This is a genomic window from Alkalibacterium gilvum (assembly GCF_900109085.1).
Taxonomy (GTDB): domain Bacteria; phylum Bacillota; class Bacilli; order Lactobacillales; family Carnobacteriaceae_A; genus Alkalibacterium; species Alkalibacterium gilvum.
Window position 1 is genome coordinate 1 of record NZ_FNYW01000007.1, and the last position, 49,804, is coordinate 49,804.

48 protein-coding genes and 2 pseudogenes are annotated in these 49,804 nt (G+C 36.7%); 19 read left to right on the forward strand and 31 right to left on the reverse strand.

Features of this window, described 5'->3' with window-relative positions:
* Both BMX83_RS10725 and fabV read left to right on the forward strand, forming a co-directional pair.
* Positions 1-161: pseudogene (locus BMX83_RS10725) on the forward strand (IS110 family transposase); the annotation flags it as partial.
* A gap of 349 nt (positions 162-510) precedes the next feature.
* Positions 511-1,704, forward strand: a complete 1,194-nt coding sequence (gene fabV / locus BMX83_RS03515; protein ID WP_091633458.1) for an enoyl-ACP reductase FabV — start codon at positions 511-513, stop codon at positions 1,702-1,704.
* 322 nt (positions 1,705-2,026) lie between these two features.
* On the opposite strand, the gene BMX83_RS03520 is transcribed toward fabV, so the two are convergent.
* The 5 genes from BMX83_RS03520 to BMX83_RS03540 all read right to left on the reverse strand — a co-directional run bounded on the left by BMX83_RS03520 (position 2,027) and on the right by BMX83_RS03540 (position 7,118).
* Positions 2,027-2,335 carry an MGMT family protein gene (locus tag BMX83_RS03520; protein WP_091633462.1) on the reverse strand — a complete coding sequence of 103 codons (309 nt, stop codon included), beginning with the start codon at positions 2,333-2,335 and terminating at the stop codon, positions 2,027-2,029.
* Between the two features lie 208 nt (positions 2,336-2,543).
* Positions 2,544-3,416, reverse strand: a complete 873-nt coding sequence (locus BMX83_RS03525) for a DegV family protein (RefSeq protein ID WP_091633463.1) — start codon at positions 3,414-3,416, stop codon at positions 2,544-2,546.
* A gap of 311 nt (positions 3,417-3,727) precedes the next feature.
* Positions 3,728-5,233 carry a DEAD/DEAH box helicase gene (locus tag BMX83_RS03530; protein ID WP_091633464.1) on the reverse strand — a complete coding sequence of 502 codons (1,506 nt, stop codon included), beginning with the start codon at positions 5,231-5,233 and terminating at the stop codon, positions 3,728-3,730.
* A gap of 176 nt (positions 5,234-5,409) precedes the next feature.
* Positions 5,410-6,375, reverse strand: a complete 966-nt coding sequence (locus BMX83_RS03535; RefSeq protein WP_091633466.1) for an ABC transporter substrate-binding protein — start codon at positions 6,373-6,375, stop codon at positions 5,410-5,412.
* Positions 6,372-7,118 carry a polysaccharide deacetylase family protein gene (locus BMX83_RS03540; RefSeq protein WP_091633469.1) on the reverse strand — a complete coding sequence of 249 codons (747 nt, stop codon included), beginning with the start codon at positions 7,116-7,118 and terminating at the stop codon, positions 6,372-6,374. The genes BMX83_RS03535 and BMX83_RS03540 overlap by 4 nt, the downstream gene beginning before the upstream one ends.
* Before the next feature lie 86 nt (positions 7,119-7,204).
* On the opposite strand from BMX83_RS03540, the gene BMX83_RS03545 reads away from it, so the two are divergent.
* The 3 genes from BMX83_RS03545 (at position 7,205) to gloA (ending at position 9,250) form a co-directional block, all read left to right on the forward strand.
* Positions 7,205-7,918, forward strand: a complete 714-nt coding sequence (locus tag BMX83_RS03545; RefSeq protein WP_091633472.1) for an ATP-binding cassette domain-containing protein — start codon at positions 7,205-7,207, stop codon at positions 7,916-7,918.
* Positions 7,915-8,655 carry an ABC transporter permease gene (locus tag BMX83_RS03550; protein WP_091633475.1) on the forward strand — a complete coding sequence of 247 codons (741 nt, stop codon included), beginning with the start codon at positions 7,915-7,917 and terminating at the stop codon, positions 8,653-8,655. The genes BMX83_RS03545 and BMX83_RS03550 overlap by 4 nt, the downstream gene beginning before the upstream one ends.
* A gap of 214 nt (positions 8,656-8,869) precedes the next feature.
* Entirely contained in the window at positions 8,870-9,250 is a 381-nt protein-coding gene (gene gloA / locus BMX83_RS03555) for a lactoylglutathione lyase (protein WP_091633480.1), read from the forward strand.
* 161 nt (positions 9,251-9,411) lie between these two features.
* Here gloA and BMX83_RS03560 read toward each other — a convergent pair whose 3' ends face one another.
* From BMX83_RS03560 to BMX83_RS03610, 11 genes are all read right to left on the reverse strand, one after another.
* Complete coding sequence (locus tag BMX83_RS03560) at positions 9,412-10,236, reverse strand: ABC transporter permease (protein ID WP_091633483.1); 825 nt, start codon at positions 10,234-10,236, stop codon at positions 9,412-9,414.
* A complete protein-coding gene (locus tag BMX83_RS03565; protein ID WP_091633486.1) occupies positions 10,233-11,159 on the reverse strand; it encodes an ABC transporter ATP-binding protein in 927 nt (308 codons plus the stop codon). Before BMX83_RS03565 ends, BMX83_RS03560 begins: the two co-directional genes overlap by 4 nt.
* A gap of 65 nt (positions 11,160-11,224) precedes the next feature.
* On the reverse strand, positions 11,225-11,704 hold the full coding sequence (rlmH, locus tag BMX83_RS03570) for a 23S rRNA (pseudouridine(1915)-N(3))-methyltransferase RlmH (RefSeq protein WP_091633489.1): 480 nt from the start codon (positions 11,702-11,704) through the stop codon (positions 11,225-11,227).
* A 15-nt stretch (positions 11,705-11,719) separates the two neighbouring features.
* Entirely contained in the window at positions 11,720-12,145 is a 426-nt protein-coding gene (locus tag BMX83_RS03575) for a MarR family winged helix-turn-helix transcriptional regulator (RefSeq protein ID WP_245746619.1), read from the reverse strand.
* Positions 12,146-12,668: 523 nt separating this feature from the next.
* Positions 12,669-13,856: a S1C family serine protease gene (locus tag BMX83_RS03580; protein WP_091633492.1), complete on the reverse strand. Its 1,188-nt coding sequence runs from the start codon at positions 13,854-13,856 to the stop codon at positions 12,669-12,671.
* A 243-nt stretch (positions 13,857-14,099) separates the two neighbouring features.
* Positions 14,100-14,912, reverse strand: coding sequence for an MBL fold metallo-hydrolase (locus BMX83_RS03585; RefSeq protein WP_091633495.1), 813 nt, complete (start codon positions 14,910-14,912; stop codon positions 14,100-14,102).
* 104 nt (positions 14,913-15,016) lie between these two features.
* Positions 15,017-15,901, reverse strand: coding sequence for a two-component system regulatory protein YycI (locus tag BMX83_RS03590; RefSeq protein ID WP_091633498.1), 885 nt, complete (start codon positions 15,899-15,901; stop codon positions 15,017-15,019).
* A complete protein-coding gene (locus BMX83_RS03595) occupies positions 15,891-17,207 on the reverse strand; it encodes a YycH family regulatory protein (RefSeq protein WP_091633502.1) in 1,317 nt (438 codons plus the stop codon). The genes BMX83_RS03590 and BMX83_RS03595 overlap by 11 nt, the downstream gene beginning before the upstream one ends.
* Positions 17,204-19,063, reverse strand: a complete 1,860-nt coding sequence (gene walK, locus BMX83_RS03600; protein WP_091633504.1) for a cell wall metabolism sensor histidine kinase WalK — start codon at positions 19,061-19,063, stop codon at positions 17,204-17,206. Before walK ends, BMX83_RS03595 begins: the two co-directional genes overlap by 4 nt.
* Positions 19,064-19,069: 6 nt before the next feature.
* The gene (yycF, locus tag BMX83_RS03605) at positions 19,070-19,783 is read right to left on the reverse strand and encodes a response regulator YycF (protein WP_425425828.1); all 714 of its coding nucleotides are present in this window, start codon (positions 19,781-19,783) and stop codon (positions 19,070-19,072) included.
* A 108-nt stretch (positions 19,784-19,891) separates the two neighbouring features.
* Positions 19,892-20,416 carry a PTS sugar transporter subunit IIA gene (locus tag BMX83_RS03610; protein ID WP_091633511.1) on the reverse strand — a complete coding sequence of 175 codons (525 nt, stop codon included), beginning with the start codon at positions 20,414-20,416 and terminating at the stop codon, positions 19,892-19,894.
* 266 nt (positions 20,417-20,682) lie between these two features.
* Here BMX83_RS03610 and BMX83_RS03615 point away from each other — a divergent pair, with 266 nt between their 5' ends.
* Both BMX83_RS03615 and BMX83_RS03620 read left to right on the forward strand, forming a co-directional pair.
* Positions 20,683-21,144 carry a DUF948 domain-containing protein gene (locus BMX83_RS03615; RefSeq protein ID WP_091633514.1) on the forward strand — a complete coding sequence of 154 codons (462 nt, stop codon included), beginning with the start codon at positions 20,683-20,685 and terminating at the stop codon, positions 21,142-21,144.
* 27 nt (positions 21,145-21,171) lie between these two features.
* Positions 21,172-21,699 carry a YtxH domain-containing protein gene (locus tag BMX83_RS03620; protein ID WP_091633516.1) on the forward strand — a complete coding sequence of 176 codons (528 nt, stop codon included), beginning with the start codon at positions 21,172-21,174 and terminating at the stop codon, positions 21,697-21,699.
* 56 nt (positions 21,700-21,755) lie between these two features.
* On the opposite strand, the gene BMX83_RS03625 is transcribed toward BMX83_RS03620, so the two are convergent.
* The 3 genes from BMX83_RS03625 to trkA form a co-directional block, all read right to left on the reverse strand.
* The gene (locus BMX83_RS03625) at positions 21,756-23,204 is read right to left on the reverse strand and encodes an alpha-amylase (RefSeq protein ID WP_091633519.1); all 1,449 of its coding nucleotides are present in this window, start codon (positions 23,202-23,204) and stop codon (positions 21,756-21,758) included.
* Positions 23,205-23,346: 142 nt separating this feature from the next.
* Positions 23,347-24,807, reverse strand: coding sequence for a TrkH family potassium uptake protein (locus BMX83_RS03630; RefSeq protein WP_091633521.1), 1,461 nt, complete (start codon positions 24,805-24,807; stop codon positions 23,347-23,349).
* 11 nt (positions 24,808-24,818) lie between these two features.
* Positions 24,819-26,171 carry a Trk system potassium transporter TrkA gene (trkA, locus tag BMX83_RS03635; protein WP_091633524.1) on the reverse strand — a complete coding sequence of 451 codons (1,353 nt, stop codon included), beginning with the start codon at positions 26,169-26,171 and terminating at the stop codon, positions 24,819-24,821.
* 173 nt (positions 26,172-26,344) lie between these two features.
* Between trkA and BMX83_RS03640 the strand changes: the two genes are divergently transcribed.
* Both BMX83_RS03640 and BMX83_RS03645 read left to right on the forward strand, forming a co-directional pair.
* A complete protein-coding gene (locus BMX83_RS03640) occupies positions 26,345-27,733 on the forward strand; it encodes a TrkH family potassium uptake protein (protein ID WP_091633527.1) in 1,389 nt (462 codons plus the stop codon).
* Positions 27,734-27,745: 12 nt separating this feature from the next.
* On the forward strand, positions 27,746-28,414 hold the full coding sequence (locus tag BMX83_RS03645) for a potassium channel family protein (protein ID WP_091633529.1): 669 nt from the start codon (positions 27,746-27,748) through the stop codon (positions 28,412-28,414).
* Positions 28,415-28,477: 63 nt separating this feature from the next.
* On the opposite strand, the gene dnaB is transcribed toward BMX83_RS03645, so the two are convergent.
* From dnaB to dnaA, 12 genes are all read right to left on the reverse strand, one after another.
* Positions 28,478-29,848 carry a replicative DNA helicase gene (gene dnaB, locus BMX83_RS03650; RefSeq protein ID WP_091633532.1) on the reverse strand — a complete coding sequence of 457 codons (1,371 nt, stop codon included), beginning with the start codon at positions 29,846-29,848 and terminating at the stop codon, positions 28,478-28,480.
* A gap of 188 nt (positions 29,849-30,036) precedes the next feature.
* Positions 30,037-30,489, reverse strand: coding sequence for a 50S ribosomal protein L9 (gene rplI, locus BMX83_RS03655; protein ID WP_091633534.1), 453 nt, complete (start codon positions 30,487-30,489; stop codon positions 30,037-30,039).
* A gap of 21 nt (positions 30,490-30,510) precedes the next feature.
* Positions 30,511-32,508, reverse strand: a complete 1,998-nt coding sequence (locus tag BMX83_RS03660; protein ID WP_091633537.1) for a DHH family phosphoesterase — start codon at positions 32,506-32,508, stop codon at positions 30,511-30,513.
* Between the two features lie 159 nt (positions 32,509-32,667).
* Positions 32,668-32,901 carry a 30S ribosomal protein S18 gene (rpsR, locus tag BMX83_RS03665; RefSeq protein WP_091633539.1) on the reverse strand — a complete coding sequence of 78 codons (234 nt, stop codon included), beginning with the start codon at positions 32,899-32,901 and terminating at the stop codon, positions 32,668-32,670.
* A 26-nt stretch (positions 32,902-32,927) separates the two neighbouring features.
* Positions 32,928-33,452 carry a single-stranded DNA-binding protein gene (gene ssb, locus BMX83_RS03670; protein ID WP_091633542.1) on the reverse strand — a complete coding sequence of 175 codons (525 nt, stop codon included), beginning with the start codon at positions 33,450-33,452 and terminating at the stop codon, positions 32,928-32,930.
* A gap of 54 nt (positions 33,453-33,506) precedes the next feature.
* Positions 33,507-33,806, reverse strand: coding sequence for a 30S ribosomal protein S6 (rpsF, locus tag BMX83_RS03675; RefSeq protein ID WP_091633544.1), 300 nt, complete (start codon positions 33,804-33,806; stop codon positions 33,507-33,509).
* Positions 33,807-34,005: 199 nt separating this feature from the next.
* Entirely contained in the window at positions 34,006-36,510 is a 2,505-nt protein-coding gene (gene gyrA / locus BMX83_RS03680; protein ID WP_091633547.1) for a DNA gyrase subunit A, read from the reverse strand.
* A gap of 61 nt (positions 36,511-36,571) precedes the next feature.
* On the reverse strand, positions 36,572-38,488 hold the full coding sequence (gene gyrB, locus BMX83_RS03685) for a DNA topoisomerase (ATP-hydrolyzing) subunit B (protein WP_245746620.1): 1,917 nt from the start codon (positions 38,486-38,488) through the stop codon (positions 36,572-36,574).
* 31 nt (positions 38,489-38,519) lie between these two features.
* Positions 38,520-39,641, reverse strand: a complete 1,122-nt coding sequence (gene recF / locus BMX83_RS03690; RefSeq protein ID WP_091633552.1) for a DNA replication/repair protein RecF — start codon at positions 39,639-39,641, stop codon at positions 38,520-38,522.
* A gap of 2 nt (positions 39,642-39,643) precedes the next feature.
* Positions 39,644-39,874 carry a S4 domain-containing protein YaaA gene (yaaA, locus tag BMX83_RS03695; protein WP_091633555.1) on the reverse strand — a complete coding sequence of 77 codons (231 nt, stop codon included), beginning with the start codon at positions 39,872-39,874 and terminating at the stop codon, positions 39,644-39,646.
* A 288-nt stretch (positions 39,875-40,162) separates the two neighbouring features.
* Positions 40,163-41,302: a DNA polymerase III subunit beta gene (dnaN, locus tag BMX83_RS03700; protein WP_091633557.1), complete on the reverse strand. Its 1,140-nt coding sequence runs from the start codon at positions 41,300-41,302 to the stop codon at positions 40,163-40,165.
* A gap of 189 nt (positions 41,303-41,491) precedes the next feature.
* On the reverse strand, positions 41,492-42,826 hold the full coding sequence (dnaA, locus tag BMX83_RS03705; RefSeq protein ID WP_091633560.1) for a chromosomal replication initiator protein DnaA: 1,335 nt from the start codon (positions 42,824-42,826) through the stop codon (positions 41,492-41,494).
* A 538-nt stretch (positions 42,827-43,364) separates the two neighbouring features.
* Here dnaA and rpmH point away from each other — a divergent pair.
* From rpmH to BMX83_RS03755, 10 genes and pseudogenes are all read left to right on the forward strand, one after another.
* Positions 43,365-43,505: a 50S ribosomal protein L34 gene (rpmH, locus tag BMX83_RS03710; protein ID WP_091487056.1), complete on the forward strand. Its 141-nt coding sequence runs from the start codon at positions 43,365-43,367 to the stop codon at positions 43,503-43,505.
* 109 nt (positions 43,506-43,614) lie between these two features.
* Positions 43,615-43,965, forward strand: coding sequence for a ribonuclease P protein component (rnpA, locus tag BMX83_RS03715; protein WP_091633563.1), 351 nt, complete (start codon positions 43,615-43,617; stop codon positions 43,963-43,965).
* Between the two features lie 54 nt (positions 43,966-44,019).
* Positions 44,020-44,865 (forward strand): YidC/Oxa1 family membrane protein insertase, encoded by an 846-nt coding sequence (locus BMX83_RS03720; protein WP_336622026.1) that lies wholly within the window; start codon positions 44,020-44,022, stop codon positions 44,863-44,865.
* Positions 44,866-44,937: 72 nt separating this feature from the next.
* Positions 44,938-45,843, forward strand: a complete 906-nt coding sequence (jag, locus tag BMX83_RS03725) for an RNA-binding cell elongation regulator Jag/EloR (RefSeq protein ID WP_091633566.1) — start codon at positions 44,938-44,940, stop codon at positions 45,841-45,843.
* 35 nt (positions 45,844-45,878) lie between these two features.
* The gene (locus BMX83_RS03730) at positions 45,879-46,469 is read left to right on the forward strand and encodes a hypothetical protein (protein WP_091633568.1); all 591 of its coding nucleotides are present in this window, start codon (positions 45,879-45,881) and stop codon (positions 46,467-46,469) included.
* 156 nt (positions 46,470-46,625) lie between these two features.
* The gene (locus tag BMX83_RS03735) at positions 46,626-46,970 is read left to right on the forward strand and encodes a hypothetical protein (RefSeq protein WP_091633571.1); all 345 of its coding nucleotides are present in this window, start codon (positions 46,626-46,628) and stop codon (positions 46,968-46,970) included.
* Between the two features lie 15 nt (positions 46,971-46,985).
* Positions 46,986-47,246 (forward strand): hypothetical protein, encoded by a 261-nt coding sequence (locus BMX83_RS03740; protein ID WP_091633574.1) that lies wholly within the window; start codon positions 46,986-46,988, stop codon positions 47,244-47,246.
* A 16-nt stretch (positions 47,247-47,262) separates the two neighbouring features.
* The gene (locus BMX83_RS03745) at positions 47,263-47,553 is read left to right on the forward strand and encodes an ArdC-like ssDNA-binding domain-containing protein (protein ID WP_091633576.1); all 291 of its coding nucleotides are present in this window, start codon (positions 47,263-47,265) and stop codon (positions 47,551-47,553) included.
* A gap of 26 nt (positions 47,554-47,579) precedes the next feature.
* Positions 47,580-48,695 carry an ImmA/IrrE family metallo-endopeptidase gene (locus tag BMX83_RS03750; protein WP_143059483.1) on the forward strand — a complete coding sequence of 372 codons (1,116 nt, stop codon included), beginning with the start codon at positions 47,580-47,582 and terminating at the stop codon, positions 48,693-48,695.
* A gap of 243 nt (positions 48,696-48,938) precedes the next feature.
* Positions 48,939-49,804, forward strand: a pseudogene (locus tag BMX83_RS03755) (IS1380 family transposase); the annotation flags it as partial.

Sequence of the window (49,804 nt, forward strand, 5' to 3'; positions counted from 1 at the left end):
CTGAGTATAAAGACTACTACGATAAAAAGTACAATGAAGTACCAAAAGCCCAGCACAAGCGAGCCCTCGTCTTAACAGCACGAAAATTTGTGCGTCTGGTGTTTGCACTCCTAAGCAATCACCAACTCTATATCGCCAGATCGGAGGCGATAGAGTCTTAAGAAAAGTGTTTTCTTAAGGGCGGATATCCGAAAGTTAAACCGAACGTATTTTCGGATACGTGACGGTTTAGTTGAGTGCGGCTTTTTTTATCGAATATTACTGAAATCTCTTAATCTTTGTTCTTGACTTACCACCATAATGCTTAATAAAATTAATATGTTCCATTTAGTTTTCTATCTTAGTTTTTACTAACTTTCTTTAGTATAGCAGATTTCTTAGATACTTAAACTTATCTTGATTAGCGTATTAAATGACGTTGTTTTTTTAATTAAAAATACTTTGATATTCAAAACAATTATTTTTTCTGCTATTATAGTCTTATAACTATTTCATTGGGGGAAAATCATTATGAATTTTAAACAAAATATTCGGGGAAACGTTGCTTTAGGCGTTAATCCACTTGGACGTAAACAACAAGTCTTGAATCATATCAACTATATAAAAAATAAAAGCAGCTATGAAGGGCCCAAAAAAGTTTTGATCATTGGTGCATCATCAAGCTACGGCTTAGCTACACGAATCAGTCTGGCATTCGGCGCCGGTGCGGACACAATCGGTATCTCTTACGAAAAAGGTCCAAAAAGCAAACGTAATCTAGGCACAGCGGGCTGGTATAATAATATTGCCTTCAAAGAAGCCGCTGAAAAAGAAGGGCTGACTGCTAAGAACTTTGTGCAGGATGCTTTCAGTCATGAAATAAAACAAGAAGTCATTGAATATATAAAAAATGAGTTTGGTGGAAAAGTTGATCTGGTTGTTTACAGCCTCGCGAGTGGTCGACGTACCGATCCAAATACGGGTCAAACCTACACCTCATCAATTAAAGCCATTGGTGATTCTGTGGTGGGGCCTAATATAAACATGCAAAAAGAGGACTATTATACCGAAACGCTTGAACCTGCAACTGAACAGGAAATTGCTGATACTGTCAAAGTTATGGGTGGAGAAGATTGGGAACTGTGGATGGAAGCATTGAAAGAAGCCGATGTTCTATCTGACGGCGTTTTGACAACGAACTATTCCTACTTAGGATCAGAACTGAATCATCCTTACTATGGAAACGGGACCCTGGGCCGCGCCAAAGCCGACTGCGATATCAAAGCAGATGCCATTAATGGTTTGCTGGCAGATATCAACGGTAAAGCGCAGATCGTTGTTGCTACAGCTGTAACCACTAAAGCCAGCTCAGTTATCCCCTTCTTCCCAGTCTACTGCGTTGGACTCTATAAAGTGATGACCGAAAAAGGAACGCACGAAACCCCAATTATGCACATGGACCGTATTTACCGGGATATGATCTATGGTGAAAATGCTGAATACGACAAAGAAGGACGTTTGAGACCAGATAGCTGGGAACTCGACAGCGACACCCAGGCGCAGACGAAGGTATTGATCGAAGAATTGAACGAAGAAAATTTTAATACCGATAAGACAGCCTATGATCTCTTCTATAAAGAGTTCTCAAACTTAAGTGGCTTCATGGTTGATAATTACGAGGATCAGGACGTGACGATTGAAGAACTAAAAGCATTGGATTATTAAAATGGTAATGGCCCCACGCAGAAACGGTTGATTGTTTCTGCGTGGGGCCTTTTTTTGTAATAAAAGATGTATATTCATGAAAAAGTAAGGAATTTTCTCTTTTCTTAAGAAGTTACTACAGAAACAGACGCAACTTCTTAAGCTGATTAGTTTTCGTAAGAAGTACATCTCTCAATTGGTCTCACTGCTTCAGAAAGAGAGTTACCTTAAGCAGTTGCTTATAATTTAGGTAAAACTGATTAAGATAAACCTTATTCATTGCTTTAATTTGATGAAAAGCGTCTGTTCAGACGCTTTCCTTTTTTCCCCTCATTTAGCCAGCTTAAATTTTCCATTGACATCTTTTTATATCGACATAGTCTTCCTTCTTCATAACTACACCTTCATCTTCCAACAATACGCCTTGCATATCCCAGCCTGGAACCAGACGTCCGGCATGATTCACAACTCTGTGACAAGGATAACTGCCGTAGAATTCAGCCATACTCATTACACGACCAACTAATCGGGCATTACGTTCCCGACCGATTAACCTGGCGATCTGACCATAAGTCGCTACTTTCCCCTCAGGAATCTCCTCGACTACTGATAAAATTTCATAAATTAGCGCTTCGTCTAGTATACGAGCCATAGTTATCACCTCAATATAAATAATGGATGTTACACATTGATCTCTTAACACTTATTATAAATAACTTCCTATCAATATTACAATATTTAACGAAAAACTAGTGATGGACTCAGTGCGATTGATATTTCAATTAGCGATTTAGTTTTTTTGTAAGTTTATGGTTGTTCAAAAAAGCCTTCAGAATTTAATCTGAAGGCCTCCGATTGATTTACATATTTTCTTTTTCCATAAAGAACAATGACAGACCGCCTAAGCCGACATGTGTACCAACTGCAACACCCATCTGCATAATATGGATTTTTCCTAGGAAATCTGTTTTTAGTTTTATTTTTTCTTTCAAATCATTGGCGATACCTTTATCGTTTGAATAGCCAATAATGATGAAATTAGTCCATTTTGAATCGTATCGCTGCTGAAATTCTTCAACATAATATTTCAACGCCTTATTAGTCCCTCTCACTTTAGCAACAATTGCGCCTTTTGTGTCTTTCATCGACATGATGGGTTTCACTCTCAGCAAGTTGCCAATCAGTGCGCCAGTGTTAGAAATACGTCCACTCTTAGTTAAATTGTATAAATCATCCACGCATAACAAGTGTTTCACGCATTTTTTACGTGTTTCAGCAAAGGTAACTAACTCTTCGAAACGATACCCTTCTTCCAACAATTGAGCAGTTTTCAATATCAACCACCCACTTCCATGACTCATTGACCAAGAATCAACGACATGGATCTTCACTTCAGTGTCTTCATGTTTTTCATAAAAAGAATCTTTTGCCATCTTAGCTGTTTGAAAAGATGCACTGGTTCCATTAGACATACAAATACATAAAAACTCAGTGTATCCTTCATCTACTGATTTTTCGATAATATTTAAATAAGCTTCCGGGCTAGGGGCTCCTGTTTTAGGTAATTTTTCCATGTCAGGTAAGCGTTCAAAGAATTGATCAGAAGTAATATCTATTTTATCACGGTAATTGATGCCTTCTATTTCAATATTTAAAGCTGCAATACCAATATTATATTGTTTTACAAACTCCTGAGTTAGATCACACGTTGAATCCGCCATAATCTTGATCAAATAACTTTCCTCCAGTATTAAATCCCTTACAAAATCGGGGGTGTGTTCTACATTATACTGCATCTTTAGGTAAATAGCACTTTAAATTATTGAAGATTTGGTGTCTAATTAAAGCTTTTTCAACATATTTTCCTTTATTTAATTAATTATCTACCACTTATTGATGACCTAGAATGTTTTTATAATAAAATAAATCTAGTTCTTATAATACTTATAAAGTGATTCCAATCAACATCATTTAATCTTCTCAAAACCCCCTCCTTTAAGATTATATTTAAAGGAGGGGGTTCTTTATTATAGTTTATGATCGTTTACTTACGCGCCTTATTAACTTTCAATTTTTTCCCTTTGACTGTTCGGTCTTTCATTTGTGAGATGACATAAGGTCCTTTACCATTCAAAACATCAATATACGTAACGTTTTCTTGTATCGTAATAATACCGATATCTTCAGCTGATATACCTTTGATACTCGTCAATGTTCCAACAAAATCAATGGCACGTAACTTTTTCTTTTTACCACCATTAAAGTAAACCTTCGTAATGTCTTTATTCAACTCTTTATTTCGGGCCATCTTTGGTTTCATCCGAGTATTTATTTTCTTTTCAAACGCAGCTTTTGAACGATTAACCAGGCGCTCATTAGGTGCAAACACTTCTGTAAGTTCCTGGCTTCCATCAAAACTATAGCCACGAACTTCATCCCAGCGTCTTTGATCCGACGGACTGACCATTGTTAAAGCCAAGCCTGTTTTTCCAGCTCGACCTGTTCTCCCTGTTCGATGTGTGTAGCTCTCTTTTTCAAACGGTACATCGTAATTGATGACATGGGTTATATTATCAATATCTATCCCGCGGGCAGCGACATCCGTTGCCACTAAATAACGAAGCTTCCCAAAACGAAAGTCCTCTAACACATCCAGACGATCCTCCTGATCCATTCCACCATGAAGTTTATCGATTGGCAATCCAGCTTTATTCAATTGTGTCTCAATCGCATCCACTACATCTTTTGTATTACAAAAAATAATACACGCATCCGGGTTTTCAATAGTTAGTAAGTCTAACAATACTTTTTCTTTAGACGCTTCATCCACATTAATATATGCATGAGAGATTTTTGGTGTATTCTGCTCTGATTGTTCCATTTTGACAGATACACGATCAGAACTCATATAGAAATGAGCTAATTCCTCAATTTTTGTAGGCATTGTAGCAGAAAACAGCATTGTCTGACGTTCTTTTGGTAAGTAATCAATAATATTTTCTACCTGATCAATAAAGCCCATGTTAAGCATTTCATCAGCCTCATCCAATACTAACCTATCAACTTTATCTACCACCAGTGTGCCTTCTTCTAAATGTTCTAAGATTCGTCCCGGCGTCCCAACAACGATATGGCTTTTCTGTTTCAGTTCAGACTTTTGGGTTTTAAAAGAAGCTTTCCCAAACACAGCTGTTGCTTTTATCCGCTTCAAACGTCCGACATTCATGATGTCATTCTTGACTTGAAGAGCTAATTCTCGCGTTGGAACTAAAATCAAAGCCTGCGGTTTATTCTCTTCCCACTCAACTTGCTCACAAAGTGGAAGGCCAAATGCAACGGTTTTCCCACTACCAGTCTGAGACTCAACTAAAATATCCTGTTGTTCTAAGGCCCATGGAATGACCTTTTCCTGTACCGCTGTCGGGTGGAAGTAACGCAAACTCGTTAATGCCTTTTTTATTTCGGGACTAATCCCAAATGTTTCAAATGATTGCTTAATACTATTCTCCTGCTTTCTTTTTCTACGTTTAGTAATTATAACAGATATCATCTCATTATTAATTATTTTTTATAAATTATTGAACACCGCTTCACTCAGTAACAAAGATCTCCCATTTCAATAATAAGATACAGAACAAATTAAAAAGCACCCAATCAACAATTATCAATTGGGCACTTTTTAGGATGATAAGGATCGCTAACTTACTTTAAAAACTTCTTTTTAACTTACTCTTCTATATAACTAAAGTCTGTCAAAGTATTGTATGCATAGTCTTGATTAATTTGCTTTTTGCTTTTCGCCCATTCAATAATCTCTTCAAATTGAGTTTTCTCGACTGCTTGAGCATATGGATAAATTTCGTCTTGGGTATCCAAATACGTACTCATAGCATCTGGGAATTGATATTTTGATAAAATGTCAGAATATTCACTCGCTTCATGTTCATTCATATAATCAATTGCTTTATTATACCCAATATAAAATGCCTTAATATCTTGAGGTCGTTCCTCCAGTATATCATCCATAAATTGGATTGTTCCTCCTATGATTTCAGCCTCTTTTGAGCTCCCCAAAATGACCGCACCTTGTTCAGCTAACATACTGGCTTGTGGTTCAGTATAAACTGCTGCATCCACTTCTCCTTTTAATAAAGCTTCAGAACGCGTTGCAAATGATGGAATATTAACCACCTCATAGGTGAAATCTTCTTCTTCAGCAAACTTATCCATAATATATTCTAAAATAAAGTTTGGTACCAGAGTGATTTTCTTATCAGTTAACTCTTTGATTTCTGTAATACCTGATTGAGGAGATGCTAAAATTTTAAAATCTTCTAAAATACCTGAAGTAATCATCATATCTACGCCATTTTCTTTAAAGGTGGCTTCGGTCATCACATCACTGATTGCACCATCTAAAGTTTCTGACTGTATAGCGATGTTTCGGTCATTCGGGGAAGAAAATGATTCTATTTCTACACTCGCTCCTTCTTCTTCAAAAAAACCTTTCTCATTAGCTATTATAATAGGAATAGCTGACTCAGCTGGTAAAACACCAAATCGAATAGACTCCCCCGTCACCATTTCTTCACTTTGTGATCCAGTTTCTTCTTTATCATCGTCTTGTGTATCGCAAGCAGCTAAGCTTCCTGCTAAAAAAAAGACAAGTATCCCCATTCTTAATTTTTTCATTTTTTCTCTCCTAGCATATCTCTAAATTTTTCAATCGGTAAATCCTCAATCACAATATTTCTATGTAGTTCCAATGGCGGTGTTTCTCTAGTATTAATCCCTGGTTCAGTCGTAAAAGCTAGCTTGAAATCAGACTCTCTCAATGTCTGAACACTTGATTGATTATAAATGCCAAAGGGATATGCAAAAACATCTTTCGCTTCAACATATTGATTGCATTTCTTTAGATCTTGCATAAACGATGTTTTTGACTCCCACATTATCCGACTCTTTTCTACCCCTTCACGCTGATGATAATGATGCGTGTGGTTAGCATAGGTAAAAACGTCCCCCATTTCTTCCAATTCTTTGAAGCTCAGTACTACAGAACTCTCCTCTTTATACGCTTTTTCTTCACCATAAACCCATCCAGTTGGTTCAAAAGACACTGCACGGATCCCCATTTTTTTAAGTATCGGGTAAGCGTACTTTTTCTGCGATTGATAACAGTCATCGAATGTTATCAAGATAGATTTTTTGGGTAATTCTCGATTTTCATAGTAAAAGCCCTTGATTTCATCAAGCGACAGAAAATGATAGCCTGTCCCTTTCAATTCGTTCAATATTTCACAAAAATAATCAAGGCTATTATATAATGGCATAGGCAAACTATCCTGATACCCATCCGCTACTGAAATAGCCCTTTGACCGGAAGCTATTTCGCTTTTTGGACGAACTTCATGAAACACTAATGTTGTAAACATTTTATTATCCTCCTTTTTTCCTTTAATAGTATACCATAATTGTGTAGTATTAAACTAAGTAAATTTAGATTGAGGGCGAATAAATTATGGGAATCATTATTAAGGACTTGAATTTTATTTATGAACAGAATCAGCTGTTTAAAATGACTAATTTTCACTTTGAAGATAACACAATTTATACCCTAGTAGGACCGTCTGGAATTGGAAAAAGTACATTGCTCGATTTGTTAACAGGGGTTAAACATCCTCACTCAGGTGATATTCTCTATCAAAATATACATAAATCAGAAATACTGACGATTTTTCAAAATAATCACCTTTTTCCCTGGTTAACCGTTTCTGAAGCCTTGGCTCTCCCGTTAAAAATTAATAATGTTTCTAAAAAACAGATAAATTCCAGAGTAATGGGGCTCTTAAAAACATTTAGATTAGAAACATTCGCTCACAAAAGACCACACGCTTTAAGTGGTGGGCAGCTTCAGCGCGTAGCTATCGCTCAAGGGTTAACACTTAACCCAAAATTACTTCTACTAGATGAACCTACCTCGTCACTGGACCAAGAATCTAAAGAAGAAATACAGGATCACCTGATAAATGAACAACGTAAGAGGAATAACACTATGATTATTGTCACACACGATATTGAAGAAGCGGCTTATCTTGGTCAAGAAATTATTCTTGTCACTAATAAGCAATTAAAAAAAATTGTTAATCCAACATTTGGAGAGAAAAACCGTCGTCAGTCTCTTGATTTTTATGCATTTTGTATCCAATTAAGAAAGCAGGTCAGACAGAAATGAAAAAATCATCTGCATCATTTTTCCATTCATTCATCTTGGGCGTGCTGTCTTATCTAGGCATATGGACCTTACTTTTTATCCTTTCAAATAATCATGCTATTCCCAGCCCAATTACAACTCTAGAGAAAATGTGGGAGATTAAATATTTACTGGGACTCCATACGCTTGCTAGTAGTTTAAGAATTGTTACAGCACTTTTATTGGCTACTATTTTTGCAGTACCACTCGGTATTTTTTTGAGTATGTTTCCTAAATTTGACCGGCTACTTTCACCTTTGTTGTATTTTTTATATCCTTTACCAAAAGTTGCTTTTTTGCCCGTTCTTATGCTTTTTTTTGGATTAGGAAATTTTTCCAAAATCCTATTACTCTTTTCTATTATTATTTTACAAGTAATTATCTCAGTAAGAGATGGGGCAAACCGCATTCCTGATAACTATCAACGCATCATGTCAAACTTTCAATCCAACACTTGGCAGAACATTCGCTATTTAATTTTACCGGCTATTTTCCCAAATATTCTTGCTAGCTTACGTGTCAGTATAGGTATTGCTCTAGCTTCTCTTTTCTTTGCTGAAAATTATGCCACCACTTATGGGCTAGGATACCTTATCCTGAGTGCCTGGATGAAAATGGATTATCCTGAGATGTTTGCAGGCATCTTTTGCATTGCGCTACTTGGCTTTTTGTTTTTTCAAGCAATTGATGCCTTGGAACGCTTTTCTTATAAGATTTAACACTCTAAAATAATCATTATATAAATAATAAATACTAAATGTGATAGCTATTCCGTTTTTTTCAAAGAAGTTTACGCTATGAAAATTTAATATCTTTGCTTTTTGTTTATTAAGTAAATGGATAAAATATAGTGAATAGTATGATATCAAAAAAATGATTCGATTGTTCATTCATGCTAGAATGAATATAAGAAAATTATTGGAGGATGATATTATGAACCAAGAACTTGTTGAAATTTGTTTACGTGTTAGAGATCTTGAGGCTACATTGGACTTCTATACTAACTTATTTGATTTTGAAGTGGCCAGCCGTAGAGAATTTCCTGAAAAGAAATTTGATTTAGTTTATCTAAATTCTCCAGAGTCTTCTGTACAAATTGAGCTTACTTATAATTATGATGCAGATCCTTACACTATCGGAGATGGCTTCAGTCATTTAGGTGTGACTGTTGATGACTTAGAAAAAATGCATGATGTTTGTAAAGATTCTGCATACAAAACAGGTGAGTTAAAAGGTCTTTCAGGCGGCACACCAAGTTATTTCTTTGTGACTGACCCTGATGGTTACCGTATTGAAGTAAAACGTAAAAAATAACGTTTAAATTAGTTAAAAGGAGAGAATACATTTTTTGTATTCTCTCCTTTTTTCTATCACTATGCTTTTTTTGATTATAACACCTTACCATGTAACTATACATCTGAGTTTATATCTTCTAGTTCAAGTTATTTTACATACTTTACAGTGAACATTCATTTTCATTCCCCGCCTAATGGATTACGGGATATCTTATTAAAGTCTGCTCTGATAAAGGAATTCGTAGCCAGGAATAAGAATAATACACCAAAAGCTGTAATAATAAGCCCACTCATCCAAGGCGTGACAACAAAACCATTCAACTCAAAGGCCAAGCCCAGTTCTACCCACTCTGTTTGTGTCAATCCGCCTTTTTCTAACATAATCGTTCTAAAGAAGGCCGTCGTATAAGTCATGGGATTGAAATACGCAATAAATCGAAGCGCATCAGGTAAAAAAGCAAGTGGAATGTACGCTCCGGATAAGAAAGTAAAGGGAAGTACGATGGCTTGTTGTACCACTTGAAAAGTGGAAGAACTTTTGACCATTGAAGCTAAGAACAAACCCAGTCCTGAAAAGACAAGGCCAACGAGCATCAAAGTCAATAAGACAAAAATAACAGTATACCAATGATCAAAGCTCAAGCCGGTAAAGAAACCAATGATTAATATTAAAATCCCCTGTGTACTTGCTATTGTAGCAGCTGACAAAATTTGTCCTAAAGCAACTTTGAAACGGCTTGTCGGACTCACTAATATTTCTTTCATATAACCTGAAACAGTATCATCGATTGTTGAGGTCGCAATATTCAAAGAAGTTTGGAATACTGTTGCCACTATGATCCCCGCAAGCAAGAATGCGGTGGGATCTTCTACTTGATCTGTTTTGAAAACTGATTTAAAAATATATAGGAAGAAAAAAGGAATAATTATTGATGTGATGAGTTTGACTCGATCACGGACAAACCCTCTAATATTTCTTAGCCATAGCGCAGTAATTGTTCTCATTCTGCAGTCTCCTCCCTAATCTCTTTACCTGTGATTTCCAAGAAGACATCATTCAGTGTTCCTTTTTTTATTTCCAAATCTTTCAACTCATCCTTGAACTGTTCAATGAACTGAAGAAAACCTTGAACAGCGTCAATATGAATATAAAAGGTATCTTTTTCTTTTTTATACGTTTGATTCTCCTTCTTCAAGGCTTCTTCAAATACCCTTGGGTTTTTAACACTAACAATGGCTTTATCCTTCGTATAAAGACGTTTTAAATTCTCTGGTGTATCATCAACCATTATCTTCCCATTATCCATAATCGCCACATGATCGCAAATTTCTGCTTCATCCATGTAATGTGTCGTTAGAAAAATAGTAATATTTTTTTCTTTTTGTAGTCTAGTTATGTATTCCCACATTCTATTTCGCGTTTGCGGATCCAGACCAGTTGTCGGTTCATCTAAAAACAAAACCTTTGGATAATGCAATAATGCACGGGCTATTTCAACACGCCGCTTCATTCCCCCTGAAAGGCTAGATACTCTTTTATGCTGCCACTCCTGTAAATCAACAAGGTTCAACACAAAATCAATACGTTCTTTAACCTCATGCTTGGGAACACCGTAAAAAACGCAGTGCATCTTTAAATTCTCATTTACCGTCATCTTTTCATCCAATGTTTGCGATTGAAAAACGACTCCAATTGCTTCACGTACAGCATCTTTTTCAGTCGAGACATCTCTCCCATCAATGAGCAACGTCCCGGATGTTTTTTCCATCATCGTACACAATGTATTGATTGTAGTACTCTTCCCCGCTCCATTTGGTCCCAAGAAGGCAAATATACTACCTTCCTCTACTTCAAACGAAACATCATCCACTGCTGTAAAATCTCCATATTTTTTAGTATAGTTATTCACTTCAATAATTGGGTTCATGATTTTTCTCCTGTTTTTCCTTAATTATCGCATTCAATCTAAAATGAATGCATTAAAAGGCTCATTCACTTATGGTACGGTTCATTCCGCATAATCCGAAATGCTCTGTAGATCTGTTCAACCAAAATGAGTCGCATGAGTTGGTGGGGATAGGTCATCTTTCCAAATGAGATAGTGGTATCGCTGCGGTCCATGACGGCTTTGCTCAAACCAAGTGAGCCGCCGATGACGAAGACGAGTTTGCTTTTACCGTGGATCATGAGCTGTTCGATTTCTTTGGCGAAGGATTCGGAGGTGCGTTCTTTGGATTGGATAGCTAGTGTGAAAACATAGGCCTGATCGGGAATTTTTGAGAGCAGTCTGTCGCCTTCTTTCTCTTTTACTTGTTCCATTTCTGCTTCACTCAGATTTTCTGGTGCTTTTTCATCAGGTACTTCAATAACCTTTATTTTTGTGTAGGCACCTAAGCGTTTAGTGTACTCTTCAATGCCTTTTTTTAAGTATTTCTCTTTTAATTTACCAACCGATAAAATGGTGATATCCATAATGGACTCCTTTGCTTAAACTTGATCAAGTACCTTCGTTAATAATCGTTTTAGTTCGTCAAATTCTTCGGACTCTAAATGTATTTCTTTGGAAAATTGATTCGGGATTTCTTCAGCTTGCTTTTCAATGCTCCGACCTTTTTCTGTGAGACTTATTTTTACAACACGTTCGTCTTCGTTACAACGTGTACGTTTCACTAAACCGTGTTCTTCCATACGTCTAAGCATAGGAGTCAATGTCCCAGAGTCTAGGTATAAGCGCTTGCCTAAATCTTTAACCGTTACTATCTTATCTTCAAACAGGACAAGCAGCACTAAATATTGTGGATAGGTTAAAGCTAATTTCATCAATAATGGACGATACATTTTTGTAATCTGTCTTGATGCTGCGTATAAAGGAAAACAGATTTGATTATTTAATTTCAAAATATCTTTAGTCACCTCGTTCACTCCTCTTTTTACTTATTATAACAAGTTCTGTTTAAAGTTCATACAACGCATAATAATTTTTATTGCGTATAAATAAATATAGCATCATTTAACTTATTCACAGTCTCCACAAGATATTTTTTGCTTGTGTATAAGGTTTTTTCCTTGTTCGCCGACACATTCCCACAGTTATCCACAAAGTTATGCACATATCCACAGCTCCTTTGTTCCCATTCAAATTATGAAAGCTTGACTTATTGCGCATTTATTCTTTGTACTTACTAAAAGTTATGCACAGTTTTCAACAAGCTATTCTTTTTTTAAAAATAAAAAGAAACGTTTTACCTACGCCTTTAAAAGACTACATTATTTTTATTCAAATAAGTTATGCACATCTTTTTTAAGCGATGTGCATAACTTATTCCATACAATTACTGGTGTTATCACATTTTAAAAATAGTTATCCACACACGAACATCCCGTCTTTTCTTTAAAAAACGCACAATCTAAAATAGACTGTGCGTAAGTAATGATATTATATTGTTTCACCCGCTGTGCTGCGCATTGTTAACCTTGCTTTCTGTAACTCTCCGTCACGATAAAATTCAATCTCAACTTCATTTCCGATTTCTGTATCATAAATTTCTTTTCTTAGTTCGATACCATTCGCCACTTCTTCTCCATCAAATGAAACAATAACATCATTGGTTTCTAGTCCTGCTTCTGCTGCTGAACCATCTGATTGTACTTCTGCGATTACGATTCCGCCTTTGACGTCTTCTGGAAGATTCAATATCGCTTCTTGCTGTTGTGGTGAAACGAGAGATAAATCGACCATAGAGACACCAATAACTGGTCTTATAACTTCACCATTTTTTTCAAGCTGACTAATAATATCTACTGCATCATTACTTGGTATAGCAAAGCCCATACCTTCAATAGATGAAGACGAGATTTTCATTGAGTTTATCCCTACGACCTGGCCTGCAATATTTATTAATGGCCCGCCTGAGTTTCCTGGGTTTATGGCTGCATCTGTTTGAATAGCCGTCATTTCCCAATCATTTTCATCATCCATGTTTGTATCAACCGGAACGGTTCGGCCGGTAGCTGAGATAATACCTGACGTTACTGAGGAGGCAAAGTTAGTGCCTAACGGTGAACCTATAGCTATTGCTGGCTCTCCCACAGTTAAATTCTCTGAGTCTCCAAATTCTGCAGTGGCTGATATATCTTTTGAATCAATAGATAAAACGGCTAAATCGGTCCATAAGTCGGCACCTACTATAGATGCTTCAACGCGAGATCCGTCTTTAAATAATACTTCAATCGCGTCTGAGCCATCAACAACGTGATTATTAGTAAAGATGTAGGCTGTATCACCGTCTATTTTATAAACGGCACCACTACCTGTACCTACTTGTTGTAATTGTTCTTCATCAGATTGCTGTGAGCCTTCATACCATCCATACGGGTTTTGCCCTACTTTCTGCATGTTTATGATTGAAACGACCGATTCGTCTACTTCTTTTACAGCATCTGTAATATCAGACGTTACGTCTACACGTATTTCTGATATTTGAACATCTCCTTCTTCATTAGCTTTTTCTTCAACATTTTCCTCATTATTTGTTCCTATATTCGAATCAATTGTATCGCATCCAGCTAATACAGCCCCCGATAAGCTTAATGCTAACAATATTTTATATACATTCTTTTTCATGAGTTATTCCCCCAGTGATCTTATTTACACTATCTATTTTACTTGTTATTCATGACATTTTTATGTCTTTTGATTAATTATATCATGATATAATTTTACCATAATCCATTTTCTTATCGTATTATTAAGCTTTTTGAAGAAATTTTGAGTATTTTATGATTTTATTCAAACTTTGTCTGTTTAGAAATAACAAAAACGTCCACCGCCTGCAGAGTACTGCAAGTAATGGACGCTTCATTTTGTTTATAAAATAAATAATGGGCACGGTTCTGCTGGATCTGTGTCATACAATCGAAACTGCTCGTTTACGCCAGTGTCTTTTCTTAACAAAATATCTTCAACCGTTTGATGAGCAATCTCTTTGATATTATTTTCCTTACTTAGATGCCCGAGATAGATACGCTTAGTGTTGTCACCAATAATTTCCGATAAGGCTAATGCACCATCTTCATTAGATAAATGGCCCTTATCGCTAATAATACGCTGTTTGAGCGACCATGGGTATTTCCCCATACGCAACATGCTTAAATCATGATTACTTTCAAAGAGATAGGCATCAGCGTCTTTAACGAGCCCACGCATACGATCGCTGACATAGCCTGTATCTGTAAGCACTACAAAGCGTTTATTATTTTTTTGAAACGCATAAAACTGAGGATCGACAGCATCATGAGAGACTCCAAAACTTTGTATATCAATATCACCGATAGACAATGTTTTCTCTTTTCCAAAATGATGTTTCTGTTCTACCTTTAATTTACCTAGCTTGGGTTCCATCGCCTGCCATGTTTTTTGGTTTGCGTAAATATCTAAATCAAATTTTCGGGCTAAAATCCCGACTCCTTTGATATGATCCGTATGCTCATGAGTCACAAGTATAGCATCCAAGTCTTGTGGACGACGATTTATTTTATTTAACATTTCTATTGTTTTTTTGCCACTAAATCCACAATCAACTAATAGTTTTGTTTGATCCGTTTCGATGTAAGTGACATTACCGGTACTTCCGCTAGCTAAAACACTGATACGCAAGCCGGATGATTCTGATTGCATCATGACATTGATTCCTCTCCTTGCAAGCATTCATGAACTATCTTACAACAAGACTCCTCTTATTAGCAAGACTACTTTTCTCTATTCTATCCTTCTAAAGATTTCAATTACTCTTCTCCTTCATCGGCTTCAGAGTTCTCATCTTCTGTTTCTTCAGTTTCCTCTTCTTCGGGTACAAGCGGTGTTGCAGGTTCTTTTATGATTGTACGCTCAAGAGCATCCACTCGTAGGATACGTTCACCATTTGTATCTTCAATTGGAACATACCACACGGGTCCATACATGCTTAAATCCTCTAAATGGAGTGTACGATAATAGGTGAGTATTGGTTTACTAATAACTGAATTAGAACTGATTTCATTATTTGTAAAGAGAACCTCGACAGCCTGTCTATCAGTAATCGTCGGCTGGGTTGCCCCTTGCGGTATCATCGGTCCTGCGTATGTCTGCTGATAAGAAATGATATTTCCATCCCCACCATAAAAAAGCGAGATTTCTGAGGTACCATCTGCCACTGGAATTTCTTCAACTTTTTGAATATACACAAAACGGTTCTGACTACGATCATACCTTAGAAAGTCATACTCTTCGCCGAAAAGTACTGAGCCATTTGATATAAAAGAGTCAAGCTTTTCATAATCCCCTTCAGTAAATCCTTCTTCAGGATTGCCTTGTAGTTCGATAGGATCAGATAAAATACTTGTGTAAAGCGTCCCATCATCACCGATTGATCCAGCCTGATTTTCTAGTTTATCTACATTTTTTTCCAGTAAGTCATTACTGTCGGCCTGTACATAGTATATTTCTCTTTTCTCTTCTACAAACATTGGCAACTCTATACCAATCTGTTGCATTTCTCGAATCAGGTTAACTTGATCAGGTGTACTTGTCGCTTGTTGAATATCACTTCGATTAAAGTAACTGACAAGAAGATAAATATTTAAAAGCAAAAAGGTAACCAGGAAGATATTCTCAATTTTTTTAAAATCCATTTATGGATACCTCCTGTGCTTCAATAAACCGAGTGACTTCTATCCAACTACCCTTACTCTCTACATACCAATCAGGTTCAAAATGCACGACACGCTCATCTTCCTTGCTTTCCGTCCATGTTAAGCCGATTCTTATGTCTGTGATATTGGATAGATCCGGATTTATTTCTTTTATTTGATTCAACACATCTTCTCCACTAGGGAGTGTCTTAGCTTTTTCACCTGTTAATGATAGCGACGTTTGCGCAACACGAATGGGAACCTGCAAACTTGTCAAGCCACTTTCAACCACTGCAATCTCTATAACCGATTCAAATTGCTGATAGCTATATACAGGATAACCTTGTACATAACGCTGGAAGATTACCTCATTTGTTTTAGGTGAATAGCCTTGATAATGTACTTTTTCTGTCCAGTTTTCAATCTGATTCAGCACATCGTAGCTATTACGTAAGCGATCACTAAAGGTCATCTCATCCATATCTGATCGTTGTCTCAAATAATTCAACATATTCAGTGAATCATTGATTTTAACTTCTGTTGTAAGATCGAGATAACGTGTTGTATTCCCTGTACGTCTCGCATCTATTTCCGATGGGTCTGAGAAAAATTGATAGATAAATAGATTATTTGGTAGACGTTCAACCAGGTAATCCCGATACTCGACTTCTTTCTCTTTTACTGGGAGGTAAATAAAGCGATCAGTAATATCAAAAGCCTTAACATCTGTCATTTGATTGTCTGGTGAATATAGGAGCTTGTTGATTACTTCCTCCGTATATTCACTACCCTCTACCCGGTAAAATAATTCTTCTTGTGAATCATAGAAAGCAGTTTTACCTGGATTTTTTTTATTCATTATTACATGAGTGAATGTTCGATTCTGATAGTCCGTGGGTAAATCATCGAAGCCATCTTCAAATATTCCAAAAGGAACAGGTGCATCAAAAATAAATTCGACCCAATTTTCACTATTTAAATAGTCCTGGTATGCAGAGAGACCGAGTTTCTCAGGCAGCTGGACTCTTCCAAAAGTCATTTCAGGTAAATAATCTTCAAACCATTCATTCGTGTAAAAGGTATTAATATCCAGTGTTTCACCAGCCGTATTACGGTGCCAAATAACTTTTTTAGGTGAAAACACCTCCACAAAAGAGCGGTCAGTTAATGAAGCTGGAAGAGGATTGCCTCCACTTGGTGCTGGTTCACGTTGCTGCACGCCTGTTGTCCAAATTTGAAAGCTTAAAAATGCACTTAAACCAATTAAAAAAACCAGGAGTATTTGTCTGAGTTTAGACCATATCATTCCCACTCCTCCTCTTCATAGGGGAAATAAGGAAGGGAGAGATAAAAGGTAGTCCCTTTGCCTTCTGTACTGTCAGCCCATATGTGTCCACCGTGTTGCTCTACCACTTCTTTGGAAATAGCCAGACCTAGCCCGCTTCCTCCCATGGCACGTGATCTAGCACGATCTACACGATAGAAACGGGAAAATATTTTATTAATATCTGCCTTAGGTATTCCCATACCTTCATCTCGCACACTTATGAGTACAGTATCTTCTCTTTTTTCCATCTTACCTGAGATTGTTCCGCCATCAGGTGAATATTTAATCGCATTATTCATAATATTATCTAAAACTTGTATCATTCTATCTGGGTCGACTTCAACGAAAATCGATTGTTCCAGTATTTCTTTATTTATTTGATACTTCTTATCTTCGTATTCTGCTGAATGAATCATCATATCGAAACGATTCAAAACATGATCAAGCATTTCAGTTAAATCTACAATCTCAAGATTTAGCATACTCTTCCCTGAATCGATGCGAGACAGTTGAAGTAAGTCTTGAATCATTCGTATCATACGATCTGTTTCGTTTTGAGTAACTTCCAAGAAGCGAGGCGCCAAATCAGGATCTTGCCAAGCCCCATCCGCCAACGCCTCGATATAACTACGCATGCTTGTAAGTGGTGTACGTAGTTCATGAGAAACATTGGAAACAAACTGTTTTCTTTCTTCTTCTATGCGTTCTTGTTCTGTTACATCGTGAAGCACACAGACAAGTCCGCTAATAAAGCCGGATTCTCTTTGAATCAATGAAAACGATGCTCTTAAAATGATTGGAATATCATTTTGTCTGCTATTTACTAAAATATCATCTTGTTTTTCCAAGATACTACGTAGCGTGACGTCATCTTCAACATCTAAGATAGATAAAAGATTTTTTTCTGTGGCCGTTTCTTGATCTATATCTAACATAGACTGGGCCATTTCATTTATAATAATAATTTTACCTCGTCTATCCGTTGCTAAAACACCATCTGTCATATGTGTCAACACACTGTCTAAACGGCGTCGTTCAGCATCAATAGATTCCTGCGCTTCTGCAACATCATCACTTAAGTCATTTATTAGGCTAGCAAGTTGCCCTAACTCATCTTCCCCGTAAACTTTAAGAGTTCCAGAATAATCGCCTTCAGCAATTTCACGTGTCTGAAGTTGCATTTCTTTAATTGGCTTAGTTAGTGCACGTGAGAGCATATTGGCAAGGACTAAGGACAAAATGATTGCTACAGCGCTGGATTGTAAGAATATCCAAGTGATTTGGGAAATTTGATCATATACAGATTCAATATTACTCTCCATTAAAATGGCACCCAAGAATTGGGAATCTTCACCTGATGAAAAAACAGGCTCAACAATTTTCCAGCGCCTGTTTTGTGTAATAGAATCAATGACTTGTCTAGTAATAGAATTTTCCGTTATTTGAGCTTGTCTCAAGTCAACATCATCGGATAATTGCCCAACTGTACTCTGCTGGGTCGTATCACTTGTTCCCATAACTATTAGTTCAGAATTAACCACCTGTAAGTCAGTAATCCCGCTACCTGAAAATTCAGTTAGCAAACTACTGATCTCTTGTTCAGGGCTTGTTTCGCTTCCTTCCCCACTTTCTTCAATTTCAAGTGAAGAAGTAATGGTGCTCTCTAAGAAATCCATCTGCACTTTCCGATCCTCTTGAAAGCTCGTAATCAGTTGATTTTCTATTTGAGTAATAAAATTAGCACCAATCAACTGCAAAACAAACACAAGTAATAAGACAATGACTAATACTATTTTTGTGTTGATGGATTGATAAATCCGAATTTTTTTTTTCATAAAACACTACTTCTCCTGTTGTTCAGGACTTCTTAGATAGTAGCCTACTCCCCGACGTGTAACCAGGAATGTTGGGTGACTTGGACTATCTTCAATTTTTTCTCTAAGTCTTCTTACTGTTACATCTACTGTCCGAACATCACCAAAATAATCATAGCCCCATACGGTTTCAAGTAAATGTTCACGCGTCATAACCTGTCCAATATGTCGTGCTAGATAATGCAGGAGTTCAAACTCTCGATGAGTCAATTCAATTGACTCTCCACGCTTTGATACAATATAAGCATCCGGATGTACGGTTAAATCGCCTACTTCAATATCATTACTTTCCTCTTTAGCTGACTCAGTGTTTTTCAAAGATACCTGTCTTCTAACATTAGCTTTTACACGAGCAACTAATTCACGATTGGAGAATGGTTTCGTAACATAATCATCCGCTCCAAGCTCCAGTCCTAAAACTTTGTCAATTTCTTGATCTTTAGCTGTCACCATAATAATGGGTGTATCTTTTGTTTTTCTAACTTCTCGACACACTTCCAAGCCATCCATTTTAGGTAACATGAGATCCAAAATAATTAAATCAGGGTCTTCCTCATTCGCCTTTTCGAGTGCTTCTTCTCCGTCAAAGGCAGTGATTACTTCAAATCCTTCTTTTTCAAGGTTAAACTTAACGATATCGGAAATCGGTTTTTCGTCATCAACAACTAGTATCTTTTTCAACAGTGTTCCTCCTCAGAACTTTTTTGATATATATAATTACTGATTATTTATCTTTTGGTTCTATCTTGATTATAAAGCATCTGTTATATCTTTCCGTCAAAAAAGCATTTAATCATTTTTTAACGTAATTTTTAAGGCCTCTGTTTTCCCTGCTGTGGCATCTCTATTGGTCAACGTCTCCAGCGATACAACAGAGCTATGTTCCAAAACAATGACAGGTATGACTGTATTATATCCTTCATCCTCAATCATTTTCTTGTCAAAAGTAGCCAGTTGATCACCTTTTTCTACCCATACATTCTTCTCAAGTGATGTCTGAAATCCTTGGCCATTCATCAATACTGTATCAATACCAATGTGTATCAAAATTTTCAAACCCGTATCTGTTTCTATATAATAAGCATGCTTTGCATCCGCTACTTCAATCAACTTGCCAGAAACAGGAGCATAGACCACCTCAGATGTTGGCTTAATTGCATAACCATCACCAATCATTTTTTGTGAAAACAAATCATCCTCTACTTGTTCAACAGGAATAATTTCTCCATCTGTAACAGCACTTAAAATTATTTCTTCTGTCTCATATTTATCTTCACCTTGTTGATGATTAGCCCCAGTGCATTCGTTTGTCATTATTTTCTCCTTTTAAAAAACAGATTTTAAAATCTAAAGACAGAGTATCAGTCATTTCATTGACTCAACCTATTCCTTTATAAATGATATTCTTTTTCTGTTTTCAGCGTATAAGAATCCTATTGTGTTGCTACTATTCTAACAATTAAAGCTCTTTCAAGCAATATCTTTTCTTTAGCGTTTTAGTTGGCGTAATATATACTTCATGGTATCCTTATAATACAAATGTCATTATCAAAAAATCGAACAATAAAGGAGGCAAAAAAATGGAATCTGGTTACCTTATATCGCTCATTATTTTAGGCGTAGCATTGATTTTCCTTATTGGATCAGGAATCTATGCTATGAAAAAAATGAAGCCTACTTTAAAAAATATTCAAAAGACACAAACGAACGTAGAGGATCAGATTGAACATTTTAATAACGAAGCCGATGTGATGCAAAAGAAAGTCGACCTTATCATGAAGCGTGTCGACAATACCAAAGAAGTCGCTCAAGTCAATCTAGAAAGAATGAATGAACTCTCTGATTATGCATCTAGTCTCTCACATTCACTCTTGTATCTAAAAGAGAATGGTCCTGACTATTCCAAAGGTATTGCCAAAAATGCCTATACAGAAGTGAAGACTGACGGTCCTCGTTTAGCTAAAACGTTCAAGCGCGCGTTTAGTAAGACAATTGAAAAGCAAAAACAGCGTCATCAGAATAACACATCACACTCATTATAATATGATTTTTGAAAGGATGTTTAACATATGCCAAAAGTAAGTTTGACAAAAGCCGTACTCATGAGTGCAGCATCAGCCTTTGCTGCTTTGATATTTGCGCCAAAAAAAGGGGAAGCCTTTAGAGAAGATTTAAAAGATGGCGCAATGAAATTGAAAGACTCCGGTGAAGAAAAAGCGCATGAACTGGTGAATGATTTCAAAGCATCATACATGGAAGCAGAAAAAGAATTAGAATCTGAGCAAGCAAAATTGGATGCAAAACAAGCAAAATTAGCACAAACGATTCAAGAAATTGAACGTGATATTGCATTAAGTGAATCAGAAAGACAAGAAACAGATGCTGTTACTGCTAGCCAAGCTGTCTACAAAGACGATAAATTAGGTGATGTAAAAGGAACAGCATTTGAACCTGAAACAGACCAAGCTATCCCTAAAGATAAAGTGGATGAAGCTTTACATGATAATTATTTATCAGATGATGAAGATTTTGAAATCAACAAATCAGAAGCTGAAGGTAAAGAAGAGGCTTCACTTAAAGTAAACCCTAATGAGTAAAGCTATTTTTAAAAGGCTGAGATGATAATCATCTCAGCCTTTTTTAATTTTTTAAATTATTTTTTTATCCATACAGAAAGTGATTCTGCATTGACGGTAAAGGTTGCGTGCCCTTCTTCATCAATCATGATTTCTTCTTCACGATTTTCCATTAAATCGCTATACACTTCTCCAGCGTGCAATTTCCCTACATACATTTTTTTGGATCCCTCATCACCATTAGACATAATAACTGCGCACCCCTCAGGGTGTTTCTCATCCCCCATCCGAGTGAATCCAATACAATTACTGTGGTCCAGATAGTTATTCTGTTTGCCATATGCATAGTCTTGACGGACATAAAGCAACTTATCTATCTCTCGCTGACAGCCGTTATAGTCCACCTCGCCACTGTATCCATAGTAATCGCTATAGAAAACACAAGGATAACCATACGAGCTTAATAATATAAAGCCGTACGCTAGCGGCTTGAACCAGGGCTCCACGTACGACTCTAGTGACTGACCTGGTTGGGAATCATGATTTTCAACAAACGTGACCGCTTGTTCTGCATTCGATTTATAGAGCGTTCCATCTAAAAGACGTCTGAGATCAAAAGAACTGTGTTGCTTGCTTGCCTCATGCAAGGCATAGTGAAAGCGAACATCCATCATTGAAATCGAATAATCATGTTCCTCAAGATACTCTTCAAGTAATTTATATCGCTGGTGCCAATATTCAGCCACAAAAAAGAAATCCTCACCATACGTTTTCCTAACATCCTCAATTAAATCTTTCATAAAAACGCTATCGATATGTTTTACTGCATCTAATCTGATACCATCAATAGATGTTTCTGTAATAAACCAGTGTATCCATTTTTTTGTTTCCTCAATCACTTCAGGATTATTATAATCTATATCCGCAAACATTAAATAATCATAGTTTCCAAATTCTGTCGATACGTTGTCATCTGGCGCCCAGCCTTTATTTTCGCCTTCAATTCTAAAAATTCCATTCTCGCCAGTCTGTTCATCGTCAGATACACCAGAAAAATGATGCCAGTGCCATTTAAAATCTGAATGTTTCCCATCTCTTCCTGGAAAATTAAATTGTGTCCAAGCGCTTATTTCACGTGTTTCGCCTATTGCTTCATGCCGATTATTTTCATTAACCGGTGTGGCCTTAAATGTTTCCGTTTCGTCAGCGCCACCTTTATGGTTTAATACGACATCAGCATATACTTGAATGTTATTTTGATGTAAGGCATCTATAGCTTCTAAAAGTTCTTTTTTTGTTCCATATTTCGTTCGTATGGTACCTTTTTGATCAAATTCACCCAAATCATACAAATCATAAATACCATAACCAACATCAGCCTGTCCTACACCTTTATAACATGGAGGAATCCAAACAGACGTGATTCCTATCTCTTTCAAATGTGCTGCATCTTCTTTCAAACGCTGCCAATGTTTGCCATCATTTGGCAGATCCCATTCAAAGTACTGCATCATCGTCCCGTTCATTTTTCTTTCTCCCTCCACTTTTAATACAGCTATTCACTTTGTACTGTATCCTATAATTTTACAATCGATCTCTTTTTATTACAAAGATAACAGCTTAAAACGCATCAGACAGCGAATGTTACTGCTATCTGATGCGCTATTTTTATGCACGTTTTCGCCATATACTTGGTGAGAATAATATTAAAATCGGGAATATTTCTAAACGTCCCATAATCATAGCTAGAGATAATATTAATTTATTAAAAGAATTAAAAAAAGCGTATGAAGAGTCCGGCCCTACAAGCCCTAGACCCGGTCCAATATTATTAAATGTAGCAGCTACTGCACTAAATGCTGAGGTAAAATCATCAAGTTGAAAGCTGATAAGTAAAAGCAATAAAACAAAAATACCAACATAAACAATCAAATAGTTTGCGATTGCCTTTATCATATGACCCTCAACTGGCTTATTTTCGAAATGTAGACTCACAATACGGTTGGGATAAGCATTTCGTTTCAACTCAGAAAATGCTGTTTTAATTAGTATTACTATCCGCGAGACCTTCATTCCTCCGCCTGTCGATCCTGCCATCCCACCTACAAACATCAGGAAAATTAAAATCATTTGAGAAAACAAAGGCCAGTTATTAAAATTATCAGTAGAAAATCCAGTCGTTGTCATAATAGAAATTACACTGAAAAAACTGTGCCTTAGTGCTTCTAAGCCGTTGTGGTATGTTTCGGATGACAGAGTTAACTGAGTGGTAATCAATATGATTGCTCCGGTTATAAAGCCTAAATACCATCGTAACTCCTCACTCTTGAATGCGTCTTTAAAATGACGGGTAAAAATCAAGAAATATAAGTTGAAATTTGTTCCAAATACAAGCATTCCTATTCCAAGTATAAGCTCTATCATAGCATTATTATAAGGGGCAATACTACCATTTTTCATACCAAAACCACCCGTACCAGCTGCCCCAAAGGCATGAATAAATGAATCAAAGATAGGCATTCCAGCTATTATCAGCAGTACAATCACAACAGCTGTGAATATTAAATACATATAATAAAGTATACGAGCAGAATGCGAAATCCGAGAAACGATTTTTCCAAATGTCGGACCAGGTACCTCCGCTTTCATAATATGTACTGTTTCAGACTCCATCTGTGGCAGAACAGCTAGCGCAAATACCAAAACCCCCATTCCACCAATCAGATGAGTAAAACTTCGCCAGAAAAGACTTGAGTGCGCTAAAGTTTCTACATCTGTTAAAATACTCGCCCCCGTGGTTGTAAAACCACTAGCCGTCTCAAAAAAAGCATCGATCAACGAGGGGATGTCTCCATTTAACACAAATGGTAATGAACCGAAGAACGACAGCAAAAGCCAGGATAATGATACAATAACAAAACCTTCCTTTGCATAAAAAGTCTTCACTCTCGGTATTTTTTTAGTAAACATATAACCGATACTCCCTGTGAGCACGGCAATGACCAAAAAACTTGCCGAATATCTCATCGGCTCTCTATATAAAAGGCTAACAACTAAAGGGACAATTAAAAGTATCGCTTCAATCTGAAGCAGTCTCCCTAAAGTGTAAGCGACCATTTTTTTATTCAAATTACCCCACCCTATGCTAAAATATCCTCAATATTCTCGAGTGATTTTATTGTTGTTGTTATAATTACCTGATCACCCGATTCGATCGTATCACTCCCGCTGGGATAAATAAGTTTGTTATCCCTTACTATATAGGCAATCAGTAAGTTATTTTTCATGTTCATGTCCTGAATTCTTTGATGCGTTACTTTAGAATTTTCTGGTACTCTAAATTGTATGGCTTCAACTTGGTTATCGGCAATCCTAAACAAAGCCTCAACATTGGACCCGTCATTGGAATTAAGTGACCGTACAAAACGTATGATTTCATTTGCGATTAATCTTTTAGGTGTCACAATGGACTGCAAGCCAACATTGTCCAATAACTTCAATAAATCTGTACGACTTACCTTCGTTATAACCTTTTTAGCACCTTCTGATAAAGCAAAAAGAGAAATTAGGATGTTCTCCTCATCTACCCCAGTCAAACTAATCACCGTATCATAAAGCTCAATGCGTTCTTCTTTAAGAAACTCCTGGTCTGTTCCGTCGCCTTCGATGACAACGGTTCGTGAAAACTGGCAGCTCAACTCTTTTGCTACGTTATGATTTGTTTCAATAACTTTTATTTCCATACGCATTTCCGAGAGCATATCAATAAGATAATGGGCCACTCTTCCTCCACCAACAATTAAGGCAGACCTTAATTTCCCTTGCTCCAAACCACATTTTCTATAAAGTTTGGTCAAATCTTTTTTACCACCTGTAACAAAGATATGGTCATTCTCTTCAAGCTTTGTATCACCACTTGGTATGAAGACAAAATCGTTCCGTGAAATGGCACAGACATTAACATTATCAAATTTATGTTTAAATTCGCTCAAATAAGTGTGAGCAAGTTGACTATTTTCTGACACATTTATTTCTACAATATTTACCCGACCGTTTGCAAATTGCTCGACACTTAGAGCTTCTGGATACCTTATAACTCGCGTGATATCCTTAGCCGCTTCCAATTCAGGGTTAATCATCATAGTAATGCCTAAGCCTTCTCGCATGAATCCCATATGATTAGCATATTCTGGATTTCTGACTCTGGCAATTGTATACGTGGCTCCTAGCTTCTTGGCTATAATAGCAGCTATAATATTTATCTCATCTTCTGGAGTTACGGCAATAAAGATATCGCATTTCCCCACATCTGCTTCTACTTGGGTTTCATAACTCGCCGCATTTCCCGCGAGTCCTGTGATATCAGTTTTTGAGATTACACGCTCAAGTCGCCATTGTTTTTTTTCAATCAATACAACATCATTATTTTCAAGTGAGAGTTCTCTACACAAGGTTTCTCCTACCTTACCTCCACCAGCTATTACAATCTTCACATTAAGAGCCTCCTTACGTCCTTTGAGTTCCTTTAGAACCTCCATTCATCATAGCAGAAAAAGATTTATTTTCAACGCTCTCTAGGTTGTTTTTAACCCTGTAATCAAGTAAACTTTATCTATTCATGATTTTAAAAATCTGAATCTTTTTTTATCTATGAAAGGTTGTTTTTATGATTAATAAAATACGTCATTTTTCTAACTGGCCCATCCCCATAAAGATAGTTTTCAGTTTTGCTATTGTTATTGTCTTGGGGTCGCTTTTTCTTGCCTTGCCTATCAGCCAGCTTGAATCATCGGAAGCAACTTATTTTGATCATTTATTTGGTGCTATTTCAATGGTTGCGGTTACTGGTTTAGCAACCGTCCCAATAGCTGAGACTTACAATATTTTTGGTCAAATTATTACGCTAATCTTGATTAAATTAGGTGGTTTAGGTTTAATTACGATTGTTTCGGCTATCGTTATGCAATTCGGTCGTCAGGTAAGTATGAGAGAAGAAATCACTTTACAGCAAGCTTTAAATAGAAGTGATATGAAAGGATTTCGACACTTTTTACTTAATGTTGTCAAATACACAACGTTATTTGAAGCCCTCGGTGCCCTTTTGTTTATGTTTAAATTTGTTCCACATTTTGGCTGGGGGGCAGGCATTTTTAATTCTATATTTCTATCTATCTCTTCATTTAACAATGCAGGTTTTGATAATTTAGGAACAGTGAGTTTACAAAATTTTGTCAGTTCACCAATTATAAATATTGTTGTCCCTCTCTTGATTATTCTCGGAGGTATTGGTTTTTCTGTATGGTTTGATGTTGCCAAGCACTTTAAACAATTCAGTGCTTCTAGAAGCTGGGTCGACTTTAAAGGAACTTATCGAAGGTTGAAACTTCACACCCGTCTCGTCATTAAATGGTCTTTAGGATTGATCCTGTCAGCCGGCGTTATCTTCACTTTAGCTGAATGGACTAATCCTCAAACATTAGGTTCATTGGACTTTTCTGGTAAAGTACAGGCCATTTTCTTTCAAGCTGTTACACTTAGAACAGCAGGTTTCAGTACACTGAATTTTTCTGAATTCCATATATTTACACTTATTACTTTCACTGTCTTTATGTTTATTGGAGGTTCTCCCGGAGGAACTGCTGGGGGGGCAAAAACGTCTACTGTCGCTCTTGTTGTTAAACTTATGATTGCAGAAGTTAGAGGTTTAACAAATGTGAACTATAAAAAAAGAACATTGGAAATGGATATTATTAAGCGTGCTTTAGTTATCGTTGTTATGTTTATTCTACTCAATTTCTTTGCATTGGCTTTAATAACTATATTTGATGAACAGATTCCAATGCAGTATCTTCTCTTTGAAACGGTCTCTGCTTACGGTACTGTCGGTTTATCTGCCGATTTGACTGCGTCTCTTTCTAGGCAGAGTCAGGTTGTCATTATGTTTTGTATGTTTATTGGAAGAATCGGACCGATTACAATCTTTACAGCTTTAGGAAATAGAAATAGAAGAAATAAAGATATCCGCTATGCAACAGGAAATATATTAATTGGGTAGGAGTGTTTTAGAATGGTTAAAACTGTAGGAGTTTTGGGACTCGGCGTGTTTGGTTCCACCATCGCTACTGAACTTGGCGAACAGCATTATGACGTTATTGCCGTTGACAAAGACTTAGTCGATGTGAATCGTGTAGAAGAGTATGTGGTCCAGGCGGTCCAAGGTAATTTTACAGATATTGAGTTACTTAGAAGTATTGGTTTTTCTAACTGTGAAGTAGTTGTAATTGGTACGGGCTCAAACCTTGAGGCAAGCGTCATGGCAATTATGAACTGTAAAAAGCTTGGTATTAAGCGCATTATTGCTAAAGCTAAAAATCGAACACACATGGAAATCATGCAAGAAATGGGTGCACACGAAATTATCCGACCTGAAAAACAAATGGGAGATAAAGTCGCTCGAAACATTATGCGCAATAACATTTTGGATGTCATCACACTTGATGATGAAAATTCAATCATTGAATTTACTGCTCCTGAACGCTGGATAGGGCGTAGTTTAAAAGAAATGGACCTTAGGAAGAAATATAAAATCAACGTAATCGGTATGAAATCTGATCCAAATGGAAAACTCGCTATCAACGTTCCCCCTGAAGAAAAAATCAAGCCTGGGAGCTTTATTGTTGCGATAGGTAAACCAGAAACCTTTGAGCATTTAGATTATACAGACCAATTAAAATAAAAAACAGTAGCCAACGCTTAAATAGTTGTTGGCTACTGTTTTATTTTGCTGCATTTATATTATTTAACCTGGTATTTCACTCTCAGGATAGTAAGATAATGAAGAAAATTTGTTATATTCTTTAATGAATAGTAATTTTATTGTTCCCCTTGCTCCTGAACGGTTTTTTTCAAGAATAACTTCCACTACGTTTTCGTCTGCCGATTCTTCTTCCTCTTCATCGTCTTCACCTCGGTAATAATCTTCCCTATATAAAAAGGCTACGATATCAGCATCTTGCTCAATCGAACCTGATTCTCTTAAGTCACTGAGGATTGGACGTTTATCTTGTCTTTGTTCCACACTACGTGAGAGTTGGGATAAGGCTATAACAGGGACTGAAAGCTCTTTAGCTAGTTTTTTTAGTTGTCTTGAAATTTCAGAGACTTCTTGTTGGCGACTTTCTCGTCCAGTTCCTTCAATCAACTGAAGATAGTCAATAACTATCAAACCAAGATCCCCTTTTTCTTGCTTGAGTTTACGACACTTAGCGCGTATCTCAGCTGTTCGAATACCCGGTGTGTCATCAATATAAATGTTGGCCTTAGACAAACTCCCCATAGCAACAAATAATTTGGTGAATTCTTCTTCTGTCAATTGCCCTGTACGTAAATTCGTTGCATTGATTGTCCCTTCAGCGCATAACATACGATTAACTAGTTGTTCAGCGCCCATTTCCAAACTGAAAATTGCTACATTCTCATCTGTCTTTGTTCCAATATTCTGCGCTACATTTAATGCAAAGGCCGTTTTACCAACACCTGGTCGAGCAGCTAAAATAATCAGTTCATCTTCATGCAGTCCAGCTGTCATTTGATCAAGCATTTTATATCCAGTAGATATTCCTGTGATATCATCATCATTTTGAAAGAGATCATCAATATTATTGATTGTATTTCGTAGTACCGTTTCAATATCTACGAAGCCACTTCTACTTTTCTTCTCAGATACTTCTAAAATTTTTCTTTCAGCTTCATCAAGTAAATTAGGAAGATTATCAGTCTCTTCATATCCCTTTGATGCTATTTCAGTAGCTGTTTGAATCAAATTTCTTAGTATAGCACGTTCTTCAACAATCTTAGCATAATACCCCACGTTAGTTGCAGTAGGCACTGTCGTCGCTAATTCAGTTAAATAAGGGGTACCTCCAACATCTTCCAACTGGTTCCTGGCTTCTAGATTGTTGGCTATTGTAATAACATCGATTGCTTCATTTTTTTCATTCAATTCATTCATAGATTGAAAAATAAGCTGGTGAGCACGGCGATAAAAATCATTCGTTTCTACAAATTCCATAGCTAAAATAATGGCTTCAGGGTCAAGTAAAATCGATCCTAAAACAGATTGTTCAGCTTCGATGTTTTGTGGCGGGAGGCGATTACCTATAATATCCATCTTGATATCTAACTTCCTTTCGTAACTTTCACTGTCTCTATATTGTACCTTACTTGAATTTAAAAGTATACAAGGGAACATATATTCTTTCAATTGTTTCACATGAAACAAAATAAGCTAGCATACTTTTAGGATTCTATCCTTTTGCATGCTAGCTCTAGCTATTTTGCCTAACTTATTATCTATATTTATTTATTTTTAGCTAGTACTCTTACTGTTATCTCTGCTACTACATCTTTATGAAGTTTAATATCCATTTTCTGACTACCTAATGAACGCATAGGTATTGTTTGATTAATTTTTCTTTTATCAACTTTTATATCCAGTTGCTCTTCAATAGCTTTTGCAATCTGTTTCGTCGTTACTGATCCGAATAAACGTCCATCTTCTGCCGCTTTTTCTTTAATCTCTATAGGATTTTTTTCTAATATATCTTTTTCACTTTTGGCTTCTTCAAACATTTCTTTTTCTTCTCTTTTTTGTGCTTTCTTTTTCATTGTTAATTCTTTTTTAGCTGAAGACGTGGCTTCTTTTGCTACACCTTTTTTTATTAAAAAATTTCGTGCATAGCCATCAGACACATTTTTCACTTCACCTTTTTTCCCTGTTCCTTTAACATCTTTTAATAGAATAACTTCCATAGTTTAAACTCCCTCTCTCTTTTAATCTAATTGAGAATGTATAACTTCTTTTAATTCTTCTATTACTTCAGAAATACTCCGGTCATCAATCTGTGTCGCAGCGTTAGATAAATGTCCGCCACCACCCATTTTCTCCATAATGGTTTGAACATTAATTTTTCCCAAGCTTCGCGCACTTATACCTACAGTTTCTTCTGAACGTCGTGTTATGACAAATGCAGCTTCAACTCCAGACATACTTAACATTGTATCAGCTGTTTGAGCAGCTGTCACGGATGGATAAACCTCGTCATTCTTTCCATGAGCAATGGCTACACCATCTATTACGTAATCAAGGGTCTGTATTAGCTCACTACGTTTAAGATAATTCTTAGGATCTTCTTTTAAAAGTCTTTGTATCATAGTGGAATTAGCTCCAACGGATTGAAGATAACTTGCTGCATCGAAAGTACGAGAACCTGTTCTTAAACTGAAGTTGTTTGTATCAACAACTATACCACCAAGCATAGCTGTTGCTTCTATTCGATTAATTGGCTCGCCATCTGTTGATACATATTCAAAGAGTTCCGTGATTAATTCTGCTGTTGATGAAGCATAGGGTTCGATATAAACAAGTAATGGATTCTCAGTGAACTCTTCTCCACGTCTGTGGTGGTCAATAACCATATTACGCTTAGATTTTCTTAACAAACTCGGAGCAATAGAAAGCACTGGTTTGTGGTGATCAACCAATACAACCAAGTCATCTGGATTTATTAATCGTTCTGCTTCTTTAGAAGATATTAAGTTATCATTTAATTGTTTATATTCTTTAATTTTTTGTATCAACTTAGCTACGTCTTTATTAATATCATCTTCATCTATCACTACGTAAACTTCTTTTTTCAACATCATAGCTATACGAGCAACACCAAGAGATGAGCCAACTGAATCCATGTCAGGATTTTTATGTCCCATGACAAAAATTTTATCGCTATCTTTCATCAATTTCTGCATAGCCTGGCTAATCATACGAGAGCGGACACGCGTTCTTTTTTCCATAGGATTCGTTTTCCCACCATAATAACGTGGCTCCTCGTCGACTGCCTTCACGATTGCCTGGTCTCCTCCGCGTCCTAAAGCTAGGTCTAGATTGCTTTGGGCAAGATCGGCTAACTTATCAAAGGGCGCCTCTCCATAAGACAATCCTATACTTATTGTTAGCGGTAAATTACGTTTCGAGGTTCGATCTCTAACATTATCAATAATATTGAACTTATCTTTTTCCAAACGATCAAGCTTTTCTCTATCCAGCAGAAGAAAATAGCGGTCATCAGAGATTCGTTTATAAAAAATCCCGTGTTGCTTCCCCCAGTTGGAGAAATAGGTCGTTAACAGACTATCAAAGCCAGATATGCCTCTGTCATCCAGTCCTTGAGTAATCTCATCATAGTTATCTAAAAATAACCAGCCTACAACCGGGCGTGTTTTTTCGTACTCCTCTGTAGCTGTAGCATATTCAGTGATATCCAGTAAATATAGGGCATTGATATCCTTTTGGAGAGAAACCTTATAAATTTTCTCATTCCATTCCACTAAATTAAAATCTTCTCTTTTATCATTTTCAAAGTAATCAGATAGATTTTGATTCACTTCTTTTATTGGCTCGCCTAATAACTGTTGTTCGGATGGTAGCTGTAATTGCATGTAAGGGTTAATCCATTCAATCTGATTTTCATCATTAAGTAGAATGATTCCCATAGGCATCTTTATTAATGCCTCCTGCTGTCCACGCTTTATCCGATAAGACAAGTTAAGAATGTAATTATTCAGCTCATCATTATATTCATTGCTAAATTGCCATATAATTGCGAGCGTAATGAGAAATAAAATGAGCATCAATACGCCTAACCATATATGAGCAAAGAAGCTGAGCGCCGTCATAACAAATTGAACGGCCACTGCGAATAAAAGCATACGTTTTAAATATGGATGATTCAGTAGTTTAGGAAGATTATCTTCCTGAGACTTATTATTCATATTTTCTCCTCTTAACATCGACATTATAAAACTATTTTTTTATATTTTAACATGTTTAGAAAACTACTTCTATACTTAATACTCTTTAAATGTTTCACGTGAAACATTTAAAACAAAAGAAGCTGTAACAGTATCTCTGCCACAGCTTCTAACTATTTTTTAGTCTTCAGTAACGAATGGCAATAAGCCCATGATACGAGCGCGTTTAATTGCTTTCGTTAATTTACGTTGGTTTTTAGCATATGTTCCAGTTACACGACGTGGTAAAATTTTACCTCTGTCTGAAATGAAACGTTTCAATAAATCGATGTCTTTATAATCGATGTATTCAATATGATTAGCTGCAAAGAAATCAACTTTACGGCGCTTTCTTCCGCCTTTACGTCCAGCCATGTTATAATCCTCCTTTTATACTTGAATCAAAATGGTAAATCGTCATCGGAAATATCGATGGAATCATTGTTTGTATCAAATGGATCCTCATCAAAATTTGCGTAACTGCTTTTAGAGTTATTTTTTGGAGCTTGATTGGTATTCTGAGAATAATTTTTATTATTAGAAGAATTATTAGAAAATCCTGAATTAGAACTTGAGCCATCATTTTGTGCACGTCTTTCAGTGACTGATTTTGGTTCAAGCATTTGGAAGTTTTCACATACAACTTCTGTAATATAAACTTTTCTACCTTCATTATTCGTATAGTTTCGCGTTTGCATACGACCGGTTACTCCTACTAATGATCCCTTACGGGTATAGTTGGAAATAATTTCAGCTGTTTTTCTCCACGCTACGCAATTGATGAAATCTGTTTCTCTTTCACCTTGTGCATTAGTGTATGGACGTTCTACAGCCACGGTAAAGGATGCTACGGCTATTCCACTACCTGTATAACGAAGTTCAGCATCTCTAGTTAATCTACCAACTAGCACGACATTGTTGATCAATCAAGGTTGCTCCTTTCTTAAAAGACAATTAATGGTAATGTTTCACGTGAAACATTAGTCTTCTAGACGAACGATCATATGACGCAAAATATCGTCATTGATACGTGCTAGGCGTTCAAATTCATTGATAGCTGCTGCATCTGAAGTTTGTAAGTTTACTAAGCGATATGTTCCTTCGCGGTAGTCTTTAATTTCATATGCAAAACGGCGTTTCGCCCAGTCTTTTGATTCAGTTACTTCAGCACCATTATCTTTCAAGATAGTTTCAAAACGTTCTACCAAGGCTTTTTTACCCTCTTCATCAAGATCAGGACGGATAATGTATAAAATTTCGTATTTAGCTGATTGACTCATCTTTGACTGTCACCTCCTTATGGACTTTGGCCCCTTCATTTGAAAGAGCAAGGAGAGTATTCTATATAGAGTACTCACTCCGAAGTATTATAGCATGTGCACACACAGAATACAAGGTTTCTTTTCAATATAAACTATAAAAAAAGAGTAGCCCCAAGCAGAGCCACTCCTTTTGTTATTAAACATAAATTAACGTGTGTTATTCTTCTTTGTTCTCTTCATTCTCATTAATGCTCTGTTCACTTTCTTCTAGCTCTAGTTCTTCCTCATCTTCTTCAGGTTCAACTTTGGCTAGTGTTGACACAAATATATCATCTTCCAATCTCATTAACCTTACACCTTGTGTTGCGCGTCCAGTTTGAGAAATGTTTTTCGCATGGAACCGGATAATTACACCGCTTGTAGTGATCATCATGATATCTTCTTCACCATGAACTGTTTTAAGGCCTACTAATGGTCCATTTTTCTCGGTAATATTTACGGTTTTGACCCCTTTACCTCCACGACCTCTGATTGCATACTCTGATGCCGATGTACGTTTACCATAGCCGTTTTCAGTTATCACCAAGACTTCTGAGTCAGAATCAAGTATATCCATTCCTACGACGTAATCCTCGTCTCTTAAGCGTACACCTCGAACACCCGCTGCTGCACGTCCCATACTTCTGACGTCTTCTTCATGGAAGCTCACGGCATATCCTTGGCGTGTTCCTACAACAATATGGTTCGAGCCATCTGTGACAGCAACGTTTATCAGTTCATCATCTTCTTTAAGAACAATCGCACGAAGACCACTCGTTCTAATATTTTCGAATTCACTGAAAGCTGTTCGTTTCACCGTTCCCATCCGGGTTGTGAAGAAGAGATGATCCGATTCTTTCGTTTCGCCTCTTGTACTAATGATTGCTTGTATGCTTTCATCATTGTTAATACCTAAGAAGTTAATAGCTGGTATTCCTTTTGCTGTTCTACCATATTCAGGTATTTCATAACCTTTAGCTTTATAGACTTTTCCTGTATTTGTAAAGAACAGAAGTAGATCATGTGTGGAACAGGTTATAAGCGTTTCAACGAAGTCATCCGTATTCGTTGTCATACCTCTAACGCCTCTACCTCCACGGTGCTGTGCCTTAAATTCAGAGATAGCCATACGCTTCATATAACCATTATGAGAAAGAGTCACTGCTATTTCTTCTTCTTCTATCAAATCTTCATCTTCAAGACTAAGAGATTCCCCGACAAGCAATTCTGTACGGCGGTCATCACCATGTTTCTCTGCAATCTCTTCTAGTTCAGTTGCTATAATTTCATGGACACGCTGAGGATTAGATAGAATGTCTGTCAAATCACTAATCAATGTTAGGAGATCTTGATACTCTCCTTCAATTTTGTCTCTTTCTAGTCCCGTTAGACGGACCATACGCATATCTAAAATAGCTTGTGACTGACGTTGACTTAAGCCAAACCGTTCAATCAGTGCATTTTTAGCAATGTCTGCTGTGTCAGACCCTCTGATAATTGAAATAATTTCATCAATATGATCCAGTGCAATACGCAATCCTTCCAGAATATGCGCACGTGCTTCTGCTTTGCGCTTATCATATTCCGTTCTTCTGCGAATAACAATACGCTGGTGCTTAAGGTATTCAACTAAAATTTCTTTAAGACCGAGCGTTTTTGGTACACCATTCACGATGGCAAGCATATTGAATCCGAAAGATGTTTGTAAAGGTGTCATCTTGTATAAATTATTTAGAACAATACTTGCTGAGACGTCTCGTCTAACGTCAATAACTACTCGAAGGCCATCTCTATCCGATTCATCATTCAAATCAGTGATGCCTTCAATACGTTTATCGCGAGCTAAATCAGCTATTCGTTCTACTAGTCTAGCCTTATTCACTAAGTAAGGAACTTCATCCACGATAATGCGCTCTTTCCCATTTGGCTGAACTTCGATTCTCACTTTAGCTCTTATTTTTATGGATCCTCTACCTGTTTCGTAAGCTTTTCTTATACCAGATTTACCTAAAACCATTGCTCCTGTAGGGAAATCAGGTCCAGGTAAGACTTCCATTAGATCAGCAACGGTTGCCTCTTCATTTTCCATGATTACACGACAGGCATTTATAACTTCTCTTAAGTTATGTGGTGGTATGTTCGTTGCCATACCAACCGCAATACCTGAAGCCCCATTTACAAGTAAGTTAGGGAAACGAGCGGGAAGTACGTTTGGCTCTCGTTCTGATCCATCATAGTTATCATGATAATCAACGGTATCTTTATTTATATCGCGTAGCATTTCCAAAGCCATTTTACTCATTCTTGCTTCAGTATAACGCATGGCAGCAGCGCTATCTCCATCGATTGACCCAAAGTTACCGTGACCATCGATGAGTGGATTACGGAAACTGAAATCCTGAGACATTCGCACCATTGATTCATAAATAGCAGAGTCACCATGGGGGTGATACTTACCCATAACATCTCCGACGATACGTGCAGATTTTTTAAAGGCTTTATCAGGTGTCATTCCTAATTCATTCATTCCATACAATATCCGACGATGTACAGGTTTTAATCCGTCGCGTACGTCAGGTAAAGCACGAGCGACAATCACACTCATCGCATAATCCAAGAAAGATTTTTTCATTTCACTGGATAAATTTATTTTTTCCGTTCGTGCTTCTCTTTCTTCACTCAAGTCATTTCCTCCTCAGACATAAAACTGATTATTTAAACTTTTAAAACTAATTTAGCTTTAATTAGATATCGATATTCTCTACATATTGGGCGTTTTCTTCGATAAACACGCGTCGTGGCTCAACTTTTTCTCCCATTAGCATATCAAACACTAAATCCGCTTCTATAGCATCTTCAACACTGACTTGGAGCAAGCGTCTATTTTCTGGGTTCATAGTTGTTTCCCATAATTGTTCTGCATCCATTTCACCTAAACCTTTATAACGCTGAATAGAGGGTTTAGGCGACGCTGGAATAGACTTAAGGTGTTCTTCTAATTCTTTTTCAGAATCCACATATACCTCTTTTTTACCCTGTTTAATTTGATATAAGGGTGGCATTGCTACGTAAACATACCCTGCTTCAACGACTGGACGCAGATAGCGGTAAAATAACGTTAGTAGTAAGGTTCTAATGTGTGCCCCATCAACGTCAGCATCTGTCATAATAATCAGTTTATGGTATCTGGCTTTATCTATCTGAAACTCTTCGCCAAAACCTGTCCCCATAGCAGTAAAAAGTGCACGTATTTCTTCATTCGCTAAAATTCTGTCGATTGTAGCTTTTTCAACATTTAATATCTTCCCTCGGATCGGTAAGATAGCTTGGAATAAACGAGATCGGCCTTGTTTAGCAGATCCTCCAGCTGAATCCCCCTCAACGATAAAAATTTCTGATTTTTCAGGATCTTTAGAAGAACAATCGGCTAACTTACCTGGTAAATTACTGATTTCAAGCCCATTTTTTTTACGTGTAACTTCACGTGCTCGTTTTGCAGCTAATCGAGCTTTAGCCGCCAATAGAGCTTTATCTATAATTTTCTTACCAATTTGAGGATTTTCAACCAAGAAACGGTTAAAGTGTTCACTAAACAGCCTATCAGTAATGGTTCTAACTTCTGAATTCCCCAATTTAGTCTTGGTCTGACCTTCAAATTGAGGATCAGGATGTTTAATACTTAAAACGATTGTCAGACCTTCTCTAGCATCTTCACCGCTGAGATTCTCTTCATTGTCTTTTAAATATTTATTTCGCTTGGCATAATCATTGATAATACGTGTGAGAGCGGTCTTAAAGCCTGATTCATGCATTCCACCTTCATAAGTATGGATATTATTAGCAAAACTCATGATATTCGTGTGGTAGCCATCTGTATGCTGTAAAGCAACTTCAATCGCAATACCGTCCTGTTCACCTTCAAGGTAAATAGGCTCATCATATAGAACTGTTTTGCTCTGATTCAAGTAATCAACATAGCTCTTAATCCCACCATTGTATTGATATTCTAGACGATTAGGCTCTTCCCCACGCTGATCTTCAATTGAAATAGCTAGCCCACGATTCAAGAAAGCTAATTCACGTACACGCGTGGCTAGTTTATTGAAGTCATAGCTGGTTGTTTCAGTAAAAATGTCTTTATCTGCCTTAAAACGTACAGCGGTTCCTGATTCATCCGTATCTCCTGCTTCATGAAGTTCTTGTACGACATCACCACGTTCAAATGTCATATTATGGATTTTACCGTTTTTATATACGTCCACTTCAAGGAATTCAGAAAGAGCGTTAACAACCGAAGACCCTACGCCGTGTAGTCCTCCTGATACCTTATAACCGCCCCCACCGAATTTTCCGCCGGCATGAAGTATTGTAAAGACCGTTTCTACTGCTGGCCGTCCTGTTTTTTCCTGGATATCTATGGGTATTCCGCGTCCATTATCTCTAACCTCAATAATATCATCAGGTTTGATAATGATATCGATATTGTCAGCATGTCCAGCCATAGCTTCATCAATGGAGTTATCGACGATTTCCCAAACAAGGTGATGAAGGCCTTCAGGTCCAGTGGTCCCAATATACATTCCTGGACGCTTTCTAACAGCCTCTAGCCCTTCCAAGACCTGAATCTGACTTGCATTATACTCTTCGCGTAATTCTTCAATTTCTTTTGGTGTTAATTTATCTTCAGCCACTCTATTCACTCTCCATTTCAATCTGTCCGTTATTAACGGTGAAAATACGTGGTTCATTGAGTAATTCTTTTTTTACTCCATCTAAGCTTGTCGTTGTTAAAAATGTCTGTACTTTGTCTTGAATAGACTTCAATAAATGTGTCTGTCGATCATCATCCAGTTCGCTTAGCACATCATCTAAAAGTAAAACAGGATACTCCCCTGTCATTTCCTTCATCAACTCAATTTCTGCGAGCTTAACGCTTAGCGCTGATGTTCGCTGTTGCCCTTGTGACCCATAAGTCTGAACATTTTTTCCATTCACATAAAACCTTACATCATCGCGGTGTGGACCAGTGAGCGTTGTTCCCCGCTCCAATTCTCTCCGCTCGTTTTTTTCGTACTGTTTAAGTAGATCCTGCATCATCAAATCTTTATCTTTTTCTGATTGCAAAGTCACAGTTGAGGCATATTCCAGCTCTAATTCTTCTTTTTGCTGGCTAATATCTGAGTGAATAGGCTGTGCCCATTTTTCCAGACGTTTAACAAAAGAAAAGCGCTCAGCAAGTACCTCAGCACCTTCTGCCGCTAATTGTTCGTTTAGAATAGACAAGTATGTTTTATCTATTTTTATATTTTTACGATTTTGTTTTAAATAAGCATTTCGTTGTTTTAGAATTTTTTGATATTCCACAAGATGGTACAGATATATAGCACTCATCTGGCCCATTTCCATATCTAAAAACTTCCGCCTCACTGATGGCGATCCTTTTACCAAGGCCAAGTCCTCCGGAGCAAATAAAATCACATTCAAATGTCCGATATAGGCACTTAATTTTTTTTGTTCAAGATGATTCAGCCGGGCTTTTTTCCCTTTTTTTGACAACACTATTTCAAGTGGATAAGATGTTTTACCTGTTTCTACTTTCCCAGTTACCTTAGCAAAATCTTGTTCCCACCCAATAAGTTCTTTGTCATTGGCTGTTCTATGACTTCGTGCCATAGCTAAAACATATATACTTTCCATCATGTTTGTTTTACCTTGAGCATTCTCACCCAGAAAAACATTGATATTTTCAGAGAAATTTACAGCTGCTGATTCGTAATTTCTATATCCTTTTAAAGAAATTTCTTTTAAAAGCATCCTTATTCTCCGTCAGTAATTGCTTTTATTGTGTACGTTCCAAATTCCTCAATTTTAATTGTGTCACCATGATATAATTTTCTGCCTCGACGGTTTTCAAGTTCATCATTGACCCAAATCTTATAATCTAATAGAAATGGCTTGGCCATTCCGCCACTTGATATAATATTGGCATGTTTCAAAAATTGACCTAAATTTATCATTTTATCATCGATCTTAATTGTTTCAGACATTATTTTCGACCCCTTAAAAGTAAAAATATGAATAAACTTTCATTTACACTCGTTTCCTTTCATATTATACCTTAAATATGTGCTTAAAACAAATTTATATAGTAAAATAAGCATTCTAATCGATTTTAATAGATATCTGACTAAAATAGCTTTTTATACTCTAATTAGCTTAGAAATGAATTTTTAATTGAATTTAAATATATCAAAAATAAAATTTGACATAATTTTTTACTCTAAAACAGACAAAAAAGACCCATATGGGTCTTTTTTGTCTGTTTATTAATATGTTTAGCTGGATGTACGAATAGGTGTGATTAACTGAATAAATTCGTTGTTATCTTCACTTGGTACAAGAACGAAAGGACGTAAGGTTGAAATGAGCTTCAATGTCACTTCTACGGGGCCAAATGTTGTTAATGCAGCTTTCAAGTAATCTGGATTAAAGGATATTTCGATATCCTCTCCATTTAATTCATTAAAGATTACTTGCTCATTCACACGCCCGACTTCTGGTGAATTACCGGTTATTTCTACACTATTATCTTTTACTGTGAGCTTGACAACATTGTTTTTACCTTCGTGTGACAGTAAACTAGCTCGTTCGACAGCGCCAAGTAACGTATTAGCTTCAAGTGTTAGTTGTGTGGACGAATTATCAGGTATTAGCCTATTTGTATCCGGATAATTTCCTTCAAGTAAACGCGAATAGAAGTAAGTATCATCTGTTTTAAATAATATTTGGTTTTCAGCTACGATCACTTCAATTTCGTCTAAGCTATCATCGAGTAAACGTGTCAATTCCTGCAAACTTTTACCTGGAATAACTAAATCATGCGAAATATTTTCGGTTCCTTCAATTGGAATAACTCGCTGACTTAGACGATGACTATCTGTGGCAACCGCACTTAATTTTCCTTCTTTAATAGTAAAGTGTATTCCTGTAAGAATAGGACGACTTTCATGCGTTGAAACAGCAATAACTGTTTGTTTGATAATTTTTTTAAGTAAGTTTACAGGTAATGTGAAGGCATCTTTTGTATCTATTTCGGGTAATCTTGGGTAATTAACGGCATCTAATCCATTAATAACAAAAGCAGAAGATGCTGATGTTATAGATGTTTGTACGCCATTGGTTACTTCAACAGTAAATTTTTCATCTGGTAATTTATTAACAATATCGCTAAAGAAACGAGCAGGTTGTAAAACGATTTGTCCAGGTGTATCTATAGAAAGGTCTGCAGATTCATCTGAGACAGTTAAAAGGGTTTCGATGGAAATATCAGAGTTACTCCCAGTCATTTTAATTCCTTCAGAGTCAGCCATCAATTTTATTCCAGTTAAGATTGGAATGGTTGCTCTAGATGAAACAGCTAATTGAACATCTTTTAATTTTTTTAAGAATGTTGCACGATTGACGGTGAACTTCATAGTAATCCTCCATTATTTAATTTAGTAACCTAATACGTATTATATATTAATATAAATACTTAGTAATAGTAGTAGGCCCTGTGTATACTGTGGAAAACAGAAAAAACGTCTAGAAATAAAGCTTTTGCACATGTGAATAAGATGTGGATAAGTCTGTGTTTAACTTAACCGTTTATCCACAGGACATGATTAAAGACTTTTCTTAATTTCTTCGATTTGCTCTCGCATTTCCCCATTTTCTTCTTCATTTAATAATTTTTTTATCTTTTCGTGTGCATGAATCACTGTTGTATGATCTTTACCACCAAATTCTTTTCCGATTTTAGGAAGAGAGGTGCTAGTTAATTCTCTTGAAAGATACATAGCGATTTGGCGCGGAAGTACGATCTGTCTAACTCTTTTTTTCCCTTTTAAATCAGTTAAAGAGATTTGGTAATATTTACTAACTTTTTGTTGAATGGAAGCAATAGAAATATTTTGTTTGCCATCGTTTTTAATCATGCTCTTTAAGGCGTCTGCAGCAAGACTTGTTGTTATGTCATTACGTTGTATCGCAGAGTAAGCTTGGACACGAACGAGTGCACCTTCTAGTTCTCGTATATTTGAGTCAATCTGTCCAGCAATATAACTTAAGGTATCATTTGGTATTTCTAAACCTTCAGCATTCGCTTTTTTACGCAAAATCGCTATACGTGTCTCAAGATCTGGGGGAGTGATATCTACTGAAAGTCCCCACGCAAAGCGAGAAACCAAACGTTCTTGAAGTTTTGGAATTTCATTTGGTAAACGATCACTCGTTAAAACAATTTGCTTGCGGTCATCATAGAGTGCATTAAATGTATGGAAGAACTCTTCCTGCGTTCCTTCCTTGTCAGCAAAGAACTGAATATCGTCGACTAATAATAAATCGACATTTCGATAATTCTGTCTAAATTTTTCTTGCGTACGATTTTGAATAGAATTAATAAAATCATTAGCAAAATTTTCACTGGAAACATATTTTATCCGAGCATTCGGATTGATCTGTAAATACTGGTGCCCGATTGCATGCATTAAGTGTGTTTTCCCTAAACCAACGCCACCGTAGAAAAAGAGGGGGTTATAAATTGTCCCCGGTTCTTCTGCAACAACTAAAGCAGCAGCATGAGCCATTTGATTTCCTTTACCAATAACAAACGTATCAAACGTATATTTACTGTTTAAAGTACTTGATTTATTTTCAGAAGTGAACGGATCAACTTTTTCATTTGTATCTTGCTCCATGAAAGTGGCCTGTTCATCTGCTGTAACAAATAATGGGGAAATTTCTCGTCCTAGATATTCATATAAGTATTCAACAACTTTAGTAGAAAGGTTATTTTTCCAGTACTCTTTATGCAGAGTGGAAGGGACCTCAATTGTGATTGAATTATCAGAGAGTCTGACGAGGCTGGCACTTTGAATCCATGTGTCATAACTAACTTTTGAAAGAGTTTCTTTAAATTTATCCTGAAGATATGTCCAGACTGTATGTATATTATCCATTATTTTCCTCCTCGCCCTGAAGTTACTTTTTTCATTTTATCATGTTTTGAATCAGTTTTCCACAAATGAGAGAAATTGTTAATAAAAATTCCACAGCATGTAAAAAAAGATATCCACAGCAATAAAATAAATGTGGATATACATTTTCAAATAACTATTATTCACATGAAATGTGGATAACTACTATGTTAAATGTATTGCTACAGAGCTTTTTACAACGGTTATCCACAACCTGTATATGCTTGTGTGCAGCTTCAATTAACACCGTGTGCAACTGTGGATATTCTGTGAAAGATTACGTGGATAAAAAATAGTAAAGAAGACTTATACTTCACATGTGGATATCTTTTTGGTATAACTTTTTCTTTTAATTGTGAACGTGGGAGAAGAATGAATAGATTTATAGTGAAATAAACTTGACAAAAAGTGAAATGTTTTCTAAAATAATAGAGTCTGTCTATATAGTTTAAAGTAATAGTCTGATATTGCTTATTATGAGTACAGAAGACATAAGGAAAGATTACGGAGGTGTTTGCCAATGGCACAAGGATTAACATATCAACCAAAAAAACGTAAACGTCAAAGAGTACACGGATTCAGAAAACGTATGAGTACTAAAAATGGACGTAGAGTATTAAAAAACAGACGTCGTAAAGGAAGAAAAAGAATTTCTGCTTAATGACGCTAGGCGACGGAAGCTTCTTGCTGGAATATCGGGTGAGAGCGCGTTGCCTTTTTTTTATGTAAAAAAAGAAATTACTTAGTTAATAGAAAGAGATGGGACATTAATGAAAAAAGCTTATCGTGTAAAAACTGAAGCAGACTTTCAAAAAGTCTTTCATCAAGGACAGTCAATGGCTAACCGCCAATTTGTGGTTTATAGCCTGAATAAAGAAAAGCAAGCTCACTTTCGCGTTGGAATATCGGTTGGAAAAAAATTAGGAAATGCGGTTGAAAGAAATTCAATCAAAAGAAAAATAAGACATTGCCTGATAGAATTCGATCAAAAGGATTTAATTAAAGCTGAACTAGATTTTATTATTATTGCTAGAGCGCCGGTTAGTAGAATGGATTATCATGAAATAAAAAAGAGTCTTTTGCATGTATTGAAGCGAGCTCATATACAGAAAGAAAATTAAATTAGAAATTTTAAAAATAAAATTTAAAGATGTTTGAGAAAAGAGGAGAAGTACGTGAATTTTTTGAAGAAACGTAAGCGATTGCTTTTAGCGCTATCGATGCTAGGGTTAGTTGTTTTTTTATCAGCGTGTGGAACAGATGCAGTAACATCAGAAAGTACAGGTATTTGGGAAGGGGTAATTATTTATAATTTTGCCCGAGCTATTATCTGGGTTTCAAATTTATTTGGTGGAAATTATGGTATAGGGATTATCGTTGTTACAATTATTATTCGAGCATTACTTATTCCATTTACACATTTTCAACAAAAAAATATGCAACAAATGAATGAAATCAATCCTCAAATTCAAGAATTGAGAGATAAATACTCAGCAAAAGATCCTGAAACACAAGAAAAATTAAGGGAAGAACAACAGCGTCTTTATAGTAATGCTGGTGTCAATCCATATATGGGTTGCCTACCAATGCTGATACAAATGCCTGTTTTTATCTCTCTCTATCAAGCTGTTAACCGTACGCCTATTCTAGCAACAGGTGATTTTTTATGGGTGAACCTGGGAGAGCCCGATCCATATTTCCTTCTACCTATTCTTGCGGGGATATTTACACTAGGCAACTCTGTTTTAATGAGTATGGGAAGAGCACAAGCGGGCAATAAGATAATAACTTATGTCATGCCTTTGTTCATTGTATTTATTACTTTGCGCTTATCGAGTGCTCTGGCTCTGTATTTCACCGCTTCAAACGGATTTGCTGTTGTACAGACATTACTCTTCCAAAATCCATTTAAAATGAGAAGAGAACGCCAGGAAAAAGAAGAAAAAGAACGGGAAGAAGAGCGTCAGCGTAGACGCGCATTGAAAAAAGCACAAAAGCAAAGAAGAAATGTGAAGAAATAAAATTCATCTGACTTATGCTTATTTATTTGGTAAAATATAGATGAGTAAAATTTGGAATGGAGGATAGAATTCATGAATGATAAATATACTGCACAAGCTTCTACAACGGAAGCAGCTATTGAAAAAGGACTAAAAGCTTTAGGTATAAATAAAGCAGATGCAACAATAGAAGTCGTACAAGAGGGGAAGAAGGGCTTCATAGGAATTGGACAAAAAGATGCGATTGTTGTGGTAAAAAAGACTAATACTAAAGAAGCTGTTGAGGAATTATTATCTAAAGAAGTGATGCTGGGTGAAGAAGAAACATCAACTATAAAACCTTCCGAAAAACGAGAAGAGAAAAAGACACTAAAAAAAGATGATGCAGCGTTAAATAAAAAAGATACTACAGAGTCTATTGATGAAACAAAAGAAATCAATAAAGCTTCGAGCATGAATGAAACCGAAAAGAATGAAACTAAAAAGGTAGAAGTAACAAAAAAGGAAGATCAATTTAATGAGCAGGATGAAGCGGCTGTTAAAAAAGTTTCAAAATATCTGAAAACTGTCGCTACGAAGATGGGAGTCGATGATGTTTCTGTCAACGTAAAGCGCGATTACAATCGAGTGAAATTCTCGATTGAGACAAAAGATGCTGGCTTAATTATTGGTCGTCATGGAAAAGTTTTGAATAGTTTACAGACCTTAGCACAGATTCAGATGCATCAGGAAGCAGATAATAAACTGTACGCTAAAGTGGATGCTGAGAATTATCGTGATCGTCGTAAAAAGACAGTTGAGCAATTGGCGACGCGTACGGCTGAGAAAGTAAAGAGAACAAAGCGACCTGTTATTTTAGAACCGATGCCTGCACACGAACGTAAGCAAATTCATCGTTATTTAAATAGATTTGGTGGAGTACAAACACATTCAGAAGGTAAAGACCCTCACCGTTATTTAGTAGTCGAACCTTTAAAAGAAGAGGAATTTACGCTTTAAAAATTAAATAAATTATTTAAGAGCTCTTTAGGCCCATGTCTAAAGAGCTCTTTTTGTTGCTGGCCGTTAGTTTAGCTTACCCAAGTCATCTAACAAACGGTCACGTTTTTTCCTTAACGGTTCAAGCAGAGGAAAACGAAGAGAATATAGACAATGAACAGCTGGAAGAAGAACAGAAAAACGATAATCAAGCACAGAATGAGGAAGAAAAGGCTCTGGAAACCGTCGACGAGACTAATGAGAGTCCAACGCTTTATTCCGATGAAACGGGACAACTCCAAGTCCAAACCACTGGCGCTGACTTACAGGCAGATATTTATCTGGTGATTCAAGATGAAGACGGAACAGAACGCACGATTTACATTTTGCCTTACAGCGACAGCAAGAATGATAAACGAGTTACTGCAGGGACTTACACGATTAAAGAGATTTATTTACTGGACAAGGATTATGACGAGACATACGATTTTAAGCATAACGATAAACTGCTTGTTTTTCCTGATGAAAAAGTCTTTTTTGATATTGAAGTGATTGAAGTCAAAGAAAGCAAGCCGAATGCGTTACTAAAAGAAGAGAGCGACACCGTCGATCCAGAAGCGACTGACGTAACAAACGAGGAAGAGTAAAATACAGGCAGCGAACAGATTGAACCAGAGGAATCCGGACTCAGTTTGTCATCAATGGTTGGTATTGGTGCCGTAATTATTGGAGCGATTGGATACACGGCTCTTAAGTATTTTGGGTTTTTAGCTAAATAATAACGAACAGAAAGAGGGACTCTAATGGAAAATTTAATCAGTGAAAACATGAAAGCAAAAGCAATGACTAAACGCGAAACACGGATAGATAAATTGAAACAAGACATTAAAAAAATGAACGCTCAACTCGCTGAACAAGAAGAACTTTTAAAAGAGGAACAACGACGCGTAATTGAGCGTAGCCTGATGAATTTAAATAGAACTTTATCTGTAGATGACAGTCAGCTGACGTTCGATGAAATCATTCAATTTATTGACTTTGTCAAAAACGACAAAGATTTATCTCTTGAAGAAACTAAAGCCATGATCGATAAGATGAAACCCAAAAACGACAATCAAGCCGAACTGTCTCACCCAGCCTATCACTAGAAAGAGGTTAAAACCATGATCATTCCTTGCCAATTACAGCGTATCGAACACGGACGTACCACGCTTTATGACTATAAAAATAAGGAAACGTTTGTTATTAATCTGACGAAACAAGATCAAAACTTTTATACGGAGATGTTAGACGAAGCGACGGATGGCGACTTGCCCGAGTATTTACAGACCGAGAATCCTTTGAATCCCTTTGTCTTTTACGATACAGCATCAAACCAGCTAGTCAGTATGCCCGATGACGATCGATTACCGTTATTTTATTAGAAAGGGGGGGACTTGAATGTCTAAACACACAACAATGATTGATACGTTGACGAAAAAAATGAATGAGCGCCTCAAAGACTACCGAACGAATCCAAAAGACGAATTGGAGCTGTTAAACTACATTCGGACGTTTTATAAGTATTCTTTGAAGAATGCTTTATTGATTGAATCGCAATACGAGGGAGCCATAGGAGTTGCTTCATACAAAGAGCATAAAGAAAAAGGCTATCACGTTCAAAAAGGACAGACAGCCATTCGTGTATTAGCCCCAAAGCTGCAGGACATGTTTATTGATGAAAAAAGGTAAAAAAACCACTTAAATATGCCACGCAAGTGCAAAAACAAAAGATACAGGCTAAACAATTAACCGTGATAAAAAAGGACTTGAGAGGCTATGTGCCTGTTCCGGTCTTTGATATTACACAAACGGATTGCCCAGAGCAGGATTACCCCAATTTATATCCCAATCGTCCGCAAAACTTTACGTTTGAAGGAACTGACCAGGAGTTTAGCCACTTCTACCAAGCGGTTAGAGATTACGCTGACGCGCAACAAATCCCGGTTTCTTATGGCGTGATGAGTGACAGTGTGCGTAAAGGGTACTATGCCCCTCTAAAAAATAAAATCGTCTTAAGAGAGGGTTTAACCAAGCAGGAGCAAGCGAAAGTGTTGTTGCATGAGTTAGCACATGCAAAAATGCACACGGTTGATAAAATGAAAGACAAAGAGAGTGCTTTACGTTCGAGCAGTATCATTGAATATCAGGCCGAAATGACGGCCTATTTGATTAGTTCGTCATTCAACTTAGACACCGAAGATTATTCGACGCGTTATTTAAAAAGTTGGACGTCTAAAGAAGCGATCGAACCAGACGTTTATGTACAAAGCCTGGAAGAGGTGAAAGCCACAACGAAAGATATGATCGAGCAAATTGTAGATCGCTACAATGAGCGACAGTTGGAACAAGAGAATGCCGTTACCTTAACAGATCCTCACGCGTTTAAACACTACATTGATACGTTATACAAACATTATGACCAGGCAGAAATAGTGGTCTTTTTGAATGAACAGATGGCAGTTATTGACAGTACTCTTATTTTTCCAAATTCAGAACAGGGAGGAAAACTACCCCTTATTGTAGATAAAGCCGAGACGTTAGCTAGTCACCATATTGTTTACTTAAATAAAGAGACAAAACTAACAGACGGCCAGGTCTTAGAGGCTTTTACTAAGGCTCCCATGATTCAGAAACAGTTGAGTGAGAAAAATGTAAGCTTAGCCGATTATTTCGTTGCGACAAAAGATAGTTTGCATTCGTACCAAATGAAACAGGTTAACGATCAAAGTAAAACAGAAAAGTCTAGTTTCAAGAAACTGTTAGATCAACCGCAACAAAAAAGAAGGGAGTCTCAAAATAAAAGCCACGTTATAAAACAATTATATAGATAAATATGCATAATGTTTCAACCTTTTACGTAATGAAATAGTTATATTAATAACCTGAATAATACGTAAAATTAACAAAATCTACTAAGAATTGCTTAATAATAGACTAAATTTAAGATCGCATTCCCATCTGTTAAGTGAGGCAAAAAAACCCCCATTCTGCTATGGTAAAGGTGACTAAACCAACCATAAGAAAGAGGAGTTCTTCTCATGGATAGTTTACAGAAAAACAAGTTAAATTCAATCCAAATAGTGCTAGGCAGTAAGCAATTAGCCTCACAGTCAGTCGTCAATCTCAAGATTCCTCGATCGTTTTACTGAAGAGAATATGAAACAATTTCAATCATTGAATCTAGTATTAATTGACAAAGCACGGCTGATTCGCAATGACACCGAGTTAATCATCGATATCGATTCGACTCATTCAGATACCTATGGTCGTCAAGAACAAACAGATTATAATGCCCATTATCAAACTTATGGGTATCACCCTCTCATTGCTTTTGATGGACTAACTGGGGATTTCTTAAAAGCTGAACTACGTTCAGGTAACCAATACACATCCAAAGGAGTAAAGAAGTTTATAGACCCACTGTTTGATCACTACTCTAAGGCTTTGCCTCATACCGATATTTTAGTTAGAGGGGACAGCGGATTCGCCACACCAGAGGTATATGAGTCCTGTGAAGCCAATCATAGTCACTATGTGATTCGATTAAATCGATTAAAGAACAATAGACGCTTAGGTCTGCTGGCTGAACAATCCATCTTGTATGGATATAATCAAAATTGGGAAGAGCGAGAAGTCCAGCATTTTTCACTGTCTTACCAAGCTCAATCATGGTCGAAACCTCGTCGTATCTGCATTCGCTCCGTTCGCAAAGGAGGAGAGCTGCTCTTCAACCATACGTTTATTGTGACTAATCTATCAGAAAATGTTTCACCTAAAACCCTCTTCTCTCTATACAGTAAACGAGAGACAATGGAAAACTATATAAAAGAAGCTAAAGCAGGCTTTTATTTTGACAAAACCGACAGTCCACGCTTCTTAGAAAATCAAGTCAGAATGATGATTAGTGTCCTAGCTTATAATCTTGTTAATTTTCTAAAGA

Excerpts from the sequence above, each read along its gene's own strand:
- fabV (WP_091633458.1), top strand. The coding sequence starts at position 511 with ATGAATTTTAAACAAAATATTCGGGGAAACGTTGCTTTAGGCGTTAAT.
- BMX83_RS03520 (WP_091633462.1), bottom strand. The coding sequence starts at position 2,335 with ATGGCTCGTATACTAGACGAAGCGCTAATTTATGAAATTTTATCAGTA.
- BMX83_RS03530 (WP_091633464.1), bottom strand. The coding sequence starts at position 5,233 with ATGATATCTGTTATAATTACTAAACGTAGAAAAAGAAAGCAGGAGAAT.
- BMX83_RS03535 (WP_091633466.1), bottom strand. The coding sequence starts at position 6,375 with ATGAAAAAATTAAGAATGGGGATACTTGTCTTTTTTTTAGCAGGAAGC.
- BMX83_RS03540 (WP_091633469.1), bottom strand. The coding sequence starts at position 7,118 with ATGTTTACAACATTAGTGTTTCATGAAGTTCGTCCAAAAAGCGAAATA.
- BMX83_RS03545 (WP_091633472.1), top strand. The coding sequence starts at position 7,205 with ATGGGAATCATTATTAAGGACTTGAATTTTATTTATGAACAGAATCAG.
- BMX83_RS03550 (WP_091633475.1), top strand. The coding sequence starts at position 7,915 with ATGAAAAAATCATCTGCATCATTTTTCCATTCATTCATCTTGGGCGTG.
- gloA (WP_091633480.1), top strand. The coding sequence starts at position 8,870 with ATGAACCAAGAACTTGTTGAAATTTGTTTACGTGTTAGAGATCTTGAG.
- BMX83_RS03560 (WP_091633483.1), bottom strand. The coding sequence starts at position 10,236 with ATGAGAACAATTACTGCGCTATGGCTAAGAAATATTAGAGGGTTTGTC.
- BMX83_RS03565 (WP_091633486.1), bottom strand. The coding sequence starts at position 11,159 with ATGAACCCAATTATTGAAGTGAATAACTATACTAAAAAATATGGAGAT.
- rlmH (WP_091633489.1), bottom strand. The coding sequence starts at position 11,704 with ATGGATATCACCATTTTATCGGTTGGTAAATTAAAAGAGAAATACTTA.
- BMX83_RS03580 (WP_091633492.1), bottom strand. The coding sequence starts at position 13,856 with ATGAAAAAGAATGTATATAAAATATTGTTAGCATTAAGCTTATCGGGG.
- BMX83_RS03585 (WP_091633495.1), bottom strand. The coding sequence starts at position 14,912 with ATGATGCAATCAGAATCATCCGGCTTGCGTATCAGTGTTTTAGCTAGC.
- BMX83_RS03590 (WP_091633498.1), bottom strand. The coding sequence starts at position 15,901 with ATGGATTTTAAAAAAATTGAGAATATCTTCCTGGTTACCTTTTTGCTT.
- BMX83_RS03595 (WP_091633502.1), bottom strand. The coding sequence starts at position 17,207 with ATGATATGGTCTAAACTCAGACAAATACTCCTGGTTTTTTTAATTGGT.
- walK (WP_091633504.1), bottom strand. The coding sequence starts at position 19,063 with ATGAAAAAAAAAATTCGGATTTATCAATCCATCAACACAAAAATAGTA.
- BMX83_RS03610 (WP_091633511.1), bottom strand. The coding sequence starts at position 20,416 with ATGACAAACGAATGCACTGGGGCTAATCATCAACAAGGTGAAGATAAA.
- BMX83_RS03615 (WP_091633514.1), top strand. The coding sequence starts at position 20,683 with ATGGAATCTGGTTACCTTATATCGCTCATTATTTTAGGCGTAGCATTG.
- BMX83_RS03620 (WP_091633516.1), top strand. The coding sequence starts at position 21,172 with ATGCCAAAAGTAAGTTTGACAAAAGCCGTACTCATGAGTGCAGCATCA.
- BMX83_RS03625 (WP_091633519.1), bottom strand. The coding sequence starts at position 23,204 with ATGAACGGGACGATGATGCAGTACTTTGAATGGGATCTGCCAAATGAT.
- BMX83_RS03640 (WP_091633527.1), top strand. The coding sequence starts at position 26,345 with ATGATTAATAAAATACGTCATTTTTCTAACTGGCCCATCCCCATAAAG.
- BMX83_RS03645 (WP_091633529.1), top strand. The coding sequence starts at position 27,746 with ATGGTTAAAACTGTAGGAGTTTTGGGACTCGGCGTGTTTGGTTCCACC.
- dnaB (WP_091633532.1), bottom strand. The coding sequence starts at position 29,848 with ATGGATATTATAGGTAATCGCCTCCCGCCACAAAACATCGAAGCTGAA.
- rplI (WP_091633534.1), bottom strand. The coding sequence starts at position 30,489 with ATGGAAGTTATTCTATTAAAAGATGTTAAAGGAACAGGGAAAAAAGGT.
- BMX83_RS03660 (WP_091633537.1), bottom strand. The coding sequence starts at position 32,508 with ATGAATAATAAGTCTCAGGAAGATAATCTTCCTAAACTACTGAATCAT.
- rpsR (WP_091633539.1), bottom strand. The coding sequence starts at position 32,901 with ATGGCTGGACGTAAAGGCGGAAGAAAGCGCCGTAAAGTTGATTTCTTT.
- rpsF (WP_091633544.1), bottom strand. The coding sequence starts at position 33,806 with ATGAGTCAATCAGCTAAATACGAAATTTTATACATTATCCGTCCTGAT.
- recF (WP_091633552.1), bottom strand. The coding sequence starts at position 39,641 with ATGCTTTTAAAAGAAATTTCTTTAAAAGGATATAGAAATTACGAATCA.
- yaaA (WP_091633555.1), bottom strand. The coding sequence starts at position 39,874 with ATGTCTGAAACAATTAAGATCGATGATAAAATGATAAATTTAGGTCAA.
- dnaN (WP_091633557.1), bottom strand. The coding sequence starts at position 41,302 with ATGAAGTTCACCGTCAATCGTGCAACATTCTTAAAAAAATTAAAAGAT.
- dnaA (WP_091633560.1), bottom strand. The coding sequence starts at position 42,826 with ATGGATAATATACATACAGTCTGGACATATCTTCAGGATAAATTTAAA.
- rpmH (WP_091487056.1), top strand. The coding sequence starts at position 43,365 with ATGGCACAAGGATTAACATATCAACCAAAAAAACGTAAACGTCAAAGA.
- rnpA (WP_091633563.1), top strand. The coding sequence starts at position 43,615 with ATGAAAAAAGCTTATCGTGTAAAAACTGAAGCAGACTTTCAAAAAGTC.
- jag (WP_091633566.1), top strand. The coding sequence starts at position 44,938 with ATGAATGATAAATATACTGCACAAGCTTCTACAACGGAAGCAGCTATT.
- BMX83_RS03730 (WP_091633568.1), top strand. The coding sequence starts at position 45,879 with ATGTCTAAAGAGCTCTTTTTGTTGCTGGCCGTTAGTTTAGCTTACCCA.
- BMX83_RS03735 (WP_091633571.1), top strand. The coding sequence starts at position 46,626 with ATGGAAAATTTAATCAGTGAAAACATGAAAGCAAAAGCAATGACTAAA.
- BMX83_RS03740 (WP_091633574.1), top strand. The coding sequence starts at position 46,986 with ATGATCATTCCTTGCCAATTACAGCGTATCGAACACGGACGTACCACG.
- BMX83_RS03745 (WP_091633576.1), top strand. The coding sequence starts at position 47,263 with ATGTCTAAACACACAACAATGATTGATACGTTGACGAAAAAAATGAAT.